General features: G+C 57.2%; 54 protein-coding genes and 1 tRNA gene (1 of these 55 running past the window's edge). 25 read left to right on the forward strand and 30 right to left on the reverse strand.

Annotation, left to right across the window (positions count from 1 at the left end):
* The first annotated feature begins 2 nt into the window (after positions 1-2).
* Positions 3-78 (forward strand) — tRNA-Lys (locus IM273_RS13320).
* A gap of 125 nt (positions 79-203) precedes the next feature.
* Positions 204-542: a FlxA-like family protein gene (locus tag IM273_RS13325; protein ID WP_041908812.1), complete on the forward strand. Its 339-nt coding sequence runs from the start codon at positions 204-206 to the stop codon at positions 540-542.
* Here IM273_RS13325 and IM273_RS13330 read toward each other — a convergent pair.
* A complete protein-coding gene (locus IM273_RS13330; RefSeq protein WP_193051202.1) occupies positions 539-1,474 on the reverse strand; it encodes a LysR family transcriptional regulator in 936 nt (311 codons plus the stop codon). The genes IM273_RS13325 and IM273_RS13330 overlap by 4 nt on opposite strands.
* A gap of 89 nt (positions 1,475-1,563) precedes the next feature.
* Between IM273_RS13330 and IM273_RS13335 the strand changes: the two genes are divergently transcribed.
* Positions 1,564-2,559 carry a bile acid:sodium symporter family protein gene (locus tag IM273_RS13335; protein ID WP_041908807.1) on the forward strand — a complete coding sequence of 332 codons (996 nt, stop codon included), beginning with the start codon at positions 1,564-1,566 and terminating at the stop codon, positions 2,557-2,559.
* Here the strand turns inward: IM273_RS13335 and IM273_RS13340 are convergent.
* The 3 genes from IM273_RS13340 to zipA form a co-directional block, all read right to left on the reverse strand.
* A complete protein-coding gene (locus tag IM273_RS13340) occupies positions 2,556-2,771 on the reverse strand; it encodes a DUF3820 family protein (protein WP_048959525.1) in 216 nt (71 codons plus the stop codon). The genes IM273_RS13335 and IM273_RS13340 overlap by 4 nt on opposite strands.
* A 1-nt stretch (position 2,772) precedes the next feature.
* The gene (gene ligA, locus IM273_RS13345) at positions 2,773-4,788 is read right to left on the reverse strand and encodes an NAD-dependent DNA ligase LigA (RefSeq protein ID WP_193051203.1); all 2,016 of its coding nucleotides are present in this window, start codon (positions 4,786-4,788) and stop codon (positions 2,773-2,775) included.
* A gap of 69 nt (positions 4,789-4,857) precedes the next feature.
* Positions 4,858-5,838 (reverse strand): cell division protein ZipA, encoded by a 981-nt coding sequence (zipA, locus tag IM273_RS13350; RefSeq protein ID WP_059358546.1) that lies wholly within the window; start codon positions 5,836-5,838, stop codon positions 4,858-4,860.
* Between the two features lie 230 nt (positions 5,839-6,068).
* Between zipA and cysZ the strand changes: the two genes are divergently transcribed.
* The 5 genes from cysZ (at position 6,069) to crr (ending at position 10,862) form a co-directional block, all read left to right on the forward strand.
* Positions 6,069-6,830 carry a sulfate transporter CysZ gene (gene cysZ, locus IM273_RS13355; protein ID WP_028013995.1) on the forward strand — a complete coding sequence of 254 codons (762 nt, stop codon included), beginning with the start codon at positions 6,069-6,071 and terminating at the stop codon, positions 6,828-6,830.
* Between the two features lie 163 nt (positions 6,831-6,993).
* The gene (gene cysK, locus IM273_RS13360) at positions 6,994-7,965 is read left to right on the forward strand and encodes a cysteine synthase A (RefSeq protein WP_028013996.1); all 972 of its coding nucleotides are present in this window, start codon (positions 6,994-6,996) and stop codon (positions 7,963-7,965) included.
* 317 nt (positions 7,966-8,282) lie between these two features.
* Entirely contained in the window at positions 8,283-8,540 is a 258-nt protein-coding gene (gene ptsH / locus IM273_RS13365) for a phosphocarrier protein Hpr (protein ID WP_000487600.1), read from the forward strand.
* Between the two features lie 44 nt (positions 8,541-8,584).
* Entirely contained in the window at positions 8,585-10,312 is a 1,728-nt protein-coding gene (gene ptsI, locus IM273_RS13370; protein ID WP_008501604.1) for a phosphoenolpyruvate-protein phosphotransferase PtsI, read from the forward strand.
* A 40-nt stretch (positions 10,313-10,352) separates the two neighbouring features.
* Complete coding sequence (crr, locus tag IM273_RS13375; RefSeq protein WP_003861316.1) at positions 10,353-10,862, forward strand: PTS glucose transporter subunit IIA; 510 nt, start codon at positions 10,353-10,355, stop codon at positions 10,860-10,862.
* A gap of 44 nt (positions 10,863-10,906) precedes the next feature.
* Here crr and pdxK read toward each other — a convergent pair whose 3' ends face one another.
* From pdxK to IM273_RS13425, 10 genes are all read right to left on the reverse strand, one after another.
* Positions 10,907-11,743, reverse strand: a complete 837-nt coding sequence (gene pdxK / locus IM273_RS13380) for a pyridoxine/pyridoxal/pyridoxamine kinase (RefSeq protein ID WP_028013997.1) — start codon at positions 11,741-11,743, stop codon at positions 10,907-10,909.
* A gap of 5 nt (positions 11,744-11,748) precedes the next feature.
* Complete coding sequence (gene cysM / locus IM273_RS13385) at positions 11,749-12,660, reverse strand: cysteine synthase CysM (RefSeq protein ID WP_059358547.1); 912 nt, start codon at positions 12,658-12,660, stop codon at positions 11,749-11,751.
* 67 nt (positions 12,661-12,727) lie between these two features.
* Entirely contained in the window at positions 12,728-13,822 is a 1,095-nt protein-coding gene (gene cysA, locus IM273_RS13390) for a sulfate/thiosulfate ABC transporter ATP-binding protein CysA (RefSeq protein ID WP_008501607.1), read from the reverse strand.
* Positions 13,812-14,687 carry a sulfate/thiosulfate ABC transporter permease CysW gene (gene cysW, locus IM273_RS13395; RefSeq protein ID WP_193051204.1) on the reverse strand — a complete coding sequence of 292 codons (876 nt, stop codon included), beginning with the start codon at positions 14,685-14,687 and terminating at the stop codon, positions 13,812-13,814. The genes cysA and cysW overlap by 11 nt, the downstream gene beginning before the upstream one ends.
* Positions 14,687-15,520: a sulfate/thiosulfate ABC transporter permease CysT gene (cysT, locus tag IM273_RS13400; protein ID WP_004123378.1), complete on the reverse strand. Its 834-nt coding sequence runs from the start codon at positions 15,518-15,520 to the stop codon at positions 14,687-14,689. Before cysT ends, cysW begins: the two co-directional genes overlap by 1 nt.
* Positions 15,520-16,533, reverse strand: a complete 1,014-nt coding sequence (locus IM273_RS13405; protein ID WP_193051205.1) for a sulfate ABC transporter substrate-binding protein — start codon at positions 16,531-16,533, stop codon at positions 15,520-15,522. The genes cysT and IM273_RS13405 overlap by 1 nt, the downstream gene beginning before the upstream one ends.
* 174 nt (positions 16,534-16,707) lie before the next feature.
* Positions 16,708-17,607, reverse strand: coding sequence for a Dyp-type peroxidase (locus tag IM273_RS13410; protein ID WP_047368060.1), 900 nt, complete (start codon positions 17,605-17,607; stop codon positions 16,708-16,710).
* A 92-nt stretch (positions 17,608-17,699) separates the two neighbouring features.
* A complete protein-coding gene (locus tag IM273_RS13415; RefSeq protein ID WP_028014004.1) occupies positions 17,700-18,275 on the reverse strand; it encodes an RpoE-regulated lipoprotein in 576 nt (191 codons plus the stop codon).
* A 63-nt stretch (positions 18,276-18,338) separates the two neighbouring features.
* A complete protein-coding gene (locus tag IM273_RS13420; protein WP_041908792.1) occupies positions 18,339-18,788 on the reverse strand; it encodes a DUF2919 domain-containing protein in 450 nt (149 codons plus the stop codon).
* Positions 18,775-19,200, reverse strand: a complete 426-nt coding sequence (locus tag IM273_RS13425) for a GNAT family acetyltransferase (RefSeq protein ID WP_003861292.1) — start codon at positions 19,198-19,200, stop codon at positions 18,775-18,777. The genes IM273_RS13420 and IM273_RS13425 overlap by 14 nt, the downstream gene beginning before the upstream one ends.
* Positions 19,201-19,412: 212 nt before the next feature.
* On the opposite strand from IM273_RS13425, the gene amiA reads away from it, so the two are divergent.
* Together amiA and hemF are read left to right on the forward strand one after the other, a co-directional pair.
* The gene (gene amiA, locus IM273_RS13430; protein ID WP_028014006.1) at positions 19,413-20,288 is read left to right on the forward strand and encodes an N-acetylmuramoyl-L-alanine amidase AmiA; all 876 of its coding nucleotides are present in this window, start codon (positions 19,413-19,415) and stop codon (positions 20,286-20,288) included.
* Positions 20,288-21,187 carry an oxygen-dependent coproporphyrinogen oxidase gene (gene hemF, locus IM273_RS13435; protein ID WP_193051206.1) on the forward strand — a complete coding sequence of 300 codons (900 nt, stop codon included), beginning with the start codon at positions 20,288-20,290 and terminating at the stop codon, positions 21,185-21,187. Before amiA ends, hemF begins: the two co-directional genes overlap by 1 nt.
* Before the next feature lie 64 nt (positions 21,188-21,251).
* Here hemF and maeB read toward each other — a convergent pair whose 3' ends face one another.
* The gene (maeB, locus tag IM273_RS13440) at positions 21,252-23,531 is read right to left on the reverse strand and encodes an NADP-dependent oxaloacetate-decarboxylating malate dehydrogenase (RefSeq protein ID WP_028014008.1); all 2,280 of its coding nucleotides are present in this window, start codon (positions 23,529-23,531) and stop codon (positions 21,252-21,254) included.
* Positions 23,532-23,777: 246 nt separating this feature from the next.
* Here maeB and tal point away from each other — a divergent pair, with 246 nt between their 5' ends.
* Together tal and tkt are read left to right on the forward strand one after the other, a co-directional pair.
* Entirely contained in the window at positions 23,778-24,728 is a 951-nt protein-coding gene (gene tal, locus IM273_RS13445; RefSeq protein ID WP_193051208.1) for a transaldolase, read from the forward strand.
* A 19-nt stretch (positions 24,729-24,747) separates the two neighbouring features.
* Positions 24,748-26,736, forward strand: a complete 1,989-nt coding sequence (gene tkt, locus IM273_RS13450) for a transketolase (protein ID WP_059358550.1) — start codon at positions 24,748-24,750, stop codon at positions 26,734-26,736.
* Positions 26,737-26,759: 23 nt separating this feature from the next.
* Here the strand turns inward: tkt and IM273_RS13455 are convergent, their stop codons facing one another.
* Together IM273_RS13455 and nudK are read right to left on the reverse strand one after the other, a co-directional pair.
* Positions 26,760-27,803: a DUF1176 domain-containing protein gene (locus tag IM273_RS13455; RefSeq protein ID WP_193051210.1), complete on the reverse strand. Its 1,044-nt coding sequence runs from the start codon at positions 27,801-27,803 to the stop codon at positions 26,760-26,762.
* Between the two features lie 109 nt (positions 27,804-27,912).
* Positions 27,913-28,503, reverse strand: coding sequence for a GDP-mannose pyrophosphatase NudK (gene nudK, locus IM273_RS13460; RefSeq protein WP_126327181.1), 591 nt, complete (start codon positions 28,501-28,503; stop codon positions 27,913-27,915).
* 236 nt (positions 28,504-28,739) lie between these two features.
* Between nudK and narQ the strand changes: the two genes are divergently transcribed.
* Together narQ and acrD are read left to right on the forward strand one after the other, a co-directional pair.
* On the forward strand, positions 28,740-30,434 hold the full coding sequence (narQ, locus tag IM273_RS13465; protein ID WP_193051212.1) for a nitrate/nitrite two-component system sensor histidine kinase NarQ: 1,695 nt from the start codon (positions 28,740-28,742) through the stop codon (positions 30,432-30,434).
* 142 nt (positions 30,435-30,576) lie between these two features.
* Entirely contained in the window at positions 30,577-33,690 is a 3,114-nt protein-coding gene (acrD, locus tag IM273_RS13470; RefSeq protein ID WP_193051214.1) for a multidrug efflux RND transporter permease AcrD, read from the forward strand.
* Positions 33,691-33,798: 108 nt separating this feature from the next.
* Here acrD and ypfM read toward each other — a convergent pair whose 3' ends face one another.
* On the reverse strand, positions 33,799-33,858 hold the full coding sequence (ypfM, locus tag IM273_RS13475; RefSeq protein ID WP_015572204.1) for a protein YpfM: 60 nt from the start codon (positions 33,856-33,858) through the stop codon (positions 33,799-33,801).
* Between the two features lie 387 nt (positions 33,859-34,245).
* Here ypfM and IM273_RS13480 point away from each other — a divergent pair, with 387 nt between their 5' ends.
* The 3 genes from IM273_RS13480 to IM273_RS13490 are packed head-to-tail and all read left to right on the forward strand — an operon-like array spanning position 34,246 to position 35,955.
* Entirely contained in the window at positions 34,246-34,602 is a 357-nt protein-coding gene (locus tag IM273_RS13480) for an ArsC family reductase (protein WP_028014015.1), read from the forward strand.
* A 3-nt stretch (positions 34,603-34,605) separates the two neighbouring features.
* On the forward strand, positions 34,606-35,733 hold the full coding sequence (dapE, locus tag IM273_RS13485; RefSeq protein WP_028014016.1) for a succinyl-diaminopimelate desuccinylase: 1,128 nt from the start codon (positions 34,606-34,608) through the stop codon (positions 35,731-35,733).
* Between the two features lie 24 nt (positions 35,734-35,757).
* Positions 35,758-35,955, forward strand: a complete 198-nt coding sequence (locus IM273_RS13490) for a YpfN family protein (RefSeq protein WP_013098222.1) — start codon at positions 35,758-35,760, stop codon at positions 35,953-35,955.
* Between the two features lie 38 nt (positions 35,956-35,993).
* Here IM273_RS13490 and ypfH read toward each other — a convergent pair whose 3' ends face one another.
* The 6 genes from ypfH to dapA all read right to left on the reverse strand — a co-directional run bounded on the left by ypfH (position 35,994) and on the right by dapA (position 42,448).
* Positions 35,994-36,689, reverse strand: coding sequence for an esterase (gene ypfH, locus IM273_RS13495; RefSeq protein ID WP_028014017.1), 696 nt, complete (start codon positions 36,687-36,689; stop codon positions 35,994-35,996).
* A gap of 73 nt (positions 36,690-36,762) precedes the next feature.
* Complete coding sequence (locus IM273_RS13500) at positions 36,763-38,709, reverse strand: tRNA(Met) cytidine acetyltransferase TmcA (protein WP_193051231.1); 1,947 nt, start codon at positions 38,707-38,709, stop codon at positions 36,763-36,765.
* Positions 38,709-39,575 (reverse strand): neutral zinc metallopeptidase, encoded by an 867-nt coding sequence (locus IM273_RS13505; protein ID WP_028014019.1) that lies wholly within the window; start codon positions 39,573-39,575, stop codon positions 38,709-38,711. The genes IM273_RS13500 and IM273_RS13505 overlap by 1 nt, the downstream gene beginning before the upstream one ends.
* Before the next feature lie 120 nt (positions 39,576-39,695).
* Positions 39,696-40,409, reverse strand: a complete 714-nt coding sequence (purC, locus tag IM273_RS13510; RefSeq protein ID WP_023332985.1) for a phosphoribosylaminoimidazolesuccinocarboxamide synthase — start codon at positions 40,407-40,409, stop codon at positions 39,696-39,698.
* 109 nt (positions 40,410-40,518) lie between these two features.
* Positions 40,519-41,553, reverse strand: a complete 1,035-nt coding sequence (gene bamC, locus IM273_RS13515) for an outer membrane protein assembly factor BamC (protein WP_028014020.1) — start codon at positions 41,551-41,553, stop codon at positions 40,519-40,521.
* Positions 41,554-41,569: 16 nt separating this feature from the next.
* Complete coding sequence (dapA, locus tag IM273_RS13520) at positions 41,570-42,448, reverse strand: 4-hydroxy-tetrahydrodipicolinate synthase (RefSeq protein WP_028014021.1); 879 nt, start codon at positions 42,446-42,448, stop codon at positions 41,570-41,572.
* A gap of 145 nt (positions 42,449-42,593) precedes the next feature.
* Here dapA and IM273_RS13525 point away from each other — a divergent pair, with 145 nt between their 5' ends.
* Together IM273_RS13525 and bcp are read left to right on the forward strand one after the other, a co-directional pair.
* Positions 42,594-43,163 carry a glycine cleavage system transcriptional repressor gene (locus IM273_RS13525; protein WP_028014022.1) on the forward strand — a complete coding sequence of 190 codons (570 nt, stop codon included), beginning with the start codon at positions 42,594-42,596 and terminating at the stop codon, positions 43,161-43,163.
* Entirely contained in the window at positions 43,163-43,633 is a 471-nt protein-coding gene (gene bcp, locus IM273_RS13530; protein WP_014171119.1) for a thioredoxin-dependent thiol peroxidase, read from the forward strand. Before IM273_RS13525 ends, bcp begins: the two co-directional genes overlap by 1 nt.
* A gap of 84 nt (positions 43,634-43,717) precedes the next feature.
* Here the strand turns inward: bcp and IM273_RS13535 are convergent, their stop codons facing one another.
* Entirely contained in the window at positions 43,718-44,782 is a 1,065-nt protein-coding gene (locus IM273_RS13535; protein WP_028014023.1) for an AI-2E family transporter, read from the reverse strand.
* Between the two features lie 221 nt (positions 44,783-45,003).
* Here IM273_RS13535 and bepA point away from each other — a divergent pair, with 221 nt between their 5' ends.
* Both bepA and arsC read left to right on the forward strand, forming a co-directional pair.
* The gene (gene bepA / locus IM273_RS13540) at positions 45,004-46,467 is read left to right on the forward strand and encodes a beta-barrel assembly-enhancing protease (RefSeq protein WP_193051216.1); all 1,464 of its coding nucleotides are present in this window, start codon (positions 45,004-45,006) and stop codon (positions 46,465-46,467) included.
* Positions 46,468-46,480: 13 nt separating this feature from the next.
* Positions 46,481-46,837, forward strand: a complete 357-nt coding sequence (arsC, locus tag IM273_RS13545) for an arsenate reductase (glutaredoxin) (RefSeq protein ID WP_048999502.1) — start codon at positions 46,481-46,483, stop codon at positions 46,835-46,837.
* Here the strand turns inward: arsC and IM273_RS13550 are convergent.
* Entirely contained in the window at positions 46,834-47,658 is an 825-nt protein-coding gene (locus tag IM273_RS13550) for a homeodomain-like domain protein (protein WP_041908768.1), read from the reverse strand. The two genes, arsC and IM273_RS13550, sit on opposite strands and share 4 nt — an antisense overlap.
* Before the next feature lie 147 nt (positions 47,659-47,805).
* Between IM273_RS13550 and celB the strand changes: the two genes are divergently transcribed.
* The 3 genes from celB to IM273_RS13565 are packed head-to-tail and all read left to right on the forward strand — an operon-like array spanning position 47,806 to position 51,503.
* The gene (gene celB / locus IM273_RS13555) at positions 47,806-49,125 is read left to right on the forward strand and encodes a PTS cellobiose transporter subunit IIC (protein WP_047368073.1); all 1,320 of its coding nucleotides are present in this window, start codon (positions 47,806-47,808) and stop codon (positions 49,123-49,125) included.
* A 3-nt stretch (positions 49,126-49,128) separates the two neighbouring features.
* Entirely contained in the window at positions 49,129-50,085 is a 957-nt protein-coding gene (locus tag IM273_RS13560) for a N(4)-(beta-N-acetylglucosaminyl)-L-asparaginase (RefSeq protein WP_028014028.1), read from the forward strand.
* Entirely contained in the window at positions 50,085-51,503 is a 1,419-nt protein-coding gene (locus IM273_RS13565; RefSeq protein ID WP_193051233.1) for a M17 family metallopeptidase, read from the forward strand. Before IM273_RS13560 ends, IM273_RS13565 begins: the two co-directional genes overlap by 1 nt.
* A 76-nt stretch (positions 51,504-51,579) precedes the next feature.
* On the opposite strand, the gene IM273_RS13570 is transcribed toward IM273_RS13565, so the two are convergent.
* From IM273_RS13570 to IM273_RS13585, 4 genes are all read right to left on the reverse strand, one after another.
* The gene (locus IM273_RS13570) at positions 51,580-52,281 is read right to left on the reverse strand and encodes a DnaA inactivator Hda (RefSeq protein ID WP_211438414.1); all 702 of its coding nucleotides are present in this window, start codon (positions 52,279-52,281) and stop codon (positions 51,580-51,582) included.
* Positions 52,282-52,377: 96 nt separating this feature from the next.
* Complete coding sequence (gene uraA / locus IM273_RS13575) at positions 52,378-53,667, reverse strand: uracil permease (RefSeq protein WP_017692944.1); 1,290 nt, start codon at positions 53,665-53,667, stop codon at positions 52,378-52,380.
* An 82-nt stretch (positions 53,668-53,749) separates the two neighbouring features.
* Positions 53,750-54,376 carry a uracil phosphoribosyltransferase gene (upp, locus tag IM273_RS13580; protein ID WP_008501641.1) on the reverse strand — a complete coding sequence of 209 codons (627 nt, stop codon included), beginning with the start codon at positions 54,374-54,376 and terminating at the stop codon, positions 53,750-53,752.
* A 217-nt stretch (positions 54,377-54,593) separates the two neighbouring features.
* Positions 54,594-56,024 carry a 6-phospho-beta-glucosidase gene (locus tag IM273_RS13585; RefSeq protein WP_193051218.1) on the reverse strand — a complete coding sequence of 477 codons (1,431 nt, stop codon included), beginning with the start codon at positions 56,022-56,024 and terminating at the stop codon, positions 54,594-54,596.
* A gap of 267 nt (positions 56,025-56,291) precedes the next feature.
* Here IM273_RS13585 and purM point away from each other — a divergent pair, with 267 nt between their 5' ends.
* Positions 56,292-57,095, forward strand: partial view of a phosphoribosylformylglycinamidine cyclo-ligase gene (gene purM, locus IM273_RS13590; RefSeq protein ID WP_041908759.1) — the 5' portion only. It continues 234 nt past the right edge of the window; only the first 804 of its 1,038 coding nucleotides appear in the window; the start codon lies at positions 56,292-56,294; its stop codon lies off the right edge, out of view.

Genomic DNA, 57,095 nt, shown 5'->3' on the forward strand with positions numbered 1-57,095 from the left:
TCGGGTCGTTAGCTCAGTTGGTAGAGCAGTTGACTTTTAATCAATTGGTCGCAGGTTCGAATCCTGCACGACCCACCAATGTAAAAAAGCGCCCTAAAGGCGCTTTTTTGCTATCTGCGATATAAAAATATGAACCTGCCGCATTTTCCTCAAGCTAATCCCGTCGGTGCCGATACCTCTGTTTTATAACGCGAGGAAAAAGTATGACGACCATTCAGGCTTCAACCCAACAGATTCAAACCAGCGGCGCGAGTGGCACTTCGAGCAGTAACGATATCTCTGCGCAAATCACCCGCATTCTCGACAAGATCAAAAAGCTGACCCAGCAGTTAAAAGAGCTGGCAAACAGCCCCGGCAGCGCAGATGAGAAGAAGAAGCAGCAGGAACTGATTCAGACCCAGATCAAAGTGCTGCAGGCACAGCTCGCCGCACTGCAGCGCCAGCAGGCCGAAGAAGCTCAGAAGAAGCAGGATCAAAAACTGGGCAAAGTAGAAGGCGTGAATAGCCCGTCAGACACTAATCAGATTGATATCTACATCTAATCGTCTGATGCGTTAAACAGTGGATCGCGTATGCGGGCCTCGGTTAATCGTTGTGCCTGGATACGCACCACTTTCCAGATGGCCTGCGCCGCACCCGAGAGCGAACGATTTTTTCGCCGCACCAGCATCAGCTTTCGTTCGACAACGGGCGTCAGCCGCTTCACCGCCAGCTGGCTTCCCTGCGGCAGGGGAAGCGCCAGAGCGGGCAACACGCTGATGCCAATTCCGGCTTCCACCATCGGAAACAGCGTGGCCGGATGACCAATCTCCTGCACGATCGTTGCCTTAACGCCCTGATTCACCAGCGCGGAATCAATCAGCGGACGGCTGCCTGAGGCATAATCCTGTAAAACCAGGTTCGCCCCCTGCAGGGACTGCCAGCTGACCTCGAGCAACGCTGCCAGCGGGTCGTCGTCACGGCAGAGCAGTAAAAAAGGCTCAGAAAGAACGCTTTCGCATTCCAGATCGCTCACCTGGCCAGGATCGATCACAATACCAAAATCCACATCGCCCTGGCGGATGCTCTCCAGCACCCACTGCTGCGGTCTGTCATGCAGGACAAAATCAATATCAGGATAGCGATGGTTTCCCTCGGCAATACATTGCGGGATAAGGTGCGCGGATATCGTCTGGCTGGCCGCAACCCGCACGGTGCCCGACAGCTGCTGCCCCAGCCTCCCCACGTCTCTGAGCGTGCTGTTCAGCTCATCAAGCAGCCGTTCAAGACGCAGGGCCAGCTGCTGCCCCGCTTCGGTCAGGACCACTTCACGCGTGGTGCGGTCAAGCAATCTAACGCCGGTCTGGTTTTCCAGCTCTTTCACGCTGTGGCTGACCGCCGACTGGCTCAGGCCGATCATTTCACCTGCCCGGCTAAAGCTGCGGGCATGGGCGACGGTGACGAAAATGCGAAGCTGGCGTAGGGAATAATTCATCTGTTTAATTCATGAATGGATGCAATAAATCAATTTTATTTCTCAAATGGAAAAAAGCACAATAGCGACATCTGTTTTCAGGAGTCATTATGAAACTATTTCGTATTCTTGATCCGTTTACACTCACCCTGGTGGCTACCGTTTTACTGGCCTCGTTCTTCCCTGCTCGCGGCGGTTTCGTCCCTTTTTTTGAGGGACTGACGACGGCCGCCATCGCACTGCTGTTCTTTATGCACGGCGCAAAGCTCTCCCGCGAAGCGATTATCGCTGGCGGTAGCCACTGGCGACTGCACCTCTGGGTGATGTGCAGCACGTTTATTCTGTTCCCGATCCTCGGGGTGCTGTTTGCCTGGTGGGCACCGGTTAACGTCGATCCGGCGCTCTACACCGGTTTCCTGTATCTCTGTATTCTCCCGGCCACCGTGCAGTCTGCCATTGCCTTTACCTCTCTTGCCGGAGGGAACGTTGCAGCCGCGGTCTGCTCCGCATCGGCATCCAGCCTGTTAGGGATTTTCGTCTCCCCGCTGCTGGTGGGCCTGCTGATGAACATGCACGGCGCGGAAGGTAACCTTGAACAGGTCGGCAAAATCTGCCTGCAGCTGCTGCTGCCGTTTGTCCTGGGCCATCTCTCGCGTCCGTGGACCGGGGCGTTCGTGGCGAAGCATAAGAAATGGATCTCTAAAACCGACCAGTCGTCGATTCTGCTGGTGGTCTATTCCGCCTTCAGCGAAGCGGTCGTAAACGGGATCTGGCATAAGGTGGGCGCAGGCTCGCTGCTGTTTATCGTGGTGGTCAGCCTCGTTCTGCTGGCAATTGTCATTGCGGTGAACGTTTTTGTGGCGCGCAAATGCGGCTTCAGCAAAGCCGATGAGATCACCATCGTCTTCTGCGGCTCCAAAAAGAGCCTGGCGAACGGCATCCCGATGGCGAACATTCTGTTCCCCACCTCGGTGATCGGGATGATGGTGCTGCCGCTGATGATTTTCCATCAGATCCAGCTGATGGTCTGCGCGGTGCTGGCGCGTCGCTACAAGCGCCAGACGGAAAAGCTGGCGCAGGAAGAGACCCGCGCCGCGAAGGCTTAAGGACGCTTCAGGGGCTGCACCAGCTGGGTCAGCCCCTCGGTTTTGATCAGTAACGTGACAGCCATCAGCTCGCCCAGGCGCCCGGCGGGGAATTCGTCCTTGCGGGCGAACCACAGCAGGTACTCCTCCGGCAAATCGATCAGCCTGCGGCCCTTGTATTTACCGAAAGGCATTTCCGTATTGGCGATCTCAACGAGCTGCTCTTTCTCCACGTTACTCTCCTAACAGGCGCATCATTTCTGCTTCGTCGATAACCTCAATGCCGAGCTCCTGGGCTTTCGCCAGCTTCGAACCCGCAGCTTCGCCGGCAATCACCAGGTCGGTTTTCTTCGACACGCTGCCCGCCACTTTGGCCCCCAGCGCCACCAGACGTGCTTTTGCATCGTCGCGTGAAAGCTGGCTAAGGCTACCGGTTAGCACCACGGTTTTACCGGCAAATGGGCTATCAATTTCTTCGGCGTTGACCACCACCGGCGCGGGCCATTTAATGCCCTCTTCCAGCAGCTTGCCGATGACTTCGCGGTTGCTCTCTTCGGCAAAGAAGTTAAAGACGTGCGTGGCGACGACGATGCCGACGTCCGGCACTTTCTGCAGCTCGTCGATGCTTGCCTTTTCCAGCGCCTCCAGCGTACCAAAGTACGCGGCTAAACCTGCCGCCGTCGCTTCGCCGACTTCACGAATGCCCAGCGCGTACAGGAAGCGGGCGAAAGTCGTCTCTTTCGCTGCTTCCAGCGCGTTAACCACGTTCTGGGCTGACTTCGGCCCCATGCGATCCAGACCGGTCAGTTTGCCCGCCGTGAGCCTGAACAGATCCGCAGGCGTATGGACATACTCTTTCTCAACCAGCTGATCGATAATCTTGTCGCCCATGCCGTCAACGTCCATTGCGCGACGGGAAACAAAGTGCTTAAGCGACTCTTTACGCTGCGCGCCGCAGATCAGGCCGCCCGTACAGCGGGCCACCGCTTCGCCTTCTACACGCTCTACGTCAGAGCCGCATACCGGGCAGTGGGTCGGGAAAACGACCTCGCGCGTATCATCAGGACGTTCTGACTCAACAACGTTCACCACCTGCGGGATAACATCGCCCGCGCGGCGAATCACCACTTTGTCACCGATGCGCAGGCCGAGGCGTTCGATTTCATCGGCGTTGTGCAGCGTAGCGTTACTCACCAGCACGCCTGCGACCTGCACCGGCTCCAGTCGAGCGACCGGAGTAATAGCGCCCGTACGGCCCACCTGAAATTCCACGTCGCGAACGAAGGTCATCTGCTCCTGGGCAGGGAATTTAAACGCCACCGCCCAGCGCGGCGCACGCGCCACAAAGCCCAGCTGCTCCTGCAGCGCCAGCGAATTGACCTTGATGACAACGCCATCGATATCAAAGCCGAGCGTCGGACGGTCCTCTTCCACTTTGTGGTAGAACGCCAGCACCGCTTCCGGCGAGTCGCAGAGCTGAACGCGGTTGCTCACCGGCAGGCCCCAGGCTTTAAACTGCAGTAGACGCCCGAGGTGCGTGTCCGGTAACTCACCATCTTCCAGAATACCGACGCCGTAGCAGAAGAAAGTAAGCGGTCGCTTCGCGGTGATGCGCGGGTCAAGCTGGCGCAGAGAGCCCGCCGCCGCGTTACGCGGGTTAGCAAACACTTTCCCGCCGGTGCGACGCGCCTCTTCGTTAATTTTCTCGAATCCCGCCTGCGGCAGGAACACCTCGCCGCGCACTTCCAGACGCGCGGGAATGTTGTCTCCCTGCAGCTTCAGCGGGATCGCGCGGATGGTTCGCACGTTAGTGGTGATGTCTTCACCCGTCGTACCGTCGCCACGCGTGGCGGCGCGCACCAGCACGCCGTTTTCATAGAGAAGGCTGACCGCCAGGCCGTCGAGCTTCAGCTCGCAGCACCAGGTGAGGGAATCGCTGCTTTTCAGACGGTCCTGCACGCGCTTGTTAAACGCGAGGAAGCTCTCTTCATCAAAGACGTTGTCCAGCGACAGCATCGGCACTTCGTGACGCACCTGGCTGAAAGCCCCCAGCGGCTCGGCGCCGACGCGCTGGGTCGGAGAATCTGGCGTAATCAGTTCCGGGTGCTGCGCCTCCAGCTCGCGCAGCTCGCGCATCAGCCGGTCATACTCCGCATCAGGCACTTCCGGTGCGTCCATAACATGATAGAGATATTCATGATGGCGAAGCGTGGTTCGCAGTTCAGTGAGTTGTTGTTCGATTGAGTCCATATCGCACCATCAATGAGAAAAAACCCCCGACAGGCGGGGGTTGAGGAGGAGTTGAAGTAAACGCGACAATTACGCGTTGGCTTCCTTAACTTCACGGATGCGGTCCTGATACTCGCGCAGCTTCTGCGGGGTCATCATTCGACGCTGATCGTCGAGCACCACACCACCCACTTCATCAGCGATGTGCTGAGCGGACTGCAGCATCAGCTTGAAGTTTTGCAGCTCGTCGCCGTAGGACGGCACCTGCATAAAGATAGTGACACCCGGCGTCACGAAATCACCGGTCATTTCCGGGTCAAAGGTGCCTGGGTTGACCATATTGGCCAGACTAAACAGCGCCGGACCACTACCGTCAGGGCTCAGGTGGCGATGGAAAATGTTCATATCGCCAAACTTGAAGCCTGCCTGTTGAATACTGTTGAGCAACACGTCACCGTTGAGATGGCTGCCGTGATGCGCGGCCACGTTCATGATGATCACCGCTTCTTTACGCTGCGGCTTTTCAACAACCGGTTCAGGCTCGACGACCGGCTCTGGCTCAACGTGCGGAGCCGGAGCGGGCTGCGGCGCAGGCTGTACATGAACAGGCTGCTGCTGCGGCTGGTGCACAGGTTGCTGTTGCACGGGCTGCTGCACAGGTTGCTGTTGAACCGGCTGTGGCGCAGCGGGCTGCTGCTGTTGTACAGGCGGTTGCGGCGGCTGACGTACAGGTTCTTCCACTGGCTGCGGCGCTGGCTGGCGCGGCTGGGCAGAGGCATACGGCGGTTGATACTGGTGCTGCGGAGCGCGGGGGGCTTCATGCTCCCCATGAGCCGCGCCGGGCGCAGTATTGACCCGATGAACACGAACTTCACCCACGCCGTCGTCGTCGCTACCGGTGATGTCATCTTCAGTGTCATCATCATCACGACTGGACTTCATGCGCTTCAGTGGGCGATCGCGAAACATCGAGGAACGCTCTTTACGGCTGGTCCAGAAACCATGTACCAGTAAAGCGATTATGGCGATCGCGCCAACAATGATTAATATCAGACGCAAATCCTGCATCATTATATTCTCTGTTGTTCTAACACCTTGCCACCACGGCAAACATTTACTCACTAAGAGTATTTGCCGTTTACGTCAAGTGCAAGTGTGTGCAGAGCATTCGCAGCATAAAGATGAAGTAAATCGTGCTTTTTGCTGGTTTTTCGAACATTTCCGAACTGGTCATTGGTCCGCAAGTGGATAATATAGGCGGGCAATTCCACTGGTTGTGAAAAAAGGAGTACAGCCTGGTTATGGTTTCAACATCGTCTTCTCCCCCGCGCAGCGGCGTCTGGTATTTTTCTCAGGGCTGGAAGCTGGTTTCACTGCCAGGTATCCGTCGCTTTGTCATTCTGCCGCTGCTGATCAACATTATTCTGATGGGCGGCGCGTTCTGGTGGCTGTTCACAAAGCTCGAAAGCTGGATCCCGTCGCTGATGAGCTACGTGCCGGACTGGCTGCAGTGGCTTAACTACCTGCTCTGGCCGGTGGCGGTCATCTCCGTGCTGCTGGTATTCGGCTATTTATTCTCAACGATCGCGAACTGGATAGCCGCGCCGTTTAACGGCCTGCTGGCGGAACAGCTGGAGGCGCGGCTTACCGGCGCGACGCCACCGGACACGGGCGTGCTGGGGATCGTGAAAGATATCCCGCGCATTATGAAGCGCGAGTGGCAGAAGTTTGCCTGGTACCTCCCCCGCGCGGTTGTACTCCTTGCCCTCTACTTTGTCCCCGGCATTGGCCAGACGGTTGCGCCGGTGCTGTGGTTTCTGTTCAGCGCCTGGATGCTGGCCATCCAGTACTGCGACTATCCATTCGATAACCACAAGGTGCCGTTTAAAGCGATGCGCACCGCTCTGCGCACCCGAAAGGTCGCCAATATGCAGTTCGGCGCGCTGACCAGCCTGTTCACCATGATTCCCTTCCTTAACCTATTCATCATGCCAGTTGCGGTTTGCGGCGCGACGGCGATGTGGGTGGACTGCTATCGTGCTAAGCACGCGTTATGGAAATAATGCAAAAATGTGTAAAGCAGGGGTGGCTTATGCCGCCCCTTATTCCATACTGATCCCCATTATTTCCTTGCAGTATATAGATATGCGAATTCCTTACTTCCCCCTACCTGCTTAGCAGGTATGCTGGGTCGGTATCCCAATTTCATACAGTTAAGGACAGGCCATGAGTAAGATTTATGAAGACAACTCGCTGACTATCGGTCATACGCCCCTGGTTCGACTGAACCGTATCGGTAATGGACGCATTCTGGCGAAGGTCGAATCACGCAACCCGAGCTTCAGCGTAAAATGCCGCATCGGTGCAAACATGATTTGGGATGCTGAAAAACGCGGCGTGCTGAAGCCAGGCGTTGAGCTGGTGGAACCGACCAGCGGTAACACCGGTATCGCTCTGGCCTATGTTGCTGCCGCACGCGGCTACAAGCTGACCCTGACCATGCCGGAAACCATGAGCATCGAACGTCGCAAACTGCTCAAAGCGCTGGGGGCGAACCTGGTCCTGACCGAAGGCGCGAAGGGCATGAAAGGTGCCATTCAGAAAGCGGAAGAGATCGTGGCCAGCGATCCGGCGAAATATCTTCTGCTGCAGCAGTTCAGCAACCCGGCTAACCCTGAAATTCACGAGAAGACCACCGGCCCGGAAATCTGGGAAGATACTGACGGCCAGGTTGACGTATTTATCTCCGGCGTCGGCACCGGCGGCACGCTGACCGGCGTGTCTCGCTATATTAAAGGCACAAAAGGTAAAAAAGAGCTGATTACCGTTGCCGTTGAACCTACCGACTCTCCGGTTATCGCTCAGGCGCTGGCGGGTGAAGAACTCAAGCCTGGCCCGCATAAAATTCAGGGCATCGGCGCGGGCTTCATTCCGGGTAACCTGGATCTGAAGCTGATCGATAAAGTCGTTGCCATCACGAACGAAGAAGCCATCTCTACCGCGCGTCGTCTGATGGATGAAGAAGGCATTCTGGCGGGTATCTCTTCCGGTGCGGCCGTTGCGGCAGCGCTCAAACTTCAGGAAGATGAAGCCTTTACCAATAAGAATATTGTGGTTATCCTTCCTTCTTCGGGTGAGCGTTACCTGAGCACCGCACTGTTTGCCGATCTGTTCACGGAAAAAGAGCTGCAACAGTAGTGCCAGTATGTTAATAACGCGTAAAAAAGCACCTTTTCGGGTGCTTTTTTGTGGCCTGCTTCAAACTTTTGACCCTCCTGGCATTGCTTCACCCCGATGTGTCTGGTATTTAAACCAGCAATTATTTTGAAGCGTGAAATTAATCAGTGAACGAAATACCCTTGCTGAATCGATTTTATGATTTGGTTCAAGTCTTCCTTTCGCTGCATAATGTTTAATGACGATTGAAACGTCAGCGCTAACAATACAGGCTAAAGTTAAGCCGCCAGGCTAGACTTTAGTTCCACAACACTAAACCTATAAGTTGGGGAAATACAATGTTCCAGCAAGAAGTTACCATTACCGCTCCGAACGGTCTGCACACCCGCCCTGCTGCTCAGTTTGTTAAAGAAGCGAAAGGCTTCACTTCTGAAATCACTGTAACTTCCAACGGCAAAAGCGCTAGCGCAAAAAGCCTGTTCAAACTGCAGACTCTGGGCCTGACTCAGGGCACCGTTGTTACCATCTCTGCTGAAGGTGAAGACGAGCAGAAAGCAGTTGAGCATCTGGTTAAACTGATGGCTGAGCTCGAGTAAGTTTCCGGGTTCTTTTAAATATCAGTCACAAGTAAGGTAGGGTTATGATTTCAGGCATTTTAGCATCCCCGGGTATCGCTTTCGGCAAAGCACTGCTGCTGAAAGAAGACGAGATCGTCATCGACCGGAAAAAAATTTCTGCCGACAAGGTTGATCAGGAAGTTGAACGTTTTCTGAGCGGTCGTGCCAAGGCATCTGCGCAACTGGAAGCGATCAAAACTAAAGCTGGCGAAACTTTCGGTGAAGAAAAAGAAGCCATCTTCGAAGGGCATATCATGCTGCTCGAAGATGAGGAGCTGGAGCAGGAAATCATAGCCCTGATTAAAGATAAAGGCATGACGGCCGACGCGGCTGCGCATGAAGTTATCGAAGGTCAGGCAACTGCCCTGGAAGAGCTGGATGATGAATACCTGAAAGAGCGTGCGGCTGACGTACGTGACATCGGTAAGCGCCTGCTGCGCAACATCCTGGGCCTGGCCATTATCGACCTGAGCGCGATTCAGGATGAAGTGATCCTGGTTGCCGCTGACCTCACCCCGTCTGAAACCGCACAGCTGAACCTGAAAAAGGTCCTTGGTTTCATCACCGACGCGGGTGGCCGTACCTCCCACACCTCAATCATGGCGCGTTCTCTGGAACTGCCTGCCATCGTGGGCACCGGTAGCGTCACCTCTCAGGTGAAAAACGGCGACTATCTGATTCTGGATGCCGTAAACAATCTGGTTTACGTCAACCCAACTAACGAAGAGATCGAAAAACTGCGCGCGGTTCAGGAGCAGGTTGCGACTGAAAAAGCGGAACTCGCTAAGCTGAAAGACCTGCCAGCCATCACCCTGGACGGCCATCAGGTAGAAGTGTGCGCAAACATCGGTACCGTACGCGACGTTGATGGCGCTGAGCGCAACGGTGCGGAAGGTGTTGGTCTCTATCGTACAGAATTCCTGTTCATGGACCGCGACGCGCTGCCAACGGAAGAAGAGCAGTTTGCTGCGTATAAAGCCGTCGCAGAAGCGTGTGGCTCACAGGCGGTTATCGTCCGTACCATGGACATCGGTGGCGACAAAGAGCTGCCGTACATGAACTTCCCGAAAGAAGAGAACCCGTTCCTGGGCTGGCGTGCCGTGCGTATCGCGATGGATCGTAAAGAGATCTTGCGTGACCAGGTTCGCGCTATCCTGCGTGCCTCCGCTTTCGGTAAGCTGCGCATCATGTTCCCGATGATCATCTCTGTTGAAGAAGTGCGTGCACTGAAGAAAGAGATCGAAATCTACAAACAGGAACTGCGCGACGAAGGTAAAGCATTTGACGAGTCAATTGAGATCGGCGTGATGGTGGAAACACCAGCAGCGGCGACCATTGCGCGTCATTTAGCCAAAGAAGTTGATTTCTTTAGTATCGGCACCAATGATTTAACGCAGTACACCCTGGCAGTTGACCGTGGTAATGATATGATTTCACATCTCTACCAGCCAATGTCACCGTCCGTACTGAACTTGATCAAGCAAGTTATTGATGCTTCTCATGCAGAAGGTAAATGGACTGGCATGTGTGGTGAGCTTGCAGGCGACGAACGTGCTACACTTCTGTTGCTGGGTATGGGTCTGGACGAATTCTCTATGAGCGCCATTTCCATCCCGCGCATTAAGAAGATTATCCGTAACACGAACTTCGAAGATGCGAAGGTGTTAGCAGAGCAGGCTCTTGCTCAACCGACAACGGACGAGTTAATGACGCTGGTTAACAAGTTCATTGAAGAAAAAACAATCTGCTAATCCACGAGATGCGGCCCAAATTACTGCTTAGGAGAAGATCATGGGTTTGTTCGATAAACTGAAATCTCTGGTTTCTGATGATAAGAAAGACTCCGGAACTATTGAGATTGTTGCTCCGCTCTCCGGCGAGATCGTCAACATCGAAGACGTGCCGGATGTAGTGTTTGCTGAGAAAATCGTTGGTGATGGCATTGCTATCAAACCAACTGGCAACAAAATGGTTGCTCCAGTTGACGGCACCATCGGTAAAATTTTTGAAACCAACCATGCGTTCTCTATCGAATCTGATAGCGGTATCGAACTGTTCGTTCACTTCGGTATCGACACCGTTGAACTGAAAGGCGAAGGCTTCAAGCGTATCGCGGAAGAAGGCCAGCGTGTTAAAGTTGGCGACCCGGTGATTGAATTCGATCTGCCACTGCTGGAAGAAAAAGCCAAGTCTACCCTGACGCCGGTTGTTATCTCCAACATGGACGAAATCAAAGAACTGATCAAACTGTCTGGCAGCGTCACCGTGGGCGAAACCCCGGTTATCCGCATCAAGAAGTAATTCTTGCCGCACAGAAAAATGGCGCCTTCGGGCGCCATTTTTGTTTATGCAGGGAGGATAAGCTCGTCGTAGCCTTTCGACTGGGTATAAAGCATCACATCAGTCACCCGATCGCCGGCCATGCGAATGGCATCAGCAACGGTTTTCCCCTCAACAATTCCGCTCACCAGTTCTGAACAGAACAGATCCCCCGTCCCTTTCAGATCGGTTTCTACGCGCGGATGCGCGCTGACGGTCACGCCCTCACGCGTCACCAGCACCACGTGGATGTTTTGCGGGTCGTCAGCGACCGGCGCGCTGGTGATCGCCACCCATTTCAGAGTGTCAGAAAGCAACCCCTGCGCGGCGGCAATAGCGCTTTCCGGCGTCCGGCACGGCTTACCGCTCAATACTTCCAGCTCATAGACGTTTGGCGTAATCCCCTGCGCCAGCGGCAGCAGGTGTTCCCGGTAGGCTTCCGGGATATCCGGCTTCACGTACATTCCGCTGTCGATATCGCCGATAACCGGGTCGACCAGCACCAGCAGGTCAGGATGCTGCGCTTTGACCGCCCTCAGCCACTGCGCCAGCAGCGCGATCTGGCTGGCGCTGCCCATATAGCCGGTAGTGACCGCTTTAAGCTCGCGCAGGATCTCGCGCTCTTCCAGCGCCTTCAGGTAGCCGCTGAACCACTCGTCGGGGATCACCCCGCCGTAGAAGGTATCGTAGTGCGGCGTGTTGCTAAACAGCACCGTCGGCACGGCGGTCACGTTCAGCCTGTGGGTACGAATGTTCGGCACAGCAATGCTGTTCCCCACGCTGCCGTAAACCACCTGCGACTGCACCGCGACAATGTCGGTTTGCTGCGCCCGGGTGTTATCCCGGAATAGAATCATCTCCATGACGCTTAAATCCCCGCCCCCTGCGAATAACTCTCTTCACCAAAGACGCCGGTAGACAAATAGCGATCGCCGCGATCGCAGATAATCGCCACCACGACCGCACCGGGATTTGCCTGCGCCACGCGCAACGCCCCCGCTACCGCGCCCCCCGAGCTGACCCCGCAGAAGATGCCTTCACGCACGGCCAGTTCACGCATGGTATTCTCCGCCTCGCGCTGATGAATATCCAGCACCCGATCCACCAGCTGCGCATTAAAGATGCCTGGCATATACTCCGCAGGCCAGCGACGAATGCCCGGAATGCTGCTCCCCTCTTCCGGCTGCAGACCAACAATGGTGACCGGTTTCTCCTGCTCGCGCAAAAAACGCGACACGCCGGTAATGGTGCCGGTAGTGCCCATGCTGGAGACAAAATGGGTGATGCGCCCGGCGGTTTGCTGCCAGATTTCCGGGCCGGTGGTGGTGTAGTGCGCGTACGGGTTGTCCGGGTTGTTGAACTGATCGAGCAGTTTACCTTCGCCGCGCTCGGCCATTGCTAACGCTAAGTCTCGCGCCCCTTCCATCCCCTGCTCTTTGGTTACCAGAATCAGCTCGGCCCCGTAGGCACGCATCGCGGCGCGGCGCTCCTGGCTCATGTTGTCCGGCATCAGCAGCTTCATGCGGTAGCCTTTCAGCGCCGCAATCATTGCCAGCGCGATACCGGTGTTGCCGCTGGTGGCTTCAATCAGCACATCGCCTGGCTTAATTTCACCGCGTTTCTCGGCCTGGACAATCATCGACAGCGCCGCGCGGTCTTTCACCGACCCTGCCGGGTTATTGCCTTCGAGTTTGACCCAGATTTCGCTGCCGTTGGCACATCCCATGCGCTGAAGCTTGACCAGAGGGGTGTTGCCGATGGTGTGTTCGAGTGTATTCACGATTTTTACTCAATAAAAAGCCCGGTAAGCATCACGCCACCGGGCGAAAAACATACTCAATAACCTATCAGGCTGACTCCGCCAGAGCAATATCCTCGCGCGTCTCAATGCGCTCCTTACCGTGATAGATGCGCGCATGCTGCAGCCCGACAAACAGGCGCTCTCCCCGGTGCGGCGGGACGTCGTCGCGCATGACCACAGTCAGCGGCTCGGTATACCAGCCCAGCGGCTGTACCACCAATTGGGTGTAGTGTCCTTTAGGGCTAGCTTCCAGCACCTGCACCGGCAGCGGGGAATCCAGGCTGGTGCGGCGGCTGACGTCCACTTCCCACGGGCGCAGGAACAAATCGACCGGCCCCTGATGCGCGGAGGTGTAGCCCAGCGGCCAGCGGTGCGCGCCCACGTGGAACTGACCGCCGCGGATGGTGCCCTGCAGTCGGTTCACCTCGCCCATAAACTCCAGCACGAAGCGGGTCGCCGGCTCGCGCCAGAGCTGTTCCGGCTCGTCAACCTGCTCGATGTTGCCCTGGCTCATGACCACCACGCGGTCCGCGACTTCCATCGCCTCTTCCTGATCGTGGGTCACGAAGACGCTGGTGAATTTCAGCTCTTCATGCAGCTGGCGCAGCCAGCGACGCAGCTCTTTGCGCACCTGCGCATCCAGCGCGCCGAAGGGTTCATCCAGCAGCAGTATTTGCGGCTCAACGGCCAGCGCGCGCGCCAGCGCCACGCGCTGCTTCTGCCCGCCGGAAAGCTGCGCCGGGAAACGGTCCGCCAGATGCGCCAGCTGCACCATCTCCAGCAGTTTGGTTACTTTCGCCTTAATGGTTGCTGCATCCGGGCGTTCACGACGTGGCAGCACCGTCAGGCCAAAGGCGATATTGTCGAAAACGGTCATGTGGCGGAACAGCGCGTAATGCTGGAAGACAAAGCCGACTTTACGATCGCGGGCGTGCAGGCGGCTCACGTCGGTGCCGTGGAAGCGGATGTGCCCGCTGGTCTGATGCTCAAGCCCGGCGATGATCCGCAGCAGCGTCGTTTTGCCCGAGCCAGACGGCCCCAGCAGCGCCACCATTTGTCCGGAAGGGATATCCAGCGAGATATCATTCAGCACCTGGGTGCGACCAAAAGACTTCTTAATATTGGCAATCTCAATGCTCATGATTTCCCTCCTGATGCTGACGTTTTTCCTGATTCTCTAAACGCCACTGCACCATACTCTTCAAAAACAGGGTCAAAATCGCCATCAGCGTCAGCAACGCTGCGGCAGTAAAGGAACCGACGGTGTTGTAATCCTGTTCCAGTAATTCAATCTGCAGCGGCAGTGACAGCGTTTCACCGCGAATCGAGCCGGATACCACCGACACCGCACCAAACTCACCAATCGCACGGGCGTTGGTCAGCACCACGCCGTAAAGCAGCGCCCAGCGGATGTTCGGCAGCGTCACGCGGCGGAACATCTGCCAGCCCGAAGCCCCCAGCAGCACCGCCGCTTCGTCTTCGTTGCTCCCCTGGCTTAACATCACCGGCACCAGCTCACGTACCACAAATGGGCAGGTCACGAAGATGGTCACCAGCACCATGCCCGGCCAGGCGAACATGATCTGCAGGTTATGTTCATCCAGCCAGCCGCCCAGCGGGCCGTTGGAGCCGTAAAACAGCAGGTAAACCAGACCGGCAACAACAGGCGACACGGCAAACGGAATATCCAGCAGGGTCAGCAGCAGCTGACGTCCCGGGAAGTTAAAGCGCGTCACCAGCCAGGCCAGCAGCGTACCGAAGACCAGGTTCACCGGCACGGTGATCAGGGCAATCAGCACCGTCAGCCAGATGGCGTGCAGCATGTCCGGGTTCGCCAGGTTCTCCAGCGCGGGCATCAGCCCCTTGCTGAACGCCTGGACGAAGATATAAATCGTCGGCACGACGAGAATGAGGGCGGAAACCAGCACGCCCACGCCAATCAGAAACCATTTACCCCAGTTGATGCGGGGCGCATCGTATCGCTTCAATTGCGTAACTTCCGCCATCAGTGACCTACCACACGTCGACCAAAGCGACTTTGCAGAGTGTTAATCGAGTACAGCAGCAGCAGCGAGGCCGCCAGAATCACCGAGGCAATCGCGCTCGCCGCCGGATAATCAAACTCCTGCAGGCGAATGAAAATCATCAGCGAGGTGACTTCCGTTTTCCAGGCGATGTTCCCGGCGATAAAAATCACCGCGCCGAACTCACCCAGGCTGCGGGTAAAGGACAGCGCGACGCCCGCCATCAGCGCCGGAGAGAGCTCCGGCAGAACCACTTTACGGAAGCTCTGCCAGCGCGTGGCGCCCAGCGTTTCCGCCGCTTCTTCGTATTCCGGACCCAGCTCTTCCAGTACCGGCTGCACGGTACGCACCACAAACGGGATGCTGGTAAAGGCCATCGCCACCGCGATCCCGAGCCAGGTATAGGTCACCTTGATGTCAAATTTCGCCAGCCACTCGCCGTACAGCCCGTTCACGGAGAAGAGCGACGCGAGGGTTAAGCCCGCAACCGCCGTCGGCAGCGCAAACGGCAGATCCATCAGGGCATCAAGCAGCGTACGGCCCGGGAAGCGATAGCGGGTTAAGATCCACGCCATCAGCAGGCCAAACACGCCGTTAAAAATGGAGGCAACAAACGCCGACAGCAGCGTCACCTTATAGGCCGCCACCACCTGCGGGTTGGTGACCACGTCCCAGTACTGCGCCCAGCTCATCTGAGCAAGCTGCATCACCAGCGCGCTGAGCGGCAACAGCAGGATCAGGCAGACGAACAGCAGGCTGGTCCCGAGGCTTAAGGTAAAGCCCGGCAGCACGCGTTTAGTCGAGACTGCAAACATTACTTACGCCCCGCCGCCAGCAGTTTGTCTAACTCACCGCCGCTGGCAAAGTGCGTTTTCATCACCTCAGGCCAGGAGCCGAAATGATCTTCCACGCGGAACAGCGCGGTCTGCGGGAATTTGTCCTTCAGTTTGTTCATTACGTCGGGGTTGTTCACGCGGTAGTAGTAATCGGTAATGATGGCCTGCGCCTGCGGGCTGTACAGGTAGTTGAGATAGGCTTTTGCCGCTTTCTCGGTGCCGTTCGCCTGCACGTTTTTATCCACCCACGCCACCGGGAACTCAGCCAGGATGTTGGTTTTCGGAATAACCACCTCGAAGCCCTGCGCTTCGTACTGCTTGCGAATGTTGTTCACTTCGGATTCGAAGCTGATCAGCACGTCGCCCAGACCACGCTCGGCGAAGGTCGTGGTCGCGCCGCGGCCGCCGGTATCAAACACTTCGACGTTTTTCAGGAACTGGGTCATGAACTGCTCGGTCTTCGCTTTATCATTTCCGTCAGCCTTGTCTGCCGCGCCCCACGCGGCTAAATAGGTGTAGCGCGCGTTACCTGAAGTTTTTGGGTTCGGGAAAATCAGCTTCACGTCGGAACGCACCAGGTCGCTCCAGTCGTGGATGTTCTTCGGGTTGCCCTTACGCACCAGGAAGCCCATGGTGGAGTAGAACGGCGAGCTATTGTTTGGCAAGCGGCTCTGCCAGTCAGCCGGGAGCAGTTTGCCCTTGTCGTGCAGGATCTGCACGTCAGTCACCTGGTTGTAGGTCACGACATCTGCTTTCAGCCCCTGCAAAATCGCCAGCGCCTGCTTGGATGAACCGGCGTGGGACTGCTTGATGGTCAGCTTATCGCCTTTGTTTTCTTTCGCCCACTGCTGCTCGAACGGTGGGTTAAGGGCGGCAAACAGCTCGCGGGAGACATCATACGAGCTGTTCAGCAGCTCGGTCGCCTGCGCCTGGGCCACCAGCAGTAAACCTGCCAGCGCCAGAGTTCCTTTTTTCAGTACAGTAACGGCCATTGCGCACCCTTATAAATGTGATGACTATCTTATAGTCATAATATTTATAACGGGGATGAAAGGAGTAACGGTTTTATATACCGTTTGGTGATTTACAAGCAGAAAAGGGAATAAGGGTCGGGGAAAATTGCCGGGTGGCGCTAACGCTTACCCGGCCTACGTATGGGGAGCGTTTTACAGCGCCAGCAGGCGCTCAACGGACGGCGCAAAATAGTAGCCGCCGGTTACCGGGCGGGTGAAGCGCAGCATGGCGTCACGCTTGCCGTCAGTGTCACCGAACATGCTCAGCAGCTGCTGCTCAATATTGTGCAGCCGCGCGCAGTAGGCGCAGAAGTAGAGGCCGTGCGTGCCGCTTGCCGTGCCGTACGGCAGGCTCTGACGAACAATTTTGAGCCCCTTGCCGTCTTCCTTAAGGTCAACGCGGGACAGGTGCGAGGTCACCGGGCGCGCATCGCCGTCGATCTCTTCGTTGGCTTCTTTGGTGCGGCCAATCATCATCTCCTGGTCGTGCACGCTCATGCGGTTAAGCTGCTTGAGGTTGTGCTCCCAGCGCTGGACGAACACGTAGCTGCCGCCCGCGTCCACGCCGTCTTTAATGACCGCCACGTCGCGACGAACCTCTTCACCCGCCGGGTTTTCGGTGCCGTCAACGAAGCCGCTCAGATCGCGCTCTTCCACCCAGCGGAAGCCGTGAACCTCTTCCTGCACGTCGATGCTGTCGCCAAACGCTTCAACCGCCGCCTGAGCAACGGAGAAGTTCACGTCGTGGCGCAGAGAGAGGATGTGGATCAGCACGTCGTATTGGGTGGCTGGCGCCAGGCCTTTGCCGTAAGGGATAAAGTCCTTCAGCTCTTCCGCGCCTTCGCCGCCGCTCAGCTGACGCCAGACGTTATTGCCGAAAGCGACAACGGCACCCAGATGGGCGTCCGGGAATTTGGCCTGGAAGGTGGCCAGTTTATCAACGAAAACTTTGCTGGCCGCGCGCAGGGCATCCACGTCCCCTTTAACATTGGCTTCAATCCAAATCGCCGCGCGGCAATGTTCTGGCAAAATGCCACTCTGAACCTGAGACATCGCTCCTCCTGAAATAAAGATGCCACGTCAGCGTGGCATTGATGGCGGCTATTATACCCGGATTTCAGCGAGGCGGTTTGTTCAGGCGCAAATTACTGCTTCCAGAGTATTTTGCTCACTTTCCAGCTCTTCAGCGTGTCGTCAGAGGGCATCAATCCTTCCGGACCGCTCCAGGTTCCGGTGAAGACATAGCTGATGTGCTGGCTGCCTTCCGCCTTACATTCCACCGCCACGCCATCGTCTGAAGGGGCGCTGCTGCAGTTACCAAAGGCCTGTTTATAAAGATCGCTAAACGGGGTGCCCACCTTTACGCCACTGGCGGTCGGAATATCTTCGTCCATCACGGCAATGCGGTTCACCGTCCCTTTATCACCGTTAATCACCAGCGCCAGCTTGTCGCCCTTTAGCGCTTCAAAGTAACGTACAATGTTGCCATTCTCGGTTTTCATCCCGCTACGCAGGCGATAGTCACTGCTCAGGGCATCCTGAATGGCGTCCTGATCGAGCGCCGTTGACGCGGTAATTTTTCCCACGCCCTGCTCGGTCACTTCGGTGGAAGAGCCAAACCAGTTCCACGGATACGCGGCGGACCAGTTAATGGAGGAGAGCGTCGAACAGCCGGTTAACGCCAGTGGGAGAGCGCATAAAAGTAAACGCAGCGATTTCATTGAAACGTCCTTTCTAATTAAATCAACGCTTGTTGGAGTGCGGCATCGGCAAAAAGTGCCGCGCTAATCTGACTCTTGCGTAAAACAGGCGCGTAAGCGGGGATTCGTCAGCAGCCACATCAGCGCCACAATATCCGCCACCACCAGCGCGATGCCGATACCGGAAAGCGGTTCACCCAGCCACCAGAGCACGGGTTGCCAGAACAGCAGCGCAATCTGGGCGAGGATCAGCAGCCAGCGAAGCGCACGCCACAGACGCGGGATTACATGCCGTCGACCGCTGCACAAAAAAGCCACCACCGCCGGTACGCCCGGCAGTAAGCCAAGCCAGAAGGCATCGTGGTCGGGATAAAAGAGATTCAGCAGCGTATCGCCCTGCCCGCGCGACGCACCGGCCATTACAAACAGTACCCAGGTACGGGCCTGGAGGAGCAAAACGCACCAGAACAAAAACGGCAGCCTGACGCGGCCCTGCGCGTCATAGTCAGCCGGGTGGATCTCAGTACTCTTCATCTTCGATCAGGCGCTTACCCAGCGTCAGCACGTCGGCGTGCTCGTAGCCCAGACGCTCATACATGCCCAGCACCACGTCGTTATCTTCCCGCACCATGATCTGGATTTTCGGGCAGCCGCGGGCGATGAGTTTCTTTTCCAGACGATTGAGCAGCGCGTTGGCGATGCCACGCGCCCGATATTCCGGGTGGACGCCCAGATAATAGGCCGAGCCGCGGTGGCCGTCATACCCCCCCATTACCGTCCCGACCACCTCGCCGTTCACTTCCGCGACCAGAAACAGGCTAACGTCGTGATTCACCTTACGTTCGATATCCATTTCCGGATCGTTCCACGGACGCAGCAGATCGCAGCGCTCCCAAAGGGTGATCACCTCTTCGAAATCTTCCTGGCGAAAAACGCGTATCTCCATGGTATTAACCGCCTTTTCGGGTTTAAAAACAGTGATTATGGCGTGAACGGGGCGTTTAGCCAATAACCGGGGAAAATCTCGCCAAAATTTGGCATAATGTCACTTTGTCACGTATTGAAATGAAAAGTAAAACAATTCTCAATAAGGACTGTCGTAACGGGAAACACGATACGATATAACACCAGGACCCCATTTTTCAGTATTCAGGCCGCATGAGCACATTCAAACCATTAAAAGCACTCACATCGCGTCGTCAGGTTCTCAAAGCGGGGCTGGCGGCCTTAACGTTAACGGGCATCGCTAAGCAGGCTCAGGCAAAAGACGAGAGCACGCTCAAAACCAGTAACGGACACAGCAAACCGAAAACCAAAAAGCCGGGCGCAAAGCGTCTGGTGATGCTCGATCCGGGTCACGGCGGTATTGATACCGGCGCCATCGGCAGAAACGGTTCGAAAGAAAAACACGTCGTGCTGGCAATTGCAAAAAATGTGCGATCGATTTTACGCAGCAACGGCATTGACGCCCGCCTGACGCGTACGGGCGACACGTTTATTCCGCTGTATGACCGCGTCGAGATCGCCCACAAGCACGGCGCGGATCTGTTTATGTCGATCCACGCGGATGGCTTCACAAATCCTTCCGCCGCGGGCGCGTCGGTGTTTGCCCTCTCCAACCGCGGCGCCAGTAGCGCTATGGCGAAATACCTTTCCGATCGCGAAAACCGGGCGGATGAAGTAGCCGGGAAGAAGGCCACGGATAAAGATCATCTGTTGCAGCAGGTGCTGTTCGATCTCGTGCAAACGGACACCATCAAAAACAGCCTGACGCTCGGCTCGCATATTCTCAAGCGGATTAAGCCGGTGCACCGTCTGCACAGTAAAAGCACGGAACAGGCGGCGTTTGTGGTGCTGAAGTCACCGTCCATCCCGTCCGTGCTGGTGGAAACGTCCTTTATTACCAACCCGGAAGAAGAGCGCCTGCTCGGCACCACGGCGTTTCGCCAGAAGATCGCCAACGCCATCGCCTCCGGCATTATCAGTTACTTCAACTGGTTCGATAACCAGAAAGCGCACTCCAGGAAACGCTGATGAAACCTAATGCACAGCTGGTCAAAACGTTCCTGCTGCAGCTGCAGGATGAGATTTGCCAGAAACTGGCCGCCGCAGACGGCGGTGAATTCCAGGAAGATAGCTGGCAGCGCGAAGCGGGCGGCGGCGGGCGCAGCCGCGTGCTGCGTAACGGCGGCATCTTCGAACAGGCGGGCGTGAATTTTTCCCACGTTCACGGCGACGCCATGCCCGCGTCCGCTACCGCGCACCGCCCTGATCTGGCGGGCCGCAGCTTCGAAGCGATGGGCGTCTCGCTGGTGATCCACCCGCATAACCCGTTTGTTCCGACCAGCCACGCCAACGTGCGCTTTTTCATCGCGGAGAAGCCAGGAGCCGATCCGGTCTGGTGGTTTGGCGGCGGTTTCGACATGACGCCCTACTACGGCTTCGAAGAGGATGCCGTGCACTGGCATACCACCGCGCGGGACCTTTGCCTGCCGTTTGGCGAGGACGTCTACCCGAAATTTAAAAAGTGGTGCGACGATTATTTTTACCTGAAGCACCGCGACGAGCAGCGCGGCATCGGCGGGCTGTTCTTTGACGATCTCAACACGCCGGATTTTGGTACGGCATTTAGCTTTATGCGCGCGGTGGGCGAAGGGTTCACCGACGCGTACCTGCCGATTGTCGAACGCCGTAAAAACACCGACTACGGCGTGCGCGAGCGTGAGTTCCAGCTTTATCGTCGCGGGCGGTACGTGGAGTTCAACCTGGTGTGGGATCGCGGGACGCTGTTCGGCCTGCAGACCGGCGGACGCACGGAGTCGATTCTGATGTCTATGCCGCCGCTGGTGCGCTGGGAGTACAGCTACGAGCCAAAAGAAGGCAGCCCGGAGGCTGCCTTGAGTGAGTTCCTTAAAGTACGCGACTGGATTTAACTGCCGGATGGTGCTGCGCTTATCCGGCCTACTCAATCCCCAGGTCGGGTAAGCACACGCGCCCTTACAGCGGCTGCGTCTGCGCCTCAACCACCGCCAGCGCCACCATGTTCACGATACGGCGCACGGAGGCAATCGGCGTTAACACATGCACCGGCTTCGCCACGCCCATCAGCACCGGTCCTACGGTCACCCCTTCAGAGCTGGAGACGCGCAGCAGGTTGTAACTGATACGCGCCGCTTCCACGTTCGGCATAATCAGGATGTTCGCCGATCCCTTCAGCGGGCTGTCCGGCATACGTTCGTTGCGGATGCTCTCCACCAGCGCGGCATCACCGTGCATTTCCCCGTCAATCATCAGCTCCGGCGCACGCTCACGCACCAGTTCCAGAGTCTGGCGCATTTTGCACGCCGCCGCGGATTTAGACGAACCAAAGTTTGAGTGCGACAGCAGCGCCACCTTCGGCTCAATACCAAAGCGACGCACGGTCTCGGCGGCCATCACGGTGATCTCCGCCAGTTCGTCCGGGGTTGGATCGTCGTTCACGTAGGTATCGGCAATAAAGGTGTTGCCGCTCGGCAGCAGCAGCGCGTTCATCGCCCCGGCGGTGTGCACGCCGTCGCGATAGCCGAAGATCTCCTGCACCACGCTGAAATGCTCGTGGTAATCGCCGATGGTGCCGCAGATCAGCGCATCTGCCTCGCCGCGATGGACCATGATCGCGCCGATGACCGTAGTATTGCTGATCACCGCCCGCTGCGCCTGTTCCTGGGTGATCCCGCGACGCTTCATGATCGCGTAATATTCGTTCCAGTACTCCTTGAAGCGCGGATCGGATTCGTTGTTAACGATCTCGAAGTCGACGCCCGGTTTAATCTGCAGGCCCAGCTTCTGAATTCGCATCTCGATCACGCTCGGACGACCAATCAGGATCGGCTTCGCCAGCCCTAAGGTGATAAGCTCCTGCGTGGCGTGCAGCACGCGCGCCTCTTCCCCTTCCGCCAGCACCACGCGCTTCGCGTCTGCGCGAGCCTGAGAGAAGATCGGCTTCATAAACAGGTTAGTTTTGTAGACGAACTCGGTGAGCTTATCGACGTACGCGTCGAAATCCTGAATCGGACGCGTCGCCACGCCGGAGTCCATCGCCGCTTTGGCAACGGCTGGCGCAATTTTGACAATCAGGCGCGGATCGAACGGTTTTGGAATGATGTAGTCCGGGCCAAAGCTCAGATCCTGATCCCCGTACGCGGAGGCGACCACTTCGCTCTGCTCAGCGTGCGCCAGTTCGGCGATGGCGTGAACGGCGGCCAGCTTCATCTCTTCATTGATCGCCGTCGCGCCAACGTCCAGCGCCCCGCGGAAGATGAACGGGAAGCAGAGCACGTTGTTCACCTGGTTCGGGTAGTCCGAACGGCCGGTACAGATAATGGCGTCTTCGCGCACCGCCTTCGCCAGCGGCGGCAGGATTTCCGGTTCCGGGTTCGCCAGCGCCAGGATCATCGGCGCGCGCGCCATTTTCTGCACCATTTCCTGGGTCAGCACTTTCGGGCCTGAACAGCCGAGGAAGATATCCGCGCCGTCAATCACGTCCTCAAGCGTGCGCTTGCCGTCATCTTCCACGGCATACGCCGCTTTGGTTTCCGCCATGTTCGGCTCGCGGTCTTTGTAGATAACACCCTTAGAGTCGCAGACCACGATGTTGTGTTTCTGCATCCCCAGCGCCACCAGCAGGTTCATACAGGCGATGGCCGCCGCGCCCGCGCCGGAGACCACCATGCGCACGTCGGAGAGATTTTTCTCCACCACGCGCAGGCCGTTGAGAATGGCAGCGGTGCTGATAATCGCCGTGCCGTGCTGGTCGTCATGGAACACGGGAATGTTCATACGCTCGCGCAACTTCTGCTCGATATAGAAACATTCCGGCGCTTTGATGTCTTCCAGGTTGATCCCGCCGAAGGTCGGCTCCAGCGCGGCCACCACGTTGATGAACTTATCGGGATCGAGTTCGTCCACTTCGATATCGAACACGTCGATACCGGCGAATTTCTTGAACAGTACGCCCTTCCCTTCCATCACCGGTTTACCGGCCAGGGCACCAATATTGCCCAGGCCCAGCACCGCCGTACCGTTAGAGATAACGGCGACAAGGTTGCCGCGCGCGGTGTATTTGTAGGCCGCCAGCGGATCTTTTTCGATCTCCAGACATGGCGCAGCCACGCCCGGCGAGTAGGCCAGCGCCAGATCGCGCTGGGTCGCCAGTGGCTTGGTTGGGGAGACCTGAATTTTACCGGGGACAGGGAACTCGTGAAAATCGAGGGCACTCTGTTTTAACTGATCGTCCATCTTGTTATTCCTTTTACGTATCGGTCAGATAGTATCGCCGCTGAGCAGCGCATAAACTTTGAAGGCTGCCAAACTCTCACCATCACACATTAAAAATTGTTATCAATTTATAACAGCCATGTTACCCGTCTCAAAAGCAATGCCTGCCCCGTCTGCTATGCTTTTTTGTTAAGTCCATCATGATTTTCTCAGAAGTGTGAACTAACGCACTCATCTAACTCTTTTATTTCCAAGGAGTAATTATTTATGAACCAGCTAGACGGCATCAAACAATTCACCACCGTGGTTGCAGACAGCGGCGATATCGAGTCGATTCGCCACTATCAGCCAGAGGACGCGACCACCAACCCTTCGCTGCTTCTGAAAGCGGCGGGGCTTGCCCATTTTAGCCATCTGATTGACGACGCGATTGCCTACGGTAAACAGCGCGGGAAAACGCAGGAGCAGCAGGTTGCTGAAGCCAGCGACAAGCTGGCGGTTAATTTTGGTGCGGAAATTCTGAAAAGCATTCCGGGGCGCGTGTCGACCGAAGTAGATGCCCGCCTCTCGTTCGATCAGGAAAAGAGTATTAACAAAGCGCGCCGCCTGGTAGAACTCTACCAGGAACAGGGGATCGATAAGTCACGCATTCTGATCAAGCTCGCGTCTACATGGGAAGGCATCCGCGCGGCAGAGGTTCTGGAAAAAGAGGGGATCCACTGCAACCTGACGCTGCTGTTCTCCTTTGCCCAGGCGCGCGCCTGTGCCGAAGCGGGCGTGTTCCTGATCTCGCCGTTTGTCGGGCGCATTTACGACTGGTATCAGGCGAAACAGCCGATGGACCCGTACGTGGTTGACGAGGATCCTGGCGTGAAGTCGGTGCGTAATATCTACGATTATTACAAGCAGCATCGCTACGAGACCATCGTGATGGGGGCCAGCTTCCGCCGCACCGAGCAGATCCTGGCGCTCGCGGGGTGTGACCGTCTGACCATCTCCCCTGACCTGCTGAAAAAGCTGCAGGAGAGCGACGAAACGGTGATCCGCAAGCTGGTGCCGACCTCTACCGTCCTGCCAAAACCGAAAGCCATGACCGAAGCGGAGTTCCGCTGGGAGCATAATCAGGATCCTATGGCCGTGGAAAAACTGGCGGACGGCATCCGCCAGTTCGCCGTCGACCAGCGAAAACTCGAAGATCTTCTCGCCGCCAAACTTTAACCTTGCCACGGAGTGAACTATGTCCCGTAAAGAGCTCGCTAACGCCATTCGCGCCCTCAGCATGGATGCCGTCCAAAAAGCCAATTCCGGCCACCCTGGCGCCCCAATGGGGATGGCCGATATTGCCGAAGTGCTGTGGAACGACTTCCTGAAGCACAACCCCACTGACCCAACCTGGTACGACCGCGACCGTTTTATTCTCTCCAACGGCCACGCCTCGATGCTGCTCTACAGCCTGCTGCACCTTTCCGGCTACGACCTGCCGCTTGAGGAGCTTAAAAACTTCCGCCAGCTGCACTCCAAAACGCCGGGCCACCCGGAGATCGGCTATACGCCGGGCGTGGAAACGACCACCGGCCCGCTGGGCCAGGGGCTGGCGAATGCCGTCGGCCTGGCAATTGCCGAGCGTACGCTGGCCGCGCAGTTCAACCAGCCCGACCACGAGATTGTCGATCACTACACCTACGTCTTTATGGGTGACGGCTGCCTGATGGAGGGGATCTCCCACGAGGTCTGCTCGCTGGCGGGCACGCTGGGGCTCGGCAAGCTGATTGGCTTCTATGACCACAACGGCATCTCCATCGACGGGGAAACCGAGGGCTGGTTTACCGACGACACGGCAAAACGCTTTGAGGCCTATCACTGGCACGTGGTGCACGAGATTGACGGCCACGATCCGGAAGCGGTAAAAAAAGCGATTCAGGAAGCGCAGAGCGTGAAGGACAAACCGTCCCTGATTATCTGCCGTACCACCATTGGCTTCGGCTCGCCGAACAAAGCGGGCAAAGAAGAGGCGCACGGCGCGGCGCTGGGCGAAGAGGAAGTGGCGTTAACCCGCCAGAAACTGGGCTGGAAATATCCGCCGTTTGAGATCCCGAAAGAGATCTACAGAGCATGGGATGCGCGCGAAGACGGTGAGAAAGCGCAGCAGGCCTGGAACGAAAAATTTGCCGCCTACAAAAAAGCGCACCCGGAGCTGGCCGCCGAGTTTTCCCGCCGCATGAGCGGCGGCCTGCCGGAAGACTGGGACGATAAAACCCAGGCGCTGATTGAAAATCTGCAGTCCAACCCGGCGAAAATCGCTACCCGTAAGGCATCGCAAAACACCCTGAACGCGATTGGCCCTCTCCTGCCTGAGCTGCTCGGCGGCTCGGCGGATCTGGCGCCAAGCAACCTGACCATCTGGTCAGGCTCTAAATCCCTGAAGGAAGACATTGCCGGGAACTACATCCACTACGGCGTGCGCGAGTTCGGGATGACCGCGATTGCTAACGGCATCGCCCATCACGGCGGCTTCGTGCCCTACACCGCCACCTTCCTGATGTTCGTCGAGTACGCCCGAAACGCGGCGCGTATGGCGGCGCTGATGAAGGCCCGGCAGATCATGGTTTACACCCATGACTCCATCGGGCTGGGTGAGGATGGTCCGACGCACCAGGCGGTAGAGCAGCTGGCGAGCCTGCGCTTAACGCCAAACTTCAGCACCTGGCGTCCGTGCGACCAGGTGGAAGCGGCGGTGGGCTGGAAGCTGGCCGTTGAGCGTCATAACGGGCCCACGGCGCTGATCCTGTCGCGCCAGAACCTGGCGCAGATCGAGCGCACGCCGGAGCAGGTAAAAAACATCGCCCGTGGCGGGTACATCCTGAAAGACAGCGGCGGCAAGCCGGACGTGATCCTGATTGCCACCGGTTCCGAGGTGGAAATCACGGTGAAAGCGGCGGAGAAACTGACCGCCGAAGGTCACGCGGTGCGCGTGGTATCTCTGCCTTCAACGGATATTTTTGATGCGCAGGACGAGGCGTATCGGGAATCGGTGCTGCCTTCCAGCGTTGCGGCGCGCGTGGCGGTGGAAGCGGGTATTGCCGACTACTGGTATAAGTACGTGGGGCTGAAAGGGGCTATTGTGGGCATGCGGGGTTACGGTGAATCCGCTCCTGCCGACAAGCTGTTCCCGTATTTCGGCTTTACCGTTGAGAATGTGGTGGAGAAAGCGCTGAGCGTGTTGTAGTGCGACAGCGCCATCCGGCAAAACTAGCGAGTGATCCACAGCGTGGGCCAGGCGTCTGGCCCATTCCAGCTATCGCAGCTTGGCTCTTCCGCGTAGCGTACCAGGCGAAAACGCTGGCCGTCAAAACGCCAGCGCGTCTGGATCCCGCAGTCTCCAATACCGCGTCCCAGCGCCAGCGTCGTCAGCTCGCGCGTTTTCTCATCAAAGCGGGCGTTCATCAGCTCCATATCGCTGCTCTGGCTGGAGGGGGTGAACGGCAGACGTAACCTGACGCTACGGGCGGCGAACGGTTTTTTACGCGAGACCTGCCACGCCAGATCGACCGTGTTATAGGCCCCCGCTTCACAGCTGACGATCAACAGCGCTTTGTCATCCGTTAATGCAGTGACGCGCACTTCACGACGGTTAGGATCCAGCGAGCACTGGCTGTTGTTCATCCGCCACGTCCCATAATCCAGCAGCTCGTTCAGCTCGCTATGCGTCAGCGGCGTCGGCGTCGGGTTCACCACGGCCACCTTTTTTAATGCCGGTGCTGGAGGCACGCTCAGCGGCGGGCTATCTCCTTTTTTAATCCATGCCGTTTCGCTGCCAACGCGCTTCTGCTGGGCGTCGATAAACAGCAGCGCCGCCTTCAGACCGACCAGCGAGATCGTCTGCTTCCCCCCGCGCAGGGTCAGCGCCTGCCCTTCCTGAATGTTTTTCAGAAACGTGGTGATGGTACCCGCATCTTCAGTTTTGAGATGCCAGGGGGTTAACTGCCAGTGCTGCGAATTGAGCTTTAACGGAACGTTGTCGAGCAGCAGGCGCGGGGCAATGTCAGGCTCTTTAACCGGCGGGGCCGAAAGCCCGCCGAGATCGATGCGCAAGCTGGCGTCCGTTTTCGCGCCTGCACTACGGCTCAGCGTCATGACCAGACCGCGATGCTCGCCGGTGTTTCGCGCCACGCAGAAATTCTGGTTGTTGCAGGTAACCTGCCAGTCTGAAAAAGACTGCTGCGCGGGCGCAGCCCACACCAGAGGCGCGGGTAGTACGCAGAAAAAGAAGAGAAGCAAAACGCAGTAGCGCATGAATGGCACAGCCCCGGAAACGAAAAGGTCAATCTGGGGCGTATCTTCGTGCCCAGGGCGGGCGGGCTCAATCGGATTTATCGGATAGATTTATCTGAAATACACGTTATCACGACATCGGTTTAGGGTTCATTAAGCCGCTGGTTTGCAGATACTGTAACAGGATCACCGCTTTACCGTCGCGGATCTCGCCGCTTTTCACCATCTCAACGGCCTGAGTGAAAGGCATTTCCAGCACTTCAATGTCTTCATCCTCCACGCCGCCGCCGCGATGCGTGCGCTGGGCATCGGTGTATTCCGCAATGAAGAAATGGACCAGCTCGGTCACCCCGCCAGGGGACATGAAAAGCTCAAAGACTTTTTGCACCTCCCCCACTTCAAAACCGGTCTCCTCAACGGCCTCCTTGCGGATGCAGACTTCCGGCTCATCGTCATCAAGCAGGCCGGCGCAGGTTTCAATCAGGCGCCCGTCCTCATTGCCGTTGACCCAGGTCGCGACCCGAAACTGGCGAATCAGCACCACGCTTTGCTTTTCACGGTTATACAGCAGAATGGTTGCGCCATTGCCCCGGTCGTAGACTTCGCGTTTGTGGCGAATCACGTCACCGTTCTTACGGGTTAAATCGTAAGTGATGTTACGCAGGACAAAGTAATTTTCAGAAAGGATTTTGTCTTTGATAACGGTAATGTTCAGGGACATACGGGCTCCACGGCTAAATGAGTCTGTTTATACTACCCCGTGAAGCCCGCTTTGTCGTCCGTCGGCTCAAACGGCGCGTTACTTCTCGCCAGATTTCAGGTTAATGCCCAAAGCGGCTTTTGGATCAATAACCTTATCTTTAGTATGAATAAGCTATTTGCTCGCTACTGCGTTATCAGGCAATGTACAACTGCCCATGACCTGTGGCTGAGCCATTTTATGCAGAGATCCGTTCCGTGACCGTTAAACGCCCCGTTTCCGGAAGCCTTGCCTGGGCTTTCTTTTCGATCATTGCCCTGTCCGTGCTGACCAGCACCGTCGCGCTGCTGACGCTTGCCAGCAGCCAGCGTGACGCCGAAGCTATCAACATTGCGGGCTCGCTGCGCATGCAGAGCTACCGCCTCGGCTACGAGATGCAGCGCAACAGCCCCTCCCTTATGGCGCATCGTGAGAACTGGCAGCGAACGTTAAGCGCGCCTTCCCTGGAGAAGCTGAACCGCTGGTACGTCCCGGACAACGTCAAGGCGCGCTATCAGCAGTTGCATGTGGCCTGGCTGGACATGGACAAGCACATCGCCCGCGGCGACAGCGCATGGTATGACGCTCACATTGAGGATTTTGTCGGCCGCATTGATGCCTTTGTGCTCGCCCTCCAGCACTACACCGAAAATAAAATCCAGACGGTGACCCTCCTCTCTCTGGCTGGCGCGCTCGGGATCCTGCTGCTGACGCTGTTTACCCTGCGGCGCATCCGTCGCCAGGTGGTGTTGCCGCTGAACAACCTGGTGGCCGCCAGCGAACGCATTGAGCGAGGGGAATTTACCACCCCAGCGCCGGACACCGCGCTCCCCAACGAGCTGGGCCAGCTCTCCCGCGCCTTCAACCATATGTCGGGCGAGCTACATACTCTCTATCGGTCGCTCGAAGCCTCCGTCGCGGAAAAGACGCGGCATTTGCATGAAGCCCACCAGCAGCTGGAGATGCTGTTCAAATGCTCCCAGGCGCTGAATACCGGGCAGATAGACAGCCTGTGCTTCCGGCATATTTTGCAGATTGTGCATGAATACACGCAGATGAATTACCTGGAGCTACGCACCAGCGACGACTGGCGGCTGTGTGAAGGAACAGAGGTGAGCGGCATTTCTCTGCAAACCCTGCCGGTGCTGATGCAGGATACCCTCTACGGCGAGCTGCGCTGGCAAAGCGAGACGGGCAGCGTTCCTCTTCCGCTGATGAGAAGCGTGGCGACCATGCTCGGACGTGGGCTGTACTTTAACCAGGCGCAGAAGCATTACCAGCAGCTGCTGCTGATGGAGGAGCGCGCCACCATCGCCCGCGAGCTGCATGATTCGCTGGCGCAGGTACTCTCCTATCTGCGGATCCAGCTCACGCTGCTTAAACACGCCGTGCCGGCGGAAAATGCCTCCGCGCAGACGATCATCACCGACTTCTCCCGCGAGCTGAACAACGCCTGGCAGCAGCTGCGCGAGCTGCTGACCACCTTCCGCCTGACGCTAAACCATGCGAATTTACCCGCGGCGCTGCAGGAGTCTCTCGATGCCCTGCAGAGCCAGACGCAGGCGAAGCTGCACCTCGACTGCCGCCTCTCCACCCTGGCGCTTGACGCGCAGAAGCAGGTGCATTTGCTGCAGATCGTGCGGGAGGCCGTCCTGAATGCGATTAAGCACGCGCAGGCCAGCGAGATCACCGTCAGCTGCGTGACCGCCGTGGACGGCACGCACAGCGTCAGCATTCGCGACAACGGCATCGGGATTGGCGAGGCCAGCGAGCCGCCGGGACACTACGGGCTGAACATTATGCGAGAACGCGCGCAACGGCTCGGCGGAATGCTGCACTTCTCGCAGCCGCAAAACGGCGGCACGCAGGTCAGCGTGACGTTCCCCGCACCCGCGCCGTTAACAGGTAAATAACGGTAAAGGGGGAAGCGCCGGGAAAAGCGCATGATAATTTACATTATCTCCTTTATTTCTCCACGTTTGGCCTGGGCCTTACCGCTAAAGTGATGCGGGCAATAAACAATAATGACGTGCAGCAAAACGAGGTCACACTTTCATGGCGAATTTTTTCATCGATCGCCCCATTTTTGCCTGGGTGCTTGCCATCCTGTTGTGTCTGACAGGTGTCCTGGCGATTACTTCTCTTCCCGTTGAGCAATATCCCGATCTGGCACCGCCTAACGTGCGTGTCACAGCAAACTACCCCGGCGCGTCCGCACAAACGCTGGAAAATACCGTGACGCAGGTTATCGAGCAGAACATGACGGGTCTGGATAATCTGATGTACATGTCCTCCCAAAGCAGCGCCACGGGACAGGCGACTGTCACCCTGAGCTTTGAGGCGGGCACCGACCCGGACGAAGCGGTGCAGCAGGTACAAAACCAGCTGCAGTCGGCCATGCGTAAATTGCCCCAGGCCGTGCAGAACCAGGGCGTCACCGTGCGTAAAACCGGTGATACCAACATTCTGACCATCGCGTTTGTCTCCACCGATGGCTCAATGGATAAACAGGACATTGCGGACTACGTCGCCAGTAATATTCAGGACCCGCTCAGCCGTATTAACGGCGTGGGGGATATCGACGCCTACGGCTCACAGTACTCGATGCGTATCTGGCTCGATCCCAACAAGCTGAACAGCTATCAGATGACGGCGACCGACGTGACGGACGCCATCAAAGCCCAGAACGCCCAAATTGCCGTGGGGCAACTGGGAGGCACGCCTTCCGTCGATAAACAGGCCCTGAACGCCACCATTAATTCGCAATCTCTGCTTCAGACCCCGGACCAGTTCCGCAACATCACCCTGCGCGTGAATCAGGATGGCTCAGAAGTGCGTCTGGGCGACGTTGCTAAGGTGGAAATGGGTGCGGAGAAATACGATTACCTGAGCCGCTTTAACGGCAACCCGGCCTCTGGACTGGGAATTAAACTGGCCTCCGGCGCAAACGAAATGGCGACGGCGAAGCTGGTATTGGACCGTCTGGATGAGCTGTCGCAGTATTTCCCGCACGGGCTGGAGTACAAGGTCGCCTATGAAACCACCTCCTTCGTTAAAGCCTCGATTGAGGACGTAGTCAAAACCCTGCTGGAAGCGATCGCCCTGGTGTTCTTGGTCATGTACCTGTTCCTGCAAAACTTCCGCGCCACGCTGATCCCCACTATTGCCGTCCCGGTGGTGCTGCTGGGCACCTTTGCGGTGCTTTACGCGTTCGGCTACAGCATCAACACCCTGACGATGTTTGCCATGGTGCTGGCGATTGGTCTGCTGGTGGACGATGCCATCGTGGTGGTCGAAAACGTCGAGCGCATCATGAGCGAAGAGGGGCTTTCCCCGCGTCAGGCGACGCGTAAATCGATGGGACAAATTCAGGGGGCGTTGGTCGGTATCGCGATGGTGCTGTCGGCGGTCTTTATCCCGATGGCCTTCTTTGGCGGTACAACCGGGGCGATTTACCGTCAGTTCTCAATCACCATCGTCTCGGCGATGGTGCTCTCCGTGCTGGTGGCGCTGATCCTCACCCCCGCGCTCTGCGCCACCCTCCTTAAGCCGCTGCACAAAGGGGAACATCACGGCCAGAAAGGGTTCTTCGGATGGTTTAACCGCATGTTCAACCGCAACGCCGAGCGGTATGAATCTGCCGTCGGTAAAGTGCTACACCGCAGCCTGCGCTGGATGATGATTTACGTTGTGCTGCTGGGCGGCATGGTGTGGCTGTTCCTGCATCTTCCCACCTCGTTCCTACCGCAGGAAGACCGGGGGATGTTCATCACCTCGGTGCAACTCCCGAGCGGATCCACCCAGCAGCAGACGCTGAAGGTGGTTCAGAACGTTGAGCAGTACTTCTTCACCAAAGAGAAAAATAACGTTGTTTCGGTCTTCTCTACCGTCGGCTCCGGCCCGGGCGGGAACGGGCAGAACGTCGCCCGCATGTTTGTCCGCCTGAAAGACTGGGACGAACGCGACGCCAGAACGGGAACCTCGTTCGCCATCATCGAACGCGCGACCAAAGCGTTTGCCCGCATTAAAGAGGCGCGCGTCTTTGCCAGCAGCCCGCCCGCGATTAGCGGCCTGGGCAGTTCCGCCGGGTTTGATATGGAGCTACAGGATCACGCCGGCGCGGGCCACTCGGCTCTGATGGCCGCGCGCGATAAGCTGCTAGAACTAGCAGGGAAAGATCCCGGCCTGACCCGCGTTCGTCACAACGGTCTTGACGACAGCCCGCAGCTTCAGGTGGATATCGACCAGCGTAAGGCTCAGGCGCTGGGCGTGTCGATCGAGGATATCAACGACACCCTGCAAACCGCATGGGGCTCAAGCTACGTAAATGACTTTATGGATCGCGGCCGCGTGAAAAAAGTGTATGTCCAGGCAGCCGCGCCGTTCCGCATGTTGCCGGATGATATTAATCGCTGGTTTGTACGCAATAATTCTGGCGGGATGGTCCCCTTCTCCGCCTTTGCCACCTCGCGCTGGGAGAGCGGTTCGCCGCGCCTGGAGCGCTATAACGGCTATTCGGCAGTTGAAATCGTCGGGGAAGCCGCGCCGGGCGTCAGCACCGGTACCGCCATGGACACCATGGAAAAACTGGTGCAGCAGTTGCCCGCCGGTTTTGGTCTGGAATGGACGGCCATGTCTTACCAGGAGCGTCTCTCCGGGGCGCAGGCCCCTGCCCTCTATGCGCTTTCTTTGCTGGTGGTCTTCCTCTGCCTTGCCGCGCTGTATGAGAGCTGGTCGGTTCCGTTCTCGGTCATGCTGGTGGTGCCGCTTGGGGTTATCGGTGCGCTGCTGGCGACCTGGGTGCGCGGCCTGGAGAACGACGTTTACTTCCAGGTGGGGCTACTTACGGTGATCGGCTTGTCGGCGAAAAACGCCATTCTGATCGTTGAGTTTGCCAACGAGATGAATGCCAAAGGCCACGAGCTGATGGCCGCCACGCTGCACGCCTGCCGCCAGCGCCTACGTCCGATCCTGATGACCTCACTGGCGTTTATTTTTGGCGTACTGCCGATGGCAACCAGCACGGGTGCAGGCTCAAGCAGCCAGCATGCGGTGGGTACCGGCGTCATGGGTGGGATGATTTCGGCCACCATCCTGGCGATTTATTTTGTGCCGCTGTTCTTTGTGCTGGTGCGTCGTCGCTTCCCGCTCCGGGAGCGACAGGAATAACCCGCAGTCATAAAAAAGGCGGCTTAATCGGCCGCCTTTTTATTGTGTGATTAATTCACACTATGGTTATTTTACTTATTTTAGTGCTCTTGCAATTCTTACTGAATGTCATTTACGAAGCATGCCTTCGATAAAATCTTTCCAGTTCCCCAGTTCACGTTCAATCATAACAACCTCTCTTATTATTATGCGCATTCTACGAAAACGTATCATCATTGTGAAGACTGTTTAACCAATCGCTGTGATTGTACCCCGCCACCGTTGGGGATTTATGATAAATATGAACGGAGGAGTTTAAATTTTGTGTGACGGCCAGCAATATTTTGAAATAACCCTACGAACGGGTGAGTTTTATTTTACGCGCTGAGTTTATTCAGAATTTAAACACGGTGGACATCTATGCTTAAATGGTGAAAGTATATTCAGCGTACAAGTGTGAGTTGAATTAAGAAGAAGTGTAAATCCAGAGCATTCCTGAGTGTGTTATATTCCACTTAAAGATATATCTTCGAATTTACTGAACGTTTAATCGCCATAAGAGCAAAAGGATTCAACATGGTTGTGATGTACGGCATTAAAAATTGCGACACCATCAAAAAAGCACGCCGCTGGCTGGAAACTAATAACGTCGAGTACCGCTTCCACGATTATCGTGCCGACGGGCTTGATGCAGAATTTCTGCATACCGCCATTAACGAACTGGGATGGGAAGCGCTGCTGAACACCCGCGGCACCACCTGGCGTAAGCTGGACGAATCCGTGCGCGCCAGCATCAAAGACGCCGACAGCGCGGCAAAGTTGATGCTCGACATGCCGGCAATTATCAAACGCCCATTGCTCTGCAAGCCAGGTCAGCCTATGCTGCTGGGTTTCAGTGAAACCCTTTATTCTGACTTTTTCGTAGAGGTGTAGTGTATGTCATGCCCGGTCATTGAGCTGACTCAACAGCTTATTCGCCGTCCCTCCCTTAGCCCGGACGACGCAGGTTGTCAGGCATTAATGATTGAGCGCCTGCGCGCCATCGGTTTTACCGTTGAGCGCATGGATTTTGGCGATACCCAGAACTTCTGGGCGTGGCGCGGCCAGGGCGAAACGCTGGCCTTTGCCGGGCACACTGACGTCGTTCCCGCGGGTGACGCTGATCGCTGGATTAATCCGCCGTTTGAGCCGACCATCCGCGATGGCATGCTCTTCGGCCGCGGCGCGGCAGACATGAAAGGCTCGCTGGCGGCGATGGTTGTGGCGGCAGAGCGCTTTGTGGCTCAGCATCCGAACCACAAAAACCGTCTCGCGTTCTTGATCACCTCCGATGAAGAAGCCAGCGCCCATAACGGTACCGTGAAGGTCGTTGAGGCGCTGATGGCGCGCAATGAACGTCTTGACTACTGTCTGGTCGGCGAGCCGTCCAGTACCGAAGTGGTGGGTGATGTCGTCAAAAATGGTCGCCGCGGCTCGCTGACCTGTAACCTGACCATACATGGGGTTCAGGGGCATGTGGCCTACCCGCATCTGGCCGATAACCCGGTCCACCGCGCCGCGCCAATGCTGAACGAACTGGTAGGCATCGAGTGGGATAAAGGCAACGAGTTCTTCCCGCCGACCAGCATGCAGATCGCCAACGTCAAGGCCGGAACCGGCAGCAACAACGTCATCCCGGGAGATTTCTTCGTCCAGTTCAACTTTCGCTTCAGTACCGAACTGACCGACGAGACGATCAAAGCGCGCGTTGTCGCTCTGCTGGAAAAATACAACCTGCGCTACACCGTTGACTGGTGGCTCTCCGGCCAGCCGTTCCTGACGCAGCGCGGCAAGCTGGTGGATGCGGTGGTGAACGCCATTGAGCACTATAATGAAATTAAGCCGCAGCTGCTGACGACGGGCGGCACCTCAGACGGACGCTTTATCGCCCGCATGGGTGCACAGGTTGTCGAACTGGGTCCGGTTAACGCGACGATTCACAAAATCAACGAGTGTGTGAACGCAGCCGATTTACAACTACTGGCCCGCATGTATCAACGTATTATGGAGCAACTCGTCGCCTGACGAGCGCTCAGAGAGGAATAGCGAATGGATTGGCTTGCAAAGTACTGGTGGATTCTGGTGCTGGTGTTTCTGGTCGGCGTACTGCTGAACGTGATTAAAGACCTTAAGCGCGTTGACCACAAAAAGTTTCTCGCGAATAAGCCGGATCTCCCGCCGCACCGTGATTTTAACGACAAGTGGGACGATGACGACGACTGGCCGAAGAAGGACCAGAAGAAGTAATCGGTCTGTATCCCCTCTCCTGTGGAGAGGGGATAACCTCACATAAACTCAACAATATCATCATCATTCGGCTTACCGCCGCTGAGCGCTTCATCAAAGTAGTGCTTCGGCACGGTATAGCGCAGATGGTCGAGCGCAAACTGCATGCTGCGGTCGTCGATCGCGTGGCCCAGATCGTCAACAATATCCAGCGTCACATCCCCGCCCTCACGCACCAGCGCTTCCTGGGCAGCTACCGCATGCGAAAGCTCAATCACCCGATCTTCACCACCGTGAATGAGATGGATGGTGGTCTGCGTGGTCGCGCTTGTCGGTAGCGTTGCATAACGCCCGTTAAAAGCGATGACGCGTGAAGCCAGACCGGGCTGCGCTTTTACGCTTTCCAGCGACATGATTGACCCCTGCGAGAAGCCAATCAGCGCCGTTGCGTCAGCGCCTACGCCGCTCTGCTGCTGCCAGTAGCGCACGATGTCGATAAACGTGGGCATGATCGCATCAATGCGCGCCTGACGGTTCTCCTCCGTCACGCCCTGAACCGGGAACCACTGCCGTCCGTCTGGACCGCACGGCTCCACGCCGCCGATGCTGACGATCAATGCTTCCGGAAAAACGGGCGCAAACCAGCGGCCAATCTGTCCCATATTGACGGCATTATCGCCCACGCCATGAAACAGGAGCAGTAACTGTTTAGCCGGTTTGTCAGGGCTTTGAACAACAAAATGGTCGTGTTTCATGGCGGTCTCCTTAATTGATGAGCAGGATTTTACGCCTCTGCGGGGTAATGACCATGCCACTTTACTGAAGAAGTCATTGAAAAAATTGCCATTGCAAAATGTCGGCTTTCAGCTGCTGGCAGCGGGAATAATCAAGGTTCTCAAGCGCTTGCGCGGTTTCACTCCGCAGTTTAGCCAGTAGCGCTTTTCGCCCTTTCTCCTCCGTCTTACCCTCTATTTTCCCGCGCAGCGCCGGAAGCGGCATGTCTGTAGCTAACACCAGCCGCGTCAGGGCAGCAACCGAGGTTGAAAACGCCCGGTGCGCAAAGGCAAACCCCGCCAGCTCCAGCCAGTCGTCACTATTAAGGGTAGCTTCCCAGGCATCGGTCACCGGGATCTTTTCGCCGTTCCAGGCCGAAAGAACGCGCATATCGCGACACAGGCGCTGGTGCTCCTGCGCGCACAGGCGGTGCCCGGCCTCGCTATGCGGCAGTAAGGCCATCGCCGTGTAGCACCCGCTGCTGGCTTCCCGATGGCTGCCCATTCGCACCAGCACAAAGCCGCACTGCCGCCAGAAACGCCACAGCTCGTCGGTATAGCCAAAGCTTACCGAGAGATAATCTTCACCGCTGGCGCTGCGAATAAGCCGCTGGCCGATGCCTTCCCGTTGACGGTGGGGATGCACCGCAATGCGGCTAATCCGCCGCCCCTTCAGCGTCGCCGCGAGAGGCGACCCGCCGTGCGCCGCCAGTGACTGCGCCACAAGGTTCCCGCGAGGACGACGAAAGCCCGCCCACACCGCGCGGCTCAGATCGGGGGGCAATCCCCCCTCTTCCACCAGCCAGAGCGCGCCCGCCATATCCGCCCCCGCGTGTGCAACCGCAAAGTGCTGGCCGGGGGCGTCCATCATCCGGCGTAAATCGAGCGGGGACGTCCGGTAGTGCGCGGCACACAGCAGTTCATACACGCTTGCCACGCGCGCCGGGTCGCTCTCCCACATCTGCGGCTCCAGCGACCGTAAACGCACGTCACCTTCCGGTTTGCGGTCAATAAGCGCGTCGTCAAAGAGCAGCGTATTCGCCACTATCCGCTCAAGCGGACACCCGGCCGCCCAGCGAATGGGGGTGGATAAGGTATAGCGCCGCAGCCCGCTGAACCGGGCGCAGAACTTGAGCAGAAACCCCCTGCCCGTGCCTTCATAACCCTGGACCGTGGTGGTCAGCAACACGCGAGGAAAGCGCGACACCAGCTTGTCCAGCAGCGGGCCGGGGATGGCTGCGGCTTCATCAACAATCAGCCAGTCGGCTTCTGTCGTGGAGGCCAGCAGCGCATCCGGGGCCATAAAGTGAAAACGCCCGCCAGCGAAGCGCGCAATGACATCCGTTGCCCCTTTGGCCGGTGCAGTGACCACCGCACTCCCCTGAATGCTGTTGAGCAGCATCCCCGCGAGGGCTGACTTTCCGCGCCCCCGCGGTGCCGTCACGGCAGCGACGCCCGCAGGCATGGTCAGAAGCGCGTCGAGGATCTCCGCCTGCTCGCGCTGCGGCTCGCCGCTGGCTGGCTGCCAGGCGGGCGAATCCGGCGCAGCGGGAAGAGAGAGAGGACGATGCTGTTGCCAGACGATCGCATCCGCATCGGCGGCAAGGGTCCGGCAAAAATGGTGAACGAAGCGCGGGGTGGCGATGGGTTCCGCGCTGTCGCTCCAGCGCACGGAATCGCCGTCGGGCCTGTCGGCCCAGTCAGCGAGAGGCGGCACCAGCAGCACCAGCAGGCTTCCGGCGCGCAGAGTCCCGCTGAGTGCGGCAAAGGCTGAAACATCAAACCCGGCACGCGCGTCAAAAACGGCGTGCAGATATTCGCGTCCCAGCACCCCGCTAACGGCTTTTGAGGGATTCTCCTCCAGCCACAGCCAGTCTCCCGGCAAGGCATCACGCAGGCCAGCCGCCTGGCTCAACGTCCATTGTTCATCGCCAGTGAGCACCACCAGACGGCGGTGCCCGGTACGCTCAAGCTCGCGCGTCAGATGTTCAAACGACACCATCACATGGCTTTGCCGAAGGTATTACACTGGGCCGGATCGCCGCTGTCAAAGCCGCGCTTGAACCAGCTGTAGCGCTGCTGTGACGTACCGTGAGTGAAGCTGTCCGGCACGACATGACCCTGGCTCTGCTGCTGCAAACGGTCGTCGCCGATGGCCTCAGCCGCGTTTAATGCCTCTTCAAGATCCCCGGATTCCAGCACGCCCTGCTGCTGCATGCTATGGCCCCAGACGCCCGCGAAGCAGTCCGCCTGCAGTTCCATTTTGACGGAAAGGCGGTTCACTTCGGCCTGAGACGCGTTCTGCTGCAGCTGGCGCACTTTGGGCTCAATCCCCAGCAGCTTTTGCACGTGATGGCCGACTTCATGCGCGATAACGTAGCCCTGAGCAAAATCACCGTCAGCGCCAAGCTTGCGTTTCATGTCATCGTAAAAAGAGAGATCGATATAGACGGTGCCGTCTGCCGGGCAGTAGAACGGCCCCATCACAGATTGCCCGGTACCGCATCCGGTGCGGGTTGCGCCCCGGTACATCACCAGCTTCGGCTGCTGGTAGGTGCGCCCCATCTTCTCGAACTGCTGACTCCAGGTGTCTTCAGTTGTGGCGAGAATAACGGAGGTAAATTTGGCCGCTTCATCTTCATTCGGGCTGATGGAGTGCTGAGACTGTTGCTGCTGCAGCGGTTGACCGGTCATCAGACCGGTGAGATCGACCCCGTAGTAACCTGCGACCAGCACCACAATCAGCAGGATGATACCGCCCTTGCCGCTGGGTAAGCGGAAGCCGGGCCCGCCCATTGAAGGACCGCCGCCACCATCACTGCGTCTGTCTTCTACATTGTCACTTTCACGACGCCCTTGCCAGCGCATAACCACCTCGAACTATTCCATTAATAATAGCTATGATCGTAGGCGGTTAACGGCAAGATTACCATAGGAAACAAAGGTAAGACGCCAAAGGATGCGAACATCCTTTGGCAACTGAGGAACTTAGTCGAGCTTAACGCCTAAACGGTGAGCTACCGCCTCGTAGGCTTCAATCAGGCCACCCAGGCTCTGACGGAAACGGTCTTTGTCCATTTTATCCAGGGTTTCTTTATCCCACAGGCGGCTGCCGTCCGGGGAGAACTCGTCGCCCAGCACTACTTCACCTTTGAACAGACCAAACTCCAGCTTGAAGTCGACGAGGATCAGGCCCGCGTCATCAAACAGCTTTTTCAGCACGTCGTTGGCTTTGTAGGTCAGTTCCTGCATGCGCGCCAGGTTCTCTTTGCTCACCCAGCCGAAGGTTTCGCAGTAGGATTCGTTGACCATTGGGTCATGCATGGCATCGTTTTTCAGGAACAGGTCGAACAGCGGTGGATTCAGCTCGATACCTTCTTCAATGCCCAGACGCTTCACCAGGGAGCCTGCCGCACGGTTACGAATCACGCACTCAACCGGAACCATATCCAGTTTTTTCACCAGACATTCCGTATCGGACAGCAACGCTTCCATCTGGGTCGGGATACCCGCTTCGGCCAGTTTGGTCATAATGAAGTGGTTGAACTTGTTGTTCACCATGCCTTTACGATCGAACTGCTCAATGCGTGCGCCATCCCCTGCTGACGTATCATTGCGGAACTCGAGCACCAACAGATCCGGGTTCTCCGTGCTGTATACGGTCTTCGCTTTGCCACGATACAACTCAGCTTGCTTCTGCATCTTCATTACTCCTGGTGTGATAATTTGCGTTCAAAACGGGGTATATTATGCCACGCACACGTTTGCGTGGCACGAAAATAAAAAGGGCGGGATTAACCCGCCCTCGTATTTATTTGCTGAATGCTGCCTGGAAGACAGCGACCAGCGCATCGTTCTGCGCCTGGGTCAGCGTGTGACCTTTTGGATCGATAAACTGCAGGCTGCTGCGGTTATCGAGGTCACCTACCTGAATCTTGTAATCACCGGAGGCAAGCTGAGGATCTTTGGCGCCCAGTTCCTGCCACGCGCTGTCGGACAGCGGCTTATAGGTCGCCGTCATGCTGCCGGTTGAACGGGTGCTGTCGGTCACTTTCATGCCCACTTTTTCCAGCGTCGCTGGCAGGCGCTGCCAGGTCTGGTTAAACGGTGCACGCACCACCAGCATTGGCAGACCGGTGTCATCCGCGCCGCTCTGAACGTCGTAAGTGACGCCGTTACGGTTCTGCGCGGCGTTCGCGGCATCGGTAGCGGTCTTATCCAGACCTGCGGCGATCACGTTCAGCATTTCAGTGCTGTAACGCTGCATAGAGGCGGCATCCGCAACCGGTTTACCCGCCTGCTCCAGGTTCAACAACTTAACGTTAACCGCCTGCTGGTAACCCTGTGGTTTCACGGAGACCTGATAGCGTCCACGGTACTGCTGATCTTCATCAAGACGGTTCCACTCGATCCAGTCGGTGGTTAACGTCTGGCTGGCGTCATCGCGCTTATCAATGGTGTAATTCTTCGCCTGAATAACGCTGACGACCTGTGGCCACAGATTGCTTCCACGCGCGCTTTCAACCAGCAGAGACGCCGTATCACCGGTGAACTGGGTACGCGCCCCGCTTACCAGCGCCAGAGGCTGTGCTGGCGGACGAATATCAAGCGCTTTACCAACCAGGCCGCTGCCGTTGGTCACGGGAATATTATAATCGCCGTTTTGAATCGGCAGGATCATACCAGCCGGTGCATGAAGTTCAGCAAGCGGGGTCGCATCCAGATAGGATTCATCACCGCTCACCTGGCGCTTGTAGCGCGAGTCTGAACTACAGGCAGCGAGCAGCATAACAAGCGAAACACTCGCAACCTTCGCCAGGCGCGACTTCTGTACTGAATAAGCCATCAAATCTCCCTAAACTTTACAGCAAACCGGCATGCTTCAGCGCAGCCCTGACGATGTCGCGACCGTGGTCGGTAATCGGTGTCATTGGCAAACGCAGCGTATCGGATGCTACAAGCCCCAACTCCTTACACGCCCATTTCACTGGGATCGGATTGGGTTCGACAAATAATTTATTGTGCAACGGCATCAGACGCTGATTAATGACACGCGCTTCATTATAGTGACCGGCTGCGGCCAGTTTGCACATTTCAGCCATATCGCGCGCCGCAACGTTCGCCGTTACGGAGATCACGCCATGACCACCAAGCTGCATAAAGTCCAGCGAGGTCGCATCATCACCACTCAACAGGATAAAGTCGTCTGAAACCAGCTCTTTGATCTGATGAACGCGGCTTAAGTTCCCTGTCGCCTCTTTAATACCGATAATATTTTTTACTTCCGAGAGACGACCAACGGTTTCCGGCAGCATATCGCAGCCGGTACGGGACGGCACATTATACAGAATTTGTGGCAAGTCAGTATGTTCAGCGATGGCTTTGAAGTGCTGGAACAAACCTTCCTGAGTAGGACGGTTGTAGTAAGGGGTGACCGTCAGACAGCCCACGATGCCGCTGTCGTTAAAACGTTTGGTCAGGCTGATCGCTTCTGCGGTCGCATTAGCACCTGTCCCCGCAATGACCGGAATACGTCCGTCAGCCAGTTCCAGGGTCAGCATAACCACATCGCCGTGCTCTTCGTGGCTCAGCGTTGCAGATTCACCGGTAGTCCCTACCGAAACGATCGCCGAGGTTCCATTGGCGACATGGTAATCAATCAGCTTTTTCATGCTGGACCGGCAGACATTACCTTTTTCATCCATCGGTGTAACAAGCGCGACAATACTTCCCGTGAACATGAGCCATCCTCTGTGCGAACAAGAGCCTCAATGGTACGTTTGGAACTGTAATAAAAGCAAGCGACCTGAGGCCCTCTGGCGGTTGTATGCACGTTTTTTTTATGCTTTCCTTAGGAAGACTTAACCATGCAAAGGAAGAACAGGTTTGACAACCTCATCACAACATTACCTGGTTATCACCGCGCTGGGTGCCGACAGGCCGGGTATCGTGAACACCATCACCCGTCACGTGAGCAGCTGCGGCTGTAACATCGAAGACAGCCGCCTGGCGATGCTCGGCGAAGAGTTCACGTTTATCATGCTGCTGTCCGGAACATGGAATGCCATTACCCTTATTGAATCCACCCTGCCGCTGAAAGGCGCGGAGCTGGATTTGCTGATCGTCATGAAGCGCACCACCGCGCGCCCGCGTCCGGCCATGCCCGCGACCGTCTGGGTGCAGGTTGAAGTCCCTGATTCTCCGCATCTGATTGAGCGCTTTACCGCGCTGTTCGACAGTCATCAGATGAACATTGCCGAACTCGTCTCCCGCACGCAGCCGGGCGACGAAAGCACCGTTCCCACGCTCTTTATTCAAATTACCGCACACAGCCCTGCCTCGCAGGATGCGTCAAATATCGAGCAAGCGTTCAAAGCCCTCTGTACAGAATTAAACGCGCAGGGCAGTATAAGCGTCGTCAATTATTCGCAGCACGAACAGGATGGAGTTGAGTAATGAATCCACTGAAAGCCGGTGACATCGCACCGAAATTTAGCTTACCGGATCAAGACGGTGAGCAAGTAAATTTGACCGACTTCCAGGGACAGCGTGTTCTGGTCTATTTCTACCCGAAAGCCATGACCCCCGGCTGCACCGTACAGGCCTGCGGCTTACGCGACAACATGGACGAGTTGAAGAAAGTCGGCGTGGAAGTGCTGGGAATCAGCACGGATAAACCAGAAAAGCTGTCACGATTTGCGGAAAAAGAGCTGCTGAACTTCACGCTGCTTTCCGACGAAGACCACCAGGTCTGCGAGCAGTTCGGCGTCTGGGGTGAAAAGACCTTTATGGGTAAAACCTACGACGGCATTCACCGCATCAGCTTCCTGATTGACGCTGACGGTAAAGTTGAACATGTGTTTGACGACTTCAAAACCAGCAACCACCACGACGTGGTGTTGAACTGGCTGAAACAAAGCGCCTGATAAACAGCAAAACGGCAACCCAGGTTGCCGTTTTTAGTGTCTGTGGGTGTACGGTCCGGGTGAGGGCATCAGGCCGCACAAAAACTACTTCTCTTCCACCGCAGGCACATCCGGCCACGCGTGCACCACCGCTTTAATCAGCGTCGCCAGCGGAATGGCAAAGAACACGCCCCAGAATCCCCACAGCCCGCCGAAAATCACCACCGACAGGATAATCACCAGCGGATGTAGATTCACGGCCTCGGAGAACAACACCGGCACCAGCAGGTTACCGTCCAACCCCTGAATAATCAGGTATACCGCAAAGCAGCTCCAGAACTCGGTACCCAGCCCAAACTGGAACAGCGCAACGCCCACCACCGGAATGGTCACCACAAACGCGCCGATATACGGGATCAGAACCGAAAATCCGACAAGCACCGCCAGCAACAGCGAGTAGTTCAGGCCGAAGATCAGGAAGCCAATCCAGGTCGCCACGCCCACCACGATCATCTCCAGCACCTTGCCGCGAATGTAGTTGGTGATCTGCTGGTTCATCTCCTGCCAGACCTGCCCGGCCAGCCCGCGATTGCGCGGCAGCACGCGGCGTACCGCGTTCAGCATCTGCTCTTTGTCCTTGACCAGGAAGAACACCATTAGCGGCACGAGCACAAGATAGACGGCCAGCGTCAGCAGACCCACCAGCGAGGCCAGAGAGTATTTCACCACCGAATCGCCCATCGTCATGATGCGGGCGCGCATGTTTTCGGCCATCGCATCTATGATCCCCGCATCCATCAGCGCGGGGTAACGACGCGGCAGCGTGGCGGCGAAATCAGACAGCTTGTTCAACATCCCGGGCATATCGCGGATCAGGTAGATCCCCTGCTGCCAGGCAACCGGCATCACCACAAATGCCATCAGCAGCAGAATGCCGACAAACAGCACCAGCACGATGCTGGTCGCCCAGCGGCGCGAACAGCCGATATGTTCCAGGCGCGCCGTTGGCCACTCCAGCAGGTACGCGAGCACAATCGCCACCAGCAGAGGGGCGAGCAGGCCGCTGAAGAAGAACAGAATACCGAACCCGGCAACCAGAATAACCAGCAAAGCAATGGCTTCCGGGTCACTGAACCGACGCCGATACCACTGCATTAACATTTCGAGCATACAACCCTTCCCTGAATCGAATGGCGGGAGTGAGACGGTGAATTGTATCTAACTGTCACAAAAAAGACTTTCGCTTTTTGTATCCCTGTCACAATCCGCAAAAGCCTGATGAATGGGATTTTCTTCATGCGGTAACACGGCTACACTCGCAGGGCAGCAGAGATGAACGATATGCCGGTTCATCGGTCAAATTAGCACCTCCAACATACAGGACAGTGGTTATGTTCAGGCAGTTGAGAAAAACACTGGTTGCAACACTGATTGCCGCAGTGACGGTCGGTCAGGTGTTGCCCGCTTTCGCTGACTCGTCCGATTCATTGCCGGACATGGGCACCACGGCAGGAAGCACGCTCTCTATCGGGCAAGAGATGCAGATGGGTGATTACTATGTGCGCCAGCTGCGCGGCAGCGCCCCGCTGATCAACGACCCTTTGCTGGTGCAGTACATTAACGGGCTGGGGATGCGCCTGGTGGCGCACGCCGATTCGGTAAAAACGCCCTTCCACTTCTATTTGATTAATAACGACGAAATCAACGCCTTCGCCTTCTTCGGCGGAAACGTGGTGCTGCATTCGGCGTTATTCCGTTACTCAGACAACGAAAGCCAGCTGGCTTCGGTAATGGCGCACGAAATTTCGCACGTTACCCAGCGCCACCTCGCGCGTGCAATGGAAGACCAGAAGCGTAACGCCCCGCTCACCTGGGTGGGCGCACTGGGCTCTATTCTGCTGGCGATGGCCAGCCCGCAGGCCGGGATGGCGGCCCTGACCGGTACGCTTGCGGGAACGCGTCAGGGGATGATCAGCTTCACCCAGCAAAACGAGCAGGAAGCTGACCGCATCGGCATTCAGGTTTTACAGCGCTCCGGCTTTGACCCGCAGGCCATGCCGAGCTTCCTGGAAAAACTGCTCGACCAGGCACGGTATTCTTCCCGTCCGCCGGAAATTTTGCTCACCCACCCGCTGCCGGAAAGCCGTCTCTCGGATGCACGCAACCGTGCCAACCAGATGCGCCCGGTGGTCGTGCAGTCTTCGCAGGACTTCTACATGGCGAAAGTAAGAACGCTCGGCATGTACAACTCCGGACGTAACCAGCTCACCAGCGATCTGCTGGATACCCTGGCGAAAGGCAACGTGCGGGAAAAAAATGCCGCGCAGTATGGTCAGGCGCTACAGGCGATGGAAGCCAGTAAATACGACGAGGCGCGTAAAGCGCTGCAGCCGCTGCTGGCAGCCGACCCGAACAATCCGTGGTATCTCGATCTCTCGACGGATATCGATCTGGGGCAGAAGAAAGCCACTGATGCGATTAACCGCCTGAAAGGGGCGAAAGACATACGGACCAACCCGGTGCTGCAGCTTAACCTGGCGAACGCTTATTTGCAGGACGGTCAGCCTGCGCAGGCCGTGACCATTCTGAACCGCTACACGTTTAACAATAAAGACGACCAGAACGGCTGGGAGCTGCTCGCTCAGGCGCAGGGGCAACTGGGTAACCGCGATCAGGAACTGGCGGCGCGTGCTGAAGGGCTGGCGCTGGCGGGCCGTCTCGATCAGGCTATTTCCCTGCTCAGCAGCGCCAGCTCGCAGGTGAAGCTCGGCAGCCTGCAGCAGGCCCGCTACGACGCGCGCATCGACCAGCTGCGCGGCCTGCAACAACGCTTTAAGCCGTACGAGAAGATGTAATAAAGGAGAAGTCATGACAGACGCGGTACAAATTTACCATAACCCTCGCTGCTCCAAGAGCCGCGACACCCTCAGCCTGCTGAAATCTAACGGCATCGACCCGGAAGTGGTGCTGTATCTGGAGACGCCGCCGGACGCTCAGACGATCCGCGAGCTGCTGCACATGCTGGGGATGGGCAGCGCGCGCGAACTGATGCGTCAGAAAGAGGATCTGTATAAATCGCTTAATCTGGATGACAGCCGCCTCACCGAGGCTGAACTGGTACAGGCGATGGTCGACAATCCAAAGCTGATTGAGCGCCCGATTGTGGTGGCGAACGGCAAGGCGCGCATTGGCCGTCCGCCGGAAGAAGTGCTCGACATCCTCTAGTCCTTACGCCGCAGCGCTTCCAGAAACGCCTGCGGCGTACTCTCTCCCAGCTTTTTCTGCGTTTTGCCCCGGTTATAAAACTCGCACAGGGCGATCAACACCTCTCCCGCCGGTTCATCATTTACGCGAGGAATAACATCGCCTAATGGCACCGCCACCTGAAGCGCGTTGTGTTTTTGGGGATGCGTTTTTACAGCCACATCTTTTGCAGCCTCCGTCAGCTCAAAACCAAAAGTCTCAATAGATTGTATATCAGCAGGACAGTCATCAAGCAGCGCCCTCGTCCAGGTATTGAGCAACTGAGGCGACAGTCCCGCATAGAGCCGGGCATAACACCAGCCGCTCACCGGTTCGCGCGCCCAGAGCAGGTGTTGTTCGCCCCCATCGTCCATGTGCAGGGATAAAGGCAGATGATGGAGCATCAGCGTATGCGGCCGCATGCCAGCCTTCAGCGCTTTTATTCCCTGCAACGGCCCCCCTTTTAGCTTCGCGGAGGCCGGTTTGAGATAGCGATTTAGCGTTGCCCTTGAAACGCGGATCCCCAGCACGTCGTTAACCATCTGCAGCAGTTCATCTAACGGCGCCCCTGAGATGTCGCGCAGCGCATTCACCAGCGCCACCTGCTCCTGTCTCAACGCTTTGTGTATCACTTTTGGCGTGGTGTGGTTATCCGAAACCTGGTCGCGGTTGCGCCAGCGCCTGACGGTCGTGACCGAGATCCCCAGCTCAACGGCAAGCTCTCTGTCGCTTTTATCTGACTGTTGCAGATAGCGGCGGATGCGCGGCGTGGTGGTCGCATTGGCGTGAAGTTTAATTTCCATCGCAACAATTCCGTTAACTAATCATATGAGATTTATATAACACAGGCGATTGCTTTGTGACCGGTTTCACCTTTCGCTCGCCGCGCTTCACTGATAATCCACAGACATAACATAAACAACCCCCCTCAATCTTGTACGGAGTTCACAATGAACAATGTTCTGGGATTTCTTGAAGCAAAACTGATGCCCCTGGCGGCGAAAACGGCCCAGCAGCGTCATCTCGGGGCCATTCGCGGTGCCTACGTGTCATTCATGCCGTTTATTATCGTCGGCTCCATTCTGCTGGTTATCTCCTCCTTCCCTAACCAGGCCTATCAGCAGTTTATGTCTCAGGCCTTTGGTGAGAGCTGGAGCGCGATTATTGAAATTCCATTCAACGCGGTGTTCTCCACCATGTCGCTGTTCATCAGCTTCCTGGTCGCCTTCCGCCTGGCGGAACACTACGGCGAGGACCGCATCTCCTGCGGCATTCTGGCGCTGGTCGCGTTTCTGATCCTGACGCCGTTTATTAAGGTGGCGGAAAACGGCGGGATTACCGTGATGCCGGTGGAGTGGATTGGCAGCAAAGGATTGTTCGTGGCGATGATCGGCTCGCTGCTCTGGACGGAGCTGTTCTGCTGGCTGAAGCGCAAAAATCTGGTCATTAAAATGCCGGACGGCGTGCCTCCTGCGGTGCAGGAGTCGTTCGCGGCGCTGATCCCCGCCCTGCTGGTGATGATTCTGGTACTGGGTATCCGCATCGTCTTCGAAAACACTCACTACAACACCATCCACCAGTTTATTTATGAAGTGGTTGCTACCCCGGTGCGCCACTACGGCACCTCCTATTTCGGTGCGCTGATGACCGTCTTCAGCATCACCATTCTCTGGTCAGTGGGCATTAACTCCGGCTCGATGATTAACGGCATCATTCGTCCGCTGTGGATGGAAAACCAGACCGACAACATCGCCGCTATCCAGGCGGGGACGACGCCGCCGCACATTATCACGGAACAGTTTTTTGACATGATCTGGATGGGCGGCGCGGGTGCTACGCTGTCGCTGGTGATTGCGATGCTGATTTTCGCCCGCAGTAAAAACATGCGCGAAGTGGCGCGCCTCGGCGCCGGGGCGTCGGTGTTTAACATCAACGAGCCGATTCTGTTTGGCCTGCCGGTGATCATGAACCCGATCATGCTTATTCCGTTCAACCTGGTGCCGCTGGTGCTGGTCACCGTGCAGTATGCGGCGATGAAGGTTGGCGCGGTCGCCGTCACCACCGGGGTGTTTATCCCCTGGACGCTGCCGCCGGTGATCAGCGGTTTTATCGTCACCGGACACCTGAGCGGCAGCGTGATGCAGCTGATCAACCTGCTGATTGGCGCCATGCTGTACCTGCCTTTCATGCGTATCGTGGACAAACAGTACCGCGCGGCGGAAATTGCCACCGTTACGCAAACCGACACCACCCTTGCAAAACAGGAGTAAAGCATGTGGGGAATTATCGCAACCTGGCGAATGGCGCTTGAAGGGGTAACGGAATCTGCGTCTGCCCTGGCGGCGGGAAAACCGGTCGCTACGGCGGTGGTTGATGCCGTCGCCGCCGTCGAAGACTTTCCGTTTTATAAATCCGTCGGCTACGGCGGGCTGCCGACCGAAAACGGCGAAGTCGAGCTGGATGCGGCATTCATGGACGGCGACACGCTGGCGTTCGGTGCCGTGGGGAACCTGGTGGATATCGCCAACCCGGTGCGCGTGGCGCACGCGCTCAGCCGCCAGCGCTACAACAGCCTGCTGGTCGGCCAGGGCGCGCGTGAATGGGCGCTAAGTCAGGGCTTTGCCGACAAAAGCATGCTCACCGAACGCGCCATGCAGCACTACCGCAAACGCTGCCGCGAGACGCTGGATAAAGGCTTAAGCCCGTACGACGGACACGACACCGTCGGCATTATCGGCCTCGATAAGCAGGGGTCGATGAGCGTTGCCACCTCCACCAGCGGCCTGTTTATGAAAAAACGCGGCCGCATTGGGGATTCGCCGATTATCGGCTCCGGCTTTTACTGCGACAGCGAAACCGGCGCGGCCACCGCTACGGGCGTCGGTGAAGATTTGATGAAAGGCTGCACGAGCTACGAAATCGTTCGTCGCATGGCGCAGGGTATGACGCCGCAGCAGGCGGCAGACTCCGTGGTGTTCGAGCTGGAAGACAAGCTGATGTCGCGCTTCGGTCGCGTGGGCGATCTCTCCGTGGTGTGCATGAACAACAGGGGCGAATTTGGCGCCGCCACTAACATCAAAACCTTCTCGTTTGTGGTGGCGACGGCCCGTCAGCCCCTCACCGTTTTTCGTACCGAGCGCCTGCGGGAGAAAACGCACTATCACGCCGTGGACGAAGAGTGGATGCAGGCCTACGCCGCGCGGATCCGCGCACCGATTGAGGAGTCATGATGATCGCGTATCAGTTTATCACCGCGCTTTCTGACGCGAAGCCACGAAGCCATTTAATCGCCCGCGTCTCCTGTGCGCAGTTGCCGCAAACCGCGCTTGTTGCGGAAATGCGTGACTCTGACGGCATCGCGGACACCTGCTTTGGCTGCGCGCCCTTTGCGCGCATCACCCTGCTGCCGGATGCGCTCTGGCATGACGCGCTCACTGAAGGCCTGCTTGCCGCCCTGCGACCGCTGATTGCCTCTCCCGTCAGCGCAGATATCGTGCTGGACGCAACAAATATCGACGAGGTGGTGCTGGCGCAGGTGCTGCGTTTTCTCTTTAATCAGGCGCACAGGCTGAGCGATTTACAGCTGAAAAAAACCAGTGAGTGCGTTCGTATTAAGCACATCACCGCCCTCTGCCTGCCTGAGCAGCAGGCGAAGCTGGAAACAATTTTCCGCCAGCAGCAGGCCATCGCTCACGGCATGGTCGCGGCGCGTCGCCTGGCGGATATACCGTCCGATCGCTGTACGCCGCAGTTTATGGTCGAAGAGGCGCAAAAACTGTGTGCCGCCTACCCTGCCCTGCGCTGCGAGGTGCTGAACGAAAAGGCTATTGTTGAGCAGGGTCTTGGGCTGCTGAACGCCGTCGGCAAAGGGGCGACCTGCCCGCCACGTCTGCTGGCTATTCATTACGACGGCGTTTCTGACGGCCCGGTGCGCTGCTACGTAGGTAAAGGCATTACCTTCGATACCGGCGGCCTGTGGCTGAAGGAAGGCGCAGGCATGTACACCATGAAATACGATATGTGCGGTGCGGCCAACGTGCTGGGGCTGATGCTGACCGTAGCAGAGCTGGCGCTGCCCGTACGCATCATGGGCGTGCTGGCGCTGGCGGAAAACGCCATCGGCCCGGACGCCATGCAGCCCGGCTCGGTAGCAACAGCCTGTAACGGCATGACGGTTGAAATCAACAACACCGATGCCGAAGGCCGACTGGTGCTGGCGGATGCCATCGCCTGGGCCAGCCAGCGCCATCCGCAGGCGCGCTATATTATTGATATGGCGACCTTAACCGGTGCGGTGGTGAAAGCGCTGGGGTATGAGCTGAGCGGGCTGATGACGCAGGATGAACCGCTGCGCGCCGCGTTGACGCAGGCGGGAAAACGGAGCGGTGACGAAGTGTGGTCCCTGCCGCTGGACGCGCGGCTGAAAAAGCAGACCGACAGCGCGATTGCCGATCTGTGCAACACCCCGACAAACAACGCGGCAATCAGCGCGTCGGCGGCGTGGCTTCTGCACCATTTTTGCCCGCAGACGATCCCGTGGGCGCATCTGGACATCAGCGGCACGGCGCTGTGGCGCGAGAATGGCAGGAGCGTGGCGTCGGGAAGGCCGATTCCGCTGCTGGTGGGGCACTTGCTGGGGGATCTTTAGCCCAGTGGCGCTGCGCTTACCGGGCCTACGGGCACCATATGTAGGCCCGGTAAGGCGCAGCCGCCACCCGGCATAACTACAGCTTAAGAATATCTTTCACAAACGGAATGGTCAGCTTGCGCTGGGCGGTAATGGAGGCGCGATCGAGCTGATCGAGCGTATCAAACAGGGTGCGCATCTCGCGGTCCAGACGCTTGAGCAGGAAACGGCCCACGTCTTCCGGCAGCTCAAAGCCGCGCTGCTTTGCTCGCAGCTGTAACGCCTGCAGCTTATCTTCATCTGACAGCGGCTGGAGCTTGTAGATTTGTCCCCAGTCCAGACGAGACGCCAGATCCGGCAGCCCAAGGTTAAGCTGGCGCGGCGGACGATCGCCGGTGATCAGCAGCCGGGTTTTGCCCGACTCCAGAATGCGGTTGTAGAGGTTAAAGATCGCCATTTCCCACGGCTCGTCCCCCGCCACGCATTCGATATTATCGATGCAGACCAGCGAGAGATGTTCCATGCCCTCAAGCACTTCAGGCACAAACCAGGTACGTTTATCCAGCGGCACATAGCCGACCGCATCGCCGCGCGCCGAAAGCTCGGCACAGGCGGCATGCAGCAGGTGGCTGCGCCCCGCGCCTTCGCGTGACCAGATATAGATGTATCCGCTGTGATCCTGACGCAGCACGTTTTGCAGTGCAGCCAGTAAAGAGGGGTTATCACCCGGCCAGAAACTCGCAAAAGTTTCGTCGTCAGGGAGATAGAGTGGCAGAGAGAGCTGTGCCGGTCCGTTCAGAAATACCTCAACCAGAGATCTTACATAAAATCGGCGATGAGTTTAACACGGAACCTGCCAGGAGAGAACCGGGCGATCCTTCGCCCAGTTAATGGATCAGTGTGGGGCTTTTTCGCTTTCGTCAGCGTCCAGCACCACCTCTTCCGGGCGGATCACCGAGATCAGCTTGAAAATCAGGCTCAGGCCCACGCCCACGATGGTCGCCAGCGCCATGCCCTTCAGCTCGGCCGCACCGATGTGCACCTTCGCGCCGCTCACGCCGATGATCAGGATAACGGAGGTCAGGATCAGGTTTTGCGCCTTGCTGTAATCCACTTTGGATTCAATCAGCACGCGAATACCGGAGGCACCGATCACGCCGTACAACAGCAGAGAAACGCCGCCCATCACCGGCACAGGAATGATCTGAATCGCTGCCGCCAGCTTGCCCACGCAGGAGAGCAGAATGGCGATGATCGCCGCGCCGCCGATAACCCAGGTACTGTAGACGCGGGTAATCGCCATCACGCCGATGTTTTCACCGTAGGTGGTGTTTGGCGTGGAACCGAAGAAACCGGAGATGATGGTGGAGAAACCGTTGGCAAACATGGAGCGGTGCAGACCCGGGTCGCGGATCAGGTCGCGCTTCACAATGTTCGCCGTCACCACCAGGTGGCCAACGTGCTCCGCAATTACCACCAGCGCGGCAGGCAGAATGGTGAAAATGGCGAACCATTCAAAGCGTGGGGTGTAGAAAGTTGGCAGCGCGAACCAGTGCGCCTCGGCAATCGGGGTGGTATCCACAACGCCCATGACGAAGGAGAGCGCGTAGCCCGCCAGCACGCCGATCAGGATCGGGATAATCGCCATAAAACCGCGGAACAGCACGGAGCCAAATACCGTCACGCCCAGCGTCACCAGTGAGATGATAATGGTTTTGGAGTCCGGCGACTGGCCGTCCGCAGGCAGCAGGCCGGCCATATTCGCCGCCACGCCCGCCAGCTCCAGGCCGATAACGGCAACGATGGCGCCCATCGCCGCAGGCGGGAACATCACGTCCAGCCAGCCGGTACCGGCTTTCTTCACAATGAAGGAAACCAGGCAGAACAGCACGCCGCACATGATAAAGCCGCCCAGCGCCACTTCATACCCCAGGGGCAGCAGCAACAGCACCGGCGAGATAAAAGCAAAGCTCGACCCCAGATACGCCGGGATTTTGCCTTTACAGATAAAGAGGTACAGCAGCGTCCCGATGCCGTTGAACAGCAGCACGGTAGCCGGGTTAATGTGAAACAGGATTGGCACCAGCACGGTTGCGCCAAACATAGCGAACAGGTGCTGCAAACTAAGCGGGATAGTCTGTAAAAGCGGCGGTCTTTCACTCACCCCGATAGCACGGCGCGTCATAGTGTTTTCCTCTGTGTAGTATTGTTGGTTTTTATTCAAAAAAAAGCCGACTATCAAAGTCGGCTTATTTATCGTTATTCGATTATTTCGTACCAAAGATCTTATCGCCGGCATCGCCGAGCCCCGGGATGATGTACCCGTGCTCGTTCAGCCCCTGGTCGATAGAGGCGGTGTACAGCTCAACGTCTGGGTGCGCTTTTTCCAGCGCCGCGATCCCTTCCGGAGCAGCAACCAGAACCAGCACCTTAATGCTGCTGCAGCCCGCTTTTTTCAGCAGATCGATGGTGGCGATCATTGAACCGCCGGTCGCCAGCATTGGGTCAACCACCAGCGCCATGCGCTCGTCGATGTTAGAGACCAGCTTCTGGAAGTAAGGTACCGGCTCCAGCGTCTCTTCGTTACGGTAGATACCGACCACGCTGATGCGCGCGCTCGGTACGTGCTCCAGCACGCCTTCCATCATGCCAAGACCGGCACGCAGGATAGGCACTACGGTAATTTTCTTACCTTTGATCTGCTCAACCTGCACCGGACCGTTCCAGCCTTCGATGGTCACTTTTTCTGTTTCCAGATCGGAGGTTGCTTCGTAGGTCAGCAGGCTGCCCACTTCAGAAGCCAGTTCGCGAAAACGCTTCGTGCTGATGTCATGCTCACGCATCAGGCCCAACTTGTGTTTAACGAGTGGGTGTTTCACTTCCACAATCTTCATTCTCTTTCTCCTCTGAGGTGGCATCCGCAAAAAAATCGCGGGATTATACCGCTTTTTTCGGATTGCGCCATACCCAACTTGCTTGACGTATATCAATCAAAAACAAAAAAACCGGAGGCTGGGCTCCGGCTTGGGTGCGGGGTCTTGCCCGGTGGCGCTGCGCTTACGCGGGCCTACGTGTATTGTAGGTCGGGTAAGCGTTAGCGCCACCCGACAATTAGAGGTTATCGCCGTTGCTCGCAATCACCTGCTTATACCAGTCGAACGATTTCTTCTTGCTGCGGTTCAGGGTGCCGTTACCTTCGTTATCTTTATCGACAAAGATAAAGCCGTAGCGTTTTTTCATTTCGCCCGTTCCGGCAGACACCAGGTCGATACAGCCCCACGGGGTATAGCCCATCAGATCCACGCCATCCTCCACCACCGCTTTTTTCATCTCGCGGATGTGTGCGGAAAGGTAATCGATGCGGTACTGGTCGTTCACCGTGCCGTCGCTCTCCTGCACGTCGATCGCGCCAAAGCCGTTCTCAACGATAAACAGCGGCAGCTGGTAGTGATCCCAGAACCAGTTCAGAGAGTAGCGCAGCCCGACCGGATCAATCTGCCAGCCCCAGTCGGATTTCTGCACGTACGGGTTGGAGACCAGGCTCTTGCTCTCGTCGTAGTCCAGCGCCGGGTTATCTGCCGTCGCTTTGGTGGCGAAAGACATGTAGTAGCTGAACCCGATGTAATCCACGCAGCCCTGCTTCAGCGCGGCTTTATCTTCTTCGGTGATATCCAGCGCGAAGCCGCGACGCTCGAAGTAGTTGAGCAGATGCTGCGGATATTTGCCGCGCACGTGAACGTCGGTAAACCAGTAGCGACGGTGCATGGCGTTCATCGCCATCATCATGTCGTCCGGCGCACAGGTCAGCGGGTAGATGGGGCACATGGCAATCATGCAGCCGATCTGCAGCGACGGGTTAATCTTACGGCCCGCCTTCACCGCCAGGGCGCTGGCCACCAGTTCGTAGTGCGCCGCCTGGAACATCACCGGCTCGCGGTCTTCACCCGGCGCGTACTTCAGCCCGGAGTTGGTAAATGGCGCAAAGTCTTCGTGGAAGTTGGCCTGGTTGTTGATCTCGTTAAAGGTCATCCAGTACTTCACTTTATGCTGGTAGCGCTCAAAAACGACCTTTGCAAAACGCACGAAGAAGTCGACCAGCTTACGGTTGCGCCAGCCGCCGTATTCCGTCACCAGGTGGAACGGCATCTCGAAGTGGGAAAGCGTAATAACCGGTTCAATGCCGTACTTCAGGCATTCGTCGAACAGATCGTCATAGAATTTCAGGCCTGCCTCGTTCGGCTCCAGCTCGTCGCCTTTCGGGAAGATACGCGTCCAGGCGATGGAGGTACGGAAGCATTTGAACCCCATCTCGGCAAAGAGTTTGATGTCTTCTTTATAACGGTGGTAGAAATCGATAGCCTCATGGTTAGGGTAGTTTTTCCCCTCCAGCACGCCGTTGGTGATTTCACGCGGCACGCCGTGGGCGCCCGCGGTCATGACGTCGGCAACGCTTACGCCCTTAGCGCCCTCTTTCCAGCCGCCCTCAAGCTGGTGCGCCGCAACGGCCCCACCCCACAGAAAATCTGCTTTGAATCCTGACATTCGCTTTCCCTCATTCTGCGTTATTTTCTGCAAAAACAATTACAGAAACCGGTTTCAGTTCGATGATGTGCAAAGGGGATATTCGTTGCAAGCAGAACGCCGAAACCGGTTTCATTTTCGTGAACGGAGTCAAGTTTGGCTGCATTTGCGGGCTATACAGATAAAAAAGATCCCCACGTCCAGAATAGGCTCGCAAACGTTTGCCTGGACTGTTAGAATTGCGCCGATTTTTCTTACTAGCTATGCAATCGCGTGGGGATTTAAGCCGTGACCAACAAAACTTCTCTCAGCTACAAAGATGCCGGTGTTGATATTGACGCAGGTAATGCGCTGGTTGACCGAATCAAAGGTGTGGTGAAGAAAACCCGCCGCCCGGAAGTCATGGGTGGTCTGGGTGGATTCGGCGCACTGTGCGCGCTGCCGCAAAAATATCGTGAACCTGTTCTGGTCTCGGGCACTGACGGCGTAGGCACCAAGCTGCGCCTGGCGATGGATTTAAAACGTCACGACACGATCGGTATCGATCTGGTTGCGATGTGTGTGAACGACCTGGTGGTTCAGGGCGCAGAGCCGCTGTTCTTCCTCGATTATTACGCGACCGGCAAACTGGATGTGGATACCGCAGCCAGCGTCATTAACGGTATCGCCGAAGGCTGTCTGCAGTCCGGCTGTGCGCTGGTGGGCGGTGAAACCGCTGAAATGCCGGGCATGTACCACGGCGAAGATTATGACGTCGCGGGCTTCTGCGTCGGCGTAGTAGAAAAATCAGAAATTATCGACGGCAGCAAAGTGGCCGATGGCGATGTGCTGATCGCGCTGGCCTCCAGCGGCCCGCACTCTAACGGCTACTCTCTGGTGCGTAAAATCCTCGAAGTAAGCGGCTGCGATCCGCTGACCACCGAGCTGGACGGTAAACCGCTGGCCGACCACCTGCTGGCCCCAACCCGCATCTACGTGAAAAACGTGCTGGAGCTTATCGAGAACGTTGACGTTCACGCTATTGCTCACCTGACCGGCGGCGGCTTCTGGGAAAACATCCCGCGCGTGCTGCCGGACAACACCCAGGCGGTG

The organism is Enterobacter cloacae complex sp. P13B, from assembly GCF_014895915.1.
GTDB lineage: Bacteria > Pseudomonadota > Gammaproteobacteria > Enterobacterales > Enterobacteriaceae > Enterobacter > Enterobacter bugandensis.

Coding starts and splice junctions, on each gene's coding strand:
- IM273_RS13325 (WP_041908812.1), top strand. CDS start 204: ATGACGACCATTCAGGCTTCAACCCAACAGATTCAAACCAGCGGCGCG.
- IM273_RS13330 (WP_193051202.1), bottom strand. CDS start 1,474: ATGAATTATTCCCTACGCCAGCTTCGCATTTTCGTCACCGTCGCCCAT.
- IM273_RS13335 (WP_041908807.1), top strand. CDS start 1,564: ATGAAACTATTTCGTATTCTTGATCCGTTTACACTCACCCTGGTGGCT.
- ligA (WP_193051203.1), bottom strand. CDS start 4,788: ATGGACTCAATCGAACAACAACTCACTGAACTGCGAACCACGCTTCGC.
- zipA (WP_059358546.1), bottom strand. CDS start 5,838: ATGATGCAGGATTTGCGTCTGATATTAATCATTGTTGGCGCGATCGCC.
- cysZ (WP_028013995.1), top strand. CDS start 6,069: ATGGTTTCAACATCGTCTTCTCCCCCGCGCAGCGGCGTCTGGTATTTT.
- cysK (WP_028013996.1), top strand. CDS start 6,994: ATGAGTAAGATTTATGAAGACAACTCGCTGACTATCGGTCATACGCCC.
- ptsH (WP_000487600.1), top strand. CDS start 8,283: ATGTTCCAGCAAGAAGTTACCATTACCGCTCCGAACGGTCTGCACACC.
- ptsI (WP_008501604.1), top strand. CDS start 8,585: ATGATTTCAGGCATTTTAGCATCCCCGGGTATCGCTTTCGGCAAAGCA.
- crr (WP_003861316.1), top strand. CDS start 10,353: ATGGGTTTGTTCGATAAACTGAAATCTCTGGTTTCTGATGATAAGAAA.
- pdxK (WP_028013997.1), bottom strand. CDS start 11,743: ATGGAGATGATTCTATTCCGGGATAACACCCGGGCGCAGCAAACCGAC.
- cysA (WP_008501607.1), bottom strand. CDS start 13,822: ATGAGCATTGAGATTGCCAATATTAAGAAGTCTTTTGGTCGCACCCAG.
- cysW (WP_193051204.1), bottom strand. CDS start 14,687: ATGGCGGAAGTTACGCAATTGAAGCGATACGATGCGCCCCGCATCAAC.
- cysT (WP_004123378.1), bottom strand. CDS start 15,520: ATGTTTGCAGTCTCGACTAAACGCGTGCTGCCGGGCTTTACCTTAAGC.
- IM273_RS13405 (WP_193051205.1), bottom strand. CDS start 16,533: ATGGCCGTTACTGTACTGAAAAAAGGAACTCTGGCGCTGGCAGGTTTA.
- IM273_RS13410 (WP_047368060.1), bottom strand. CDS start 17,607: ATGTCTCAGGTTCAGAGTGGCATTTTGCCAGAACATTGCCGCGCGGCG.
- IM273_RS13415 (WP_028014004.1), bottom strand. CDS start 18,275: ATGAAATCGCTGCGTTTACTTTTATGCGCTCTCCCACTGGCGTTAACC.
- IM273_RS13420 (WP_041908792.1), bottom strand. CDS start 18,788: ATGAAGAGTACTGAGATCCACCCGGCTGACTATGACGCGCAGGGCCGC.
- IM273_RS13425 (WP_003861292.1), bottom strand. CDS start 19,200: ATGGAGATACGCGTTTTTCGCCAGGAAGATTTCGAAGAGGTGATCACC.
- amiA (WP_028014006.1), top strand. CDS start 19,413: ATGAGCACATTCAAACCATTAAAAGCACTCACATCGCGTCGTCAGGTT.
- hemF (WP_193051206.1), top strand. CDS start 20,288: ATGAAACCTAATGCACAGCTGGTCAAAACGTTCCTGCTGCAGCTGCAG.
- maeB (WP_028014008.1), bottom strand. CDS start 23,531: ATGGACGATCAGTTAAAACAGAGTGCCCTCGATTTTCACGAGTTCCCT.
- tal (WP_193051208.1), top strand. CDS start 23,778: ATGAACCAGCTAGACGGCATCAAACAATTCACCACCGTGGTTGCAGAC.
- tkt (WP_059358550.1), top strand. CDS start 24,748: ATGTCCCGTAAAGAGCTCGCTAACGCCATTCGCGCCCTCAGCATGGAT.
- IM273_RS13455 (WP_193051210.1), bottom strand. CDS start 27,803: ATGCGCTACTGCGTTTTGCTTCTCTTCTTTTTCTGCGTACTACCCGCG.
- nudK (WP_126327181.1), bottom strand. CDS start 28,503: ATGTCCCTGAACATTACCGTTATCAAAGACAAAATCCTTTCTGAAAAT.
- acrD (WP_193051214.1), top strand. CDS start 30,577: ATGGCGAATTTTTTCATCGATCGCCCCATTTTTGCCTGGGTGCTTGCC.
- IM273_RS13480 (WP_028014015.1), top strand. CDS start 34,246: ATGGTTGTGATGTACGGCATTAAAAATTGCGACACCATCAAAAAAGCA.
- dapE (WP_028014016.1), top strand. CDS start 34,606: ATGTCATGCCCGGTCATTGAGCTGACTCAACAGCTTATTCGCCGTCCC.
- IM273_RS13490 (WP_013098222.1), top strand. CDS start 35,758: ATGGATTGGCTTGCAAAGTACTGGTGGATTCTGGTGCTGGTGTTTCTG.
- ypfH (WP_028014017.1), bottom strand. CDS start 36,689: ATGAAACACGACCATTTTGTTGTTCAAAGCCCTGACAAACCGGCTAAA.
- IM273_RS13500 (WP_193051231.1), bottom strand. CDS start 38,709: ATGGTGTCGTTTGAACATCTGACGCGCGAGCTTGAGCGTACCGGGCAC.
- IM273_RS13505 (WP_028014019.1), bottom strand. CDS start 39,575: ATGCGCTGGCAAGGGCGTCGTGAAAGTGACAATGTAGAAGACAGACGC.
- purC (WP_023332985.1), bottom strand. CDS start 40,409: ATGCAGAAGCAAGCTGAGTTGTATCGTGGCAAAGCGAAGACCGTATAC.
- bamC (WP_028014020.1), bottom strand. CDS start 41,553: ATGGCTTATTCAGTACAGAAGTCGCGCCTGGCGAAGGTTGCGAGTGTT.
- dapA (WP_028014021.1), bottom strand. CDS start 42,448: ATGTTCACGGGAAGTATTGTCGCGCTTGTTACACCGATGGATGAAAAA.
- bcp (WP_014171119.1), top strand. CDS start 43,163: ATGAATCCACTGAAAGCCGGTGACATCGCACCGAAATTTAGCTTACCG.
- IM273_RS13535 (WP_028014023.1), bottom strand. CDS start 44,782: ATGCTCGAAATGTTAATGCAGTGGTATCGGCGTCGGTTCAGTGACCCG.
- bepA (WP_193051216.1), top strand. CDS start 45,004: ATGTTCAGGCAGTTGAGAAAAACACTGGTTGCAACACTGATTGCCGCA.
- arsC (WP_048999502.1), top strand. CDS start 46,481: ATGACAGACGCGGTACAAATTTACCATAACCCTCGCTGCTCCAAGAGC.
- IM273_RS13550 (WP_041908768.1), bottom strand. CDS start 47,658: ATGGAAATTAAACTTCACGCCAATGCGACCACCACGCCGCGCATCCGC.
- celB (WP_047368073.1), top strand. CDS start 47,806: ATGAACAATGTTCTGGGATTTCTTGAAGCAAAACTGATGCCCCTGGCG.
- IM273_RS13560 (WP_028014028.1), top strand. CDS start 49,129: ATGTGGGGAATTATCGCAACCTGGCGAATGGCGCTTGAAGGGGTAACG.
- IM273_RS13565 (WP_193051233.1), top strand. CDS start 50,085: ATGATCGCGTATCAGTTTATCACCGCGCTTTCTGACGCGAAGCCACGA.
- uraA (WP_017692944.1), bottom strand. CDS start 53,667: ATGACGCGCCGTGCTATCGGGGTGAGTGAAAGACCGCCGCTTTTACAG.
- upp (WP_008501641.1), bottom strand. CDS start 54,376: ATGAAGATTGTGGAAGTGAAACACCCACTCGTTAAACACAAGTTGGGC.
- IM273_RS13585 (WP_193051218.1), bottom strand. CDS start 56,024: ATGTCAGGATTCAAAGCAGATTTTCTGTGGGGTGGGGCCGTTGCGGCG.